This window comes from Pseudomonas sp. ANT_H4, from assembly GCF_008369295.1.
GTDB lineage: Bacteria > Pseudomonadota > Gammaproteobacteria > Pseudomonadales > Pseudomonadaceae > Aquipseudomonas.
Window position 1 is genome coordinate 54,742 of record NZ_VOBG01000019.1, and the last position, 42,210, is coordinate 96,951.

Below are 42,210 nucleotides of genomic sequence, written 5' to 3' on the forward strand. Positions count from 1 at the left end.
GCTGGCCGATCAGCGCGCGGGCGGCGGCCACCCGTTGTTGCTGGCCGATGGACAGGGAGTCGGCGCGGCGCTCCAGCAAGTCCTTGTCCTTTAAACCCAAGTGGGCGAGCAGGGTAGTGGCGGCCTGGTCGACACTGCCGTGGCGCTGCACTGCCCGTTGGGCACGCAGTTTGGAGAAGTGGCAAGGCAGTTCAACGTTCTCGCGCACCGAAAGAAACGGCAGCAGGTTGAACTGCTGGAAAATGTAGCCGGTGTGATTGACGCGAAAGCGGTCACGGGCACCGGCCGACAGCTCGGTCAGTTCCTGGCCCAGCAGGCGAATGCTGCCGCGACTGGGCTTTTGCACGCCGCCCAACAGGCCCAGCAACGTGGTCTTGCCGCTGCCGCTGGGGCCCTTGAGGAACAGGGTTTCGCCGGGTTCCAGGCGAAACGCCGGGATGTCCAGCAACGGTGGGTGACCGGGCCAGTTAAAGCCCAGGTCAGTCAGTTCGATAAGTGCTTGGGTCATGTGAACTCAGAATCTCAAGGTGGCTGCTGCGGCTGTCGCTTCAACACCTTGCTGGCCGCCCGGGCCAATGAGTTGTACCTGAATTTTCTGGGTGGAGGGGAAGGTCTTGAAGATCTGCGTCAGGTCGAGGTTCTTCAGTGCGGTCGGCGTGGCGCAGGTGAACTGGTAGTGGGCGTGGATTTCGCTGTGGTCATGATGATGCTCGTGGGCGGCAGCGCCTTTGCCGTCGGTGGCGTGGCTGTCATCGTCGTCATCATGATCGGCTTCGGGCTTGTCGCCGAACAGTGGGCTGTTCAGTTCCTGGGTGCTGACCACACAACCGGCGCCCTTTGGCAGGCTGAACAGTACCAGCGACTGTTCCAACTGTTTGCGGGCGGCGGCGACCTTGGCCTTGTCGGCATCGGTGGTGGCCAGGTGTTCGAAACCCACCAGATTCATCGCCGGGCTTTCCAGCTCCAGCTCCAGGGATTGACCGTCGAGCACCGCGTTGAGGCGGCCGACGCCATGCTCGTGGGCGCCAAGGCTGCCGTGTTCATGGTCATGCTCTTGGGTATGGGCGTGCTCGTCAGCGGCCTGGGCGATGGTCAGTGGCAACAGGGTAAACGGCAAAGCGAGCAACAGGCGGCGCATGGCGAACTCCGGGGCAAGATGAATATTTTGTTATGTGATCTTATAACAATGGCGCCGGGAGTTTGACCGCCCGCTTGGCGTTGCGCAAGACGCATGGGAGCATGCTGGTCGGAAAAGTGCGGGAGTGAGAGCAATGTTGCGAATTCGTGGAACCATCGGCGACCTGCCGGTTGACCTGACACTGGAGATGGATGACGGCGATTGGGCGCAACTGGGCGCGCAATTGCAGACGGTCAAACCGTCGAGTGCCGAACCTGTTGCTCCGGCGGCGGCCGTCAATCAGGACGACACGCTGTGGCAGAGCGCCCAGGACCTGCTGCGCAAGGCCGGGCAGATGAGTGGCCTTGAGTTGGCGGATCAGCTTGAAGGATTGGCCGGCAGCGCCTCGGCGGGCAAGCGCCTGTTGGTGCGCCTGCGCCATTGCGCCAAGGTCAAGGTGAGCAGCGGCGGCGATACGCCGCTGTACAGTTGGGTCGAATAACCGATCAATACAACGCGGTGTACAACTTGCGCCGATAGACCGTGACCAGCGGGTGATCACTGCCCAGCAACTCAAACACCTGCAGTAGGGTTTTGTGGGGCAGGCCTTCGCTGTAGCTGCGATTACGGATAAACAGCTTGAGCAAGCCATCCAGCGCGGCATCGTATTGCTGGCGAGCCAGTTGCTGTACGGCCAGTTGATAGACCGCTTCGTCATCCTGAGGGTTTTGCGCCAGGCGGGCTTTCAGTTCGGCGGCGTCCGGTAGGTCAGCGGCCTGGCGCAGGAAGGTGATTTGCGCTTTGGCGCCGGCCAGTGCGGCCTTGTGATCGTCGCTTTTTACTGCGTCGAGCACGGTCTGCGCTTCGCCCAGTTCACCGCGTTCGGCGAGGCAGCGCGCGTAGAGAATCAGCGCGGCGGCGTTGGTGTTGTCTTCGCCCAGCAAAGTGACCAGCACCGCTTCGGCATCGCTGATGCGACCTTCGGCAAACAGCGCCTCGGCCTGCACCAGCGGATCAGCCGCGGCGGGGGGCGGCATTTGCACATGCGGCTCAAGCATCGCTCGCACCGCTGACTCCGGCTGCGCTCCGGAGAAACCATCCACCGGCTGGCCGTCCTTGAACAACACCACCGTTGGCAGGCTGCGAATGCCAAAGCGTGAGACCACGTCTGGCTCGGCATCGCAATCAACCTTGGCCAGCAGCAACTCGCCCTGATAACTCTCGGTAACCTGCGCCAGCATCGGCATCAACGCCTTGCACGGCGCGCACCACTCGGCCCAGAAGTCCACCAGCACGGGTTTGTGGAACGAGTTCTCGATCACCGCCTGGTCGAAAGTGGCAGTGGTGGCGTCGAAGATGTACGGGGTGGGCTCACTCATGGGGTATCTCGAACAAAGCGTGGGATGGGGGCAACTATAAGGGCTGGCGGGATTGGCTGGAAGCGCGCCGCGAATGGTACAGGCTCACCTTGCGAAACTCCCAAGGCTCGGCCAGGTCGGGCAAGGTCAGGGCATCCAGGATTTCCAGGCGCTGATAATCCGGGTGCTGGAAGTCGCGAACCCGTGAGTCCGCCACCAATGCCTCCCGGCCGCGGGTGAGGAATTGATCCAGCAGCGGCAAGTTCGCCCGGTCATACAACACATCCGCCACCAGGATCAGATCAAAACGATCCGCCTCGGCGAAAAAGTCTGCTGAATAACCCAGCGTAACGCCATTGAGTTCGGCATTTGCCCGGCACGCCGCCAGGGCCAGTGGGTCGAGATCGCAGGCCAGCACTTCCAGCGCCCCAGCTTTGGCGGCAGCAATTGCGGCCACCCCTGAACCAGCGCCAAAATCCAGCACCCGCTTGCCTGCGACCCATCCAGGATTGGCTGCCAGATACCGTGCCAGCGCCAAACCGCTGGCCCAGCAAAAACTCCAGTACGGCGGTTCATGGAGGATGCGCTGGGTTTCTTCCGGGCTGAAGGCGCGCTCCATGTTGTCAGCGTCCAGCAGCCACAGTGACAGCTCGGTGCCTGGCAGCGGGGAGGGCACCAGTTGCGCATCGCCAATCAGCTCACTCAAGGCCCGCTGCAGGTCCAGCGGTGGTCTCATGGCGCCTTGACGAGTTGCAGGGGGCCAGTGGTCTGGGTGATCGCTTGTTCGATGCGCACCGCAGGCAAGTGCAGGATCAATTGGCCGGACTGGCTGGCGCGACCGCGCAATTCAACGCGCGCCCCGGCTGGGAATGCCTGGGGGTTGAAGCGCAAGCGGAACGCCAACGGCTTGTTGTTACCGATCAATATGCTGCTGGCCAACAATTGCTGTGGGCGGCTGCGGTCATCGATCACCAGCAGCGCTAACTCGACTTCAGCACCAGCCGGCACGCCATTGAGGGTGCCGCTCACTTCACGCTGATAGGCCGGCAGCGGGCCGAGCTCTTCCACACCGGGGATCTTTTTCTGTTGTTGTGGCGTCGGTTGCGGGGCGGCCGGTTTTGGCGCTTCGCTGCTGCAGGCCACCAGGAAACTGAACAAAGTGAGCAAAACGAGTGGTCGTAGAGGCATGTACGGCTCCAAAAAAGGCGAAAGTCCGTGATTTAAAGATAAGAAACATAATAGTCAGCCTATATACCGTAAAGGCTATGGCTTGTCTTGCCACGGGGATGCGCTACCATGGCCCTCCCATTTTTTGTTGCCTGCCACCATGCACTGTCCCTTCTGCGGTGCCAACGACACCAAGGTCATTGACTCGCGTCTGGTCGCCGAGGGCGAACAGGTGCGTCGCCGGCGTGAATGCCTGGCCTCTGGCTGCGGTGAACGTTTCACCACTTTCGAAACCGCCGAACTGGTATTGCCACGTCTGATCAAGACCGACGGCAGCCGCCAGCCCTTCGACGAAGAAAAACTGCGCGCTGGTATGCAGCGCGCCCTGGAAAAACGCCCGGTGAGTGTCGAACGGCTGGAAGCTGCGCTGGCGCATATCAAGCACAAGCTGCGGGCGACCGGCGAGCGCGAGGTCAAGTCCCTGGTGGTTGGAGAACTGGTGATGGGCGAGCTGCAAAAGCTCGACGAAGTTGCCTACATCCGTTTCGCTTCGGTGTATCGACGCTTCCAGGACCTCAATGAGTTCCGCGAAGAGATCGACCGCCTGGCCCGTGAGCCGATCAAAGAATGAACCCACCGTCAGTAGAGCAAACCATCCTCGACGCCCATTACATGGCTCGCGCCGTGGAACTGGCACGCAAAGGCCTGTACACCACCCATCCCAACCCCCGGGTCGGGTGCGTGATTGTCCGTGATGGGCAGGTGGTCGGCGAAGGCTGGCACGTGCGCACCGGCGAACCCCATGCCGAAGTCCACGCCCTGCGCGCAGCAGGCACTCAGGCGCGGGGCGCCACCGTCTATGTGACGCTGGAGCCTTGTAGCCATCACGGCCATACGCCGCCCTGCGCCGATGCGTTGATCAACGCCGGCGTAGGCCGGGTGGTCGCCGCCATGCAGGACCCCAACCCCGAAGTCGCCGGCCGTGGCCTGCAGCGCCTGGCCCAGGCCGGGATCGCGGTTCACTGCGGTGTGCTTGAAGCGGATGCGCGGGCCCTCAATCAGGGGTTCCTCAAGCGCATGGAGCACGGTTTGCCATTCGTGCGAGTCAAGCTGGCGATGAGCCTGGATGGGCGCACGGCGATGGCTAGCGGCGAAAGCCAATGGATCACCGGGCCGGCGGCGCGCGCCAATGTGCAGCGGTTACGTGCCCAGGCCAGTGTGGTGCTGACCGGCGCCGACACGGTGCTGGCCGACGGCGCGCGCCTGACCGTGCGCGCTGCCGAGCTGGGCCTGGATAAAGAAACCACCGCCCTGGCCATGTCTCGGCCGCCGCTGCGGGTGTTGATCGACGGTCGCCTGCGGGTGCCGCTGGATGCGCCGTTCTTTAAGGCTGGCCCGGCGCTGGTCATCACTTGCGTGACGCCGGAAAACCAGTACCCCACCGGCCCCGAGTGCCTGGTAGTGCCGGGTGTCGAAGGTCAGGTCGACCTGCGTTCGGCGCTGGTGGCGCTGGCGGCCCGTGGCGTCAACGAGGTGCTGGTGGAAGCCGGCCCGAGCCTGGCCGGTGCCTTCGCCCAGCAGGGCTTGGTGGACGAGTACGTGATTTTCGTCGCCGGCAAGTTCCTCGGTTCAGCCGCCCGGCCGTTGCTGGACTGGCCTCTGGCGAAGCTGGCCGACGCACCCCAACTCAAGATCATTGAAATGCGTGCTGTAGGCGACGACTGGCGAGTCACTGCCATTCCCGTCCCCCCAGCAAGCGTATAATTCCCGGCCTGCGCCAAGCCCCCAGGAGGACTCCATGTTTACCGGCATTATCGAATCCATCGGCAGCATCCGTGCACTGACCCCAAAAGGCGGTGACGTGCGGGTGCTGGTTGAAACCGGCAAGCTCGACCTGAGCGACGTCAAGCTGGGCGACAGCATCGCCGTCAATGGCGTGTGCCTGACCGCCGTCGAGTTGCCTGGCAATGGCTTTGCCGCCGACGTCAGCCGGGAAACCCTGGACTGCACCGCGATGAACGACCTCAAGGCCGGCAGCCCGGTCAACCTGGAAAAAGCCCTGACCCCGACCACTCGCCTGGGTGGGCATCTGGTCAGCGGTCACGTCGACGGCGTCGGCGAAGTGGTAGCGCGCAGCGAAAATGCCCGCGCCGTGGAGTTCCGCATCCGCGCGCCCAAAGAGCTGGCCAAGTACATCGCCCATAAAGGCTCGATCACCGTCGACGGCACCAGCCTCACCGTGAACGCCGTCAATGGCGCTGAATTTGAACTGACCATCATTCCCCACACCCTGAGCGAAACCATCATGGCGTCGTACCAGCCAGGTCGCCGGGTGAACCTGGAAGTCGACTTGCTTGCCCGTTACCTGGAACGCCTGTTGTTGGGCGACAAGGCCGCAGAGCCTGCTGCAGGGAACATCACCGAAAGTTTTCTAGCCGCCAATGGCTATCTCAAATCCTGACCAAGGGGGTGCCACGTGGCGCTCAATAGCATCGAAGAACTGGTTGAAGACATCCGCCAAGGCAAGATGGTCATCCTCATGGATGACGAAGACCGTGAGAACGAAGGAGACCTGATCATGGCCGCCGAACTGTGCCGGCCTGAACACATCAACTTCATGGCCAAGCACGCCCGTGGTCTGATCTGCATGCCCATGAGCCGCGAACGCTGCGAACTGCTCAAGCTGCCGCTGATGGCGCCGCGCAATGGTTCGGGTTTTGGCACCAAGTTCACTGTGTCGATTGAAGCGACCACCGGCGTGACCACCGGCATCTCCGCCGCTGACCGCGCCCGCACCGTGCAAGCGGCTGCTGCAAAAGACGCCAAGGCCGAAGACATCGTCAGCCCCGGCCATATCTTCCCGCTGATGGCCCAGCCCGGCGGTACCCTGGCCCGTGCCGGCCATACCGAGGCTGCTTGCGACCTGGCGCGCATGGCCGGTTTCGAACCGAGCGGGGTGATCTGCGAAGTAATGAACGACGACGGCACCATGGCCCGTCGCCCAGAACTGGAAGTTTTTGCCGCCGAACACGGCATCAAGATCGGTACTATCGCCGACCTGATTCACTATCGGATGATCCACGAACGTACCGTTCAGCGGATTACCGAGCAGCCTCTGGACAGCGAGTTGGGCCAGTTCAATCTGGTGACCTATCGTGACTCGGTGGAAGGCGACGTGCACATGGCCCTGACCCTGGGCAACATCTGCGCTGAAAATCCGACCCTGGTTCGCGTGCACAACATGGACCCGCTGCGGGACCTGTTGATGGTCAAGCAGCCGGGCCGCTGGAGCCTGCGGGCCGCGATGGCTGCGGTGTCCGAGGCCGGTAGCGGTGTGGTGTTGCTGCTTGGCAACCCGGTGGATGGTGACGTGTTGCTGACGAATATTCGCGAAACCGCCGAGCAAACCCCGGTCAAAACGCCGACCACCTACAGCATCGTCGGTGCCGGTTCGCAGATTTTGCGTGACCTGGGCGTGCGCAAAATGCGCCTGATGAGTGCGCCAATGAAATTTAATGCGATATCCGGTTTCGACCTGGAAGTTGTAGAATACGTGCCCTCCGAATAAAGGCTGGCGTTTTTCGCCCCTTGTTCGCGGTTCAAATATCACTGAGGGGCGCGTAATGAACGCGTCCCGGCTCTTTAAGAGATTTGTCGAATGACCCTGAAGACCATCGAAGGTACCTTCATCGCCCCCCAAGGCCGCTATGCTCTGGTGGTTGGCCGCTTCAACAGCTTCGTCGTTGAAAGCCTGGTAAGCGGTGCCGTGGATGCCCTGGTTCGCCACGGTGTGAGCGAAAGCAACATCACTATTATCCGCGCCCCTGGCGCCTTCGAGATTCCACTGGTTGCGCAGAAAGTTGCCCAACAAGGCGAATACGCGGCGATCATCGCCCTGGGCGCGGTCATTCGTGGCGGTACTCCACACTTCGAATATGTGGCTGGCGAATGCACCAAGGGCTTGTCCCAGGTGTCCATGGAGTTCGGCGTTCCCGTCGCGTTTGGCGTGCTGACCGTTGATTCCATCGAGCAAGCCATCGAACGTTCCGGTACCAAGGCCGGTAACAAAGGTGCCGAAGCTGCCCTGTCTGCCCTGGAAATGGTTAGCCTGCTGGCACAGTTGGAGGCCAAGTGATTAGCGACGAAAGCGATCGTTTCAACCCCCGTGACCCGCGCCCTGCGGACGCCGGCAAACCTTCCAAGAGCGTCAAGCGTCGGGAGGCCCGTCAGCTCGCGACCCAGGCGCTGTACCAGCGGCATATGGCCAAGCAATCACTGAACGAAATCGAAGCGCAGTTTCGCGTCGACAACGATTTCAGTGATGTCGATGCCAGCTACTTCCACGACATCCTGCACGGTGTCCCGGCCAACCTGACCGAAATCGACGCTGCGCTCACGCCGTGCCTGGACCTGACCATCGACGAGCTGGACCCGGTTGAACTGTGCGTACTGCGCCTGTCCACCTGGGAACTGCTCAAGCGCGTCGACGTACCGTACCGCGTGGTGATCAACGAAGGGATCGAACTGGCGAAAGTCTACGGTTCCACCGACGGCCACAAGTTCGTCAACGGCGTGCTCGACAAGCTGGCTCCGCGCCTGCGTGAAGCCGAAGTGAAGGCGTTTAAGCGCTAATCAGCGCTTGCTTGCGCCATGGGCGAGTTCGAACTGATCCGTAAGTTCTTTGCCGCCGCGCCCTGTGCGCAAGGCGGCGAGGGCATTGCCCTGGGGATCGGCGACGACTGCGCCTTGCTGGCGGTTCCCACAGGGGAACAGCTGGCGATTTCCACCGATACCCTGGTGGCCGGCGTGCATTTTGCCGACCCCTGCGATCCGTTCCTGCTCGGCCAGCGCTCGCTGGCCGTGGCGGTCAGCGATCTGGCGGCCATGGGCGCCAACCCCCTTGCGTTTACCCTTGCCCTGACTACCCCGACGGTGGATGCCGATTGGTTGCAACGCTATGCCCAGGGTTTGAACGTCATGGCTCAACGCTGTGGCGTGGGCCTGGTGGGCGGTGATACCACCCGTGGCCCGTTGAGCCTGACCCTGACCGTCTTTGGTCGGGTGCCGGCAGGCCTGGCCTTGACCCGCAGCGGTGCACAACCCGGTGATTTGTTGTGTGTGGGAGGAGCGCTGGGCAACGCCGCCGGCGCCTTGCCGCTGGTGTTGGGCCAACGCACTGCGCCTGCGGCCATCGCCGAACCACTGCTGGCCCATTACTGGTCGCCTCAGCCCCAGTTGGCACTGGGCCTGGCGTTGCGGGGCAAGGCTACGTCCGCCATGGATATTTCCGACGGCCTTTTGGCCGATTGTGGGCATATCGCCAAGGCTTCAGCTGTCAGTTTGTTGATCGAGCGGCAAACGCTGCCGTTGTCGGAGGCCCTGCTGGCGTTTCTCGGCGACGATGAGGCCCGATCCGCCGCTTTGAGCGGTGGCGACGACTATGTATTGGCGTTCACTTTGCCGTCTGTCGAGCTGGCGCCATTGCTGGCCGCCGGCTGGCCGATCCATGTGATTGGTCGGGTGGCGCAGGGGCAGGGCGTGGTTCTGCTGGACGCCACGGGGCAGGACATCACTCCGGTGATCCGGGGCTATCAACACTTTCGGGATGCTCCGTGACAGATCACCCCTGACAGCTCCCGGCTGAGTTTGTGCCGCCATCGGTGGGGTGCAATCCCTGGCGTTTCCTCGCGTTCGGCTTTGGTTTTGGCGCGTTGCCCAAGGCGTCGAGATCCTGGGGCTCGCTGGTTGCGCTACCCTTTACCCCGTTGTGGCAGATTTTGCCAGGCTGAGGCTATTGGCGGGCGTATTTGCCTGGCTGGCGATGCAGGGGGTGGTGTGGTGTTTGACGTGAGCTGATTTTATTAGAGGTCGTCACTATGGATGGTCGCCGCAGGCTCTTGGTACTGCTGTGTGCATTAGTGTTTTCGGTACGGGCGGATGATATTCCGACGGTTCCCGATCAGATTAACCTCGCCAGTGAAGCCTGGAAAAGCTACACCAACGAAGACGGCAGTGGCCTGGCCTGGGACGTGTTGCGACAGGTTTTCGAGCCGGTTGGGGTCAAGGTCAAAACCCGCAGCGTGCCTTACACCCGCTCGGTTGGCCTGGCCCAGCGCGGCGAGGTCGATGCCTATGTCGGCGCCTACCGTGATGAAACCGAGAGCGTGCGGTACGCGCGCTGGCACTACGACTCCGATCATATCTATGCACTGGGGCTGGCAAGCACAGCGGCGCCGACCCTGGCCACGCTGGGCAACTACCGCCTGGCCTGGGTGCGTGGCTACAAGTACGACACCTACTTGCCCAATATCCACACCTTCAATCAGATTGAGCGCCGCGACGGCATCCTGCCTATGCTGCTGCACAAGCGCGCCGACCTCTACATCGACGCCCTGACCGAGGCACGCTACACCCTGGATCAAGCGCCGGACCCTTTGCTATTCAAGCTCACCCATCTTGTCGAACTGCCGCTGTTCCTGGGCTTTACCGACAACGAGCGGGGTCGGGCACTGATGGCGCTGTTTGATCAGCGCATGGACGTTTTGGTGAAAAACGGTGAGCTGAAGCCAATTTTCGAGCGCTGGCACCAGCCGTATCCTTTTTGACCGGCTCCTACAGTAGAGGTGGCCCATAGAACCAAGGCAAAGGCCAATCGAACCGATTGATCTTTATCAGCGATAATTCAGCTTAAGCGTCTGTAGGAACGTGCTGTTACAATGCCGCCTCGTGTAATTTGAAATCAGGAGCACACGGTGCCCGTCGTTTTCGTCGCTGCTTCCAAGCTGCCTACCACTTTTGCCCAATTCACCATGCATGGCTTTCTTGAGCAAGCCAGTGGGCGCGAACATGTCGTGCTTAGCCTGGGTGATGTGGCTGACGGCGCGCCGGTTCTCGGCCGCTTGCACTCCGAATGCCTGACCGGCGACGCCCTGTTCAGCCAGCGTTGCGACTGCGGTTCGCAACTGGAAGCCGCGATGCAGGCCATCGCTCGCGAAGGCCGCGGCGTGTTGTTGTACTTGCGCCAGGAAGGTCGTGGCATTGGCCTGCTGAACAAGATCCGTGCCTACGAACTGCAAGACGGCGGCGCCGATACCGTGGAAGCCAATGAGCGCCTGGGTTTCGCTGCCGACCAGCGTGACTACGCCATGTGCCTGCCGATGCTGGAGCACTTGGGCATCAAGTCCCTGCGTCTGATGACCAACAATCCGCGCAAGGTCAAGGCCTTGGTCGACATGGGCATCACCGTCGCCGAGCGCGTGCCGCTGCACACCGGCCACAACCCGCACAACAAGCTTTATCTGGCCACCAAGGCCAGCAAGCTCGACCACATGATGGGCAACGAGCATCAGAGCGAGGCTGACCGGGCGTGACCCGTGGTCAGGTCAAGCGGCGACTGTCGTTCAACTGGTGGCAATACCTGGCCCTGGCGCTGCTGCCGTTGTTCGTGATCAATCTGGTGTTTGGCAAGGCCGAGCCGCTGTTGCCGGTGTTGGCCATGCCGTTTTTTATCGCTGGCACCGCCTCGATGTTTGCCAGCCTGCGTTACTTCCATGGCTACAAACACGCCCTGATCGCCACCGGCAAAGCCCTCGATACCCCTGAAGAATCCGCTGCCTGGATCACCCTTGCGGCCCGGCGGCGCCTGGCGCTGCTGGCGGCTTCCTTGCCAGCCTGGATCGGCGCACTGGCGGTGTTTGTCGGCCTGGAAGCGGTGCCGCTGTTTCTGCTGGCGTTGTCGACGATGGTGCTGTTCTACCTCTACCGTATTCCGCGTCAACTGGGCTGATGCGCGCCTGGTTGGCGGTTTTGCTGCTGCTCGCCAGTGTCCAGGCGATGGCGGTAGAGCGGGTGGTCAGCCTCGCACCCTCCTTATCTGAAATCGTCGTTGAGCTGGGCGCTGCCGATTTGCTGGTGGGCGTGCTCGACGGCGGTGAGCGGCCAGCGCCATTGGCGAACGTGGCGTCGGTGGGGCGTTACGGCCAGTTGGACATGGAGCAATTGCTCAGCCTAAAACCGGATCTGATATTGCTGTGGCCTGGCAGCATCGGCCCGGCCCAGCGCGAACAGCTCAAACGCCTGAATATCCCGACCTACGTGGCCGAACCCCATAGCCTTGAACAACTGACCAGTCAGGTCGAAGCCATTGCCCTGCAATTGGATCGGCCCGAGCGTGGCCGCCAGTTGGCCATGCAGCTGCGTCAGCGCTTGACCGAGTTGCGCCAGCGCTATCACCGGGCCGAGCCGTTGCGGGTGTTTTATCAGGTGTGGAATCAACCGTTGTACACCGTGGGCGGCGGGCAGATCATCAGTGATGCGCTGACTGTGTGCGGCGCGCGTAATGTGTTCGATGACCTGAAACTGCCGGCGCCCCAAGTCAGTGTCGAGTCGGTGCTGCAGCGCAATCCCGAGGTGATTCTGGCGGGTGACCAAACCCAGCTGGATACCTGGAAGGCCTGGCCCCAGGTGGCGGCGGTGGCCCAGGGGCGCTTGCTGGTGGTGCCGGACAAAGGCCTGGAGCGGCCCAGTGGGCAGATGTTGGAGGCGGTGGCGCGGTTATGTCAGGTGGTTGCAGCCAGCACCCACTAGATCTCTGGCGTCCACGTCACTCCAACCATCCAGGTCCGACCTTCTTCCCGATAGTCATGGTTGTTCTCGAAGTGCGGCTCTTCATAGCTGTAGCGCGCCCGGGCGTAAGTCTTGTCCAGCAGATTGTCGAGCTTCACTGACAGCAACACTTCCCGGTTCAGTGCCCAGCTGCTGCGCAGTCCGAGCAGCGCATAACCGCCGAGACGGTTTTTGTTCTTTTCATCGTCATAACTGCCACTGACCGCTTGCCAACTGGCGCCGACGCCCAAGCGGTCGAATTGCCGATCCAGGTCCAGGCTCAAGGTCCGGCGGGCGCGACGGGCCAGGGTGTGGCCGCTGTCGCGATCCCGTGGATCAATAATCGCCAGCCCCAGATTGGCCTGCCAGCCGAACAGCTCTTGCTTCAGGGCGGCTTCGAAGCCGTTGATGCGTGCCGAGGCGACGTTGTATGGCACGTAGTAACTTTCTTGGCGGGCGACAATCGCGTCCTTGAGGTCGGTGCGGTACAGCGAGGTTTCCAGTCGTGTGCTGTCAGTCAGCTGGCTGCGCCATTGCACCTCGTAGCTTTTCGAGTGTTCGGGCTTGAGGTCCGGGTTGCTGCTGCCGGGGTAATACAGGTCGTTGAAGGTCGGCGCTCGGAAGCCTTCGCTATAGGACAGCAGTATCACGTTATCGGGGTTGAGCGGCAGGGTGAAGGTGCCGCTCCAAGTGTTCTGACTGCCGTATTGCTGGTTGTCGTCGTGGCGCAGACCCAGTTCGGTGGAGAAAGCATCCGACTGGAAGCGATGCTGAATAAAGGCTGCGCGATTCCAGCGACTGGTTTCATCCAGGCCGCGACGCTGGGAGAAGTAATCAAAGTCGCTGCGAACCCTGTCTTCGGACCAATCGCCGCCGAGGATCAGGCTGTTCTGGTCGTTGAGAGTCAGGTCGTTCTGCCAGTTGATCGAGTCGCGGTAGGTGTTGAACACAGTGAAGTCATCACTGAGCTTGTCGCGTTTGGTGTCGCGGTTCTCGCTGTGGCCCAGTTCTACGCGGCTTTGCCAGCGGTCGTTGAGCCTGGCGTCGATGTAGCTACTGACGCTGCTCACTGTGTAATCGGTGTAGGGCTGCTGGCCGACGCTTTTCAACAGGCTATCGTCCCAACGTCCGTCCGGGTTGTCGTACTCTGACTTGCCCCGACCATCCAACAGGTTGAAGCCCACCTCAACGTCGTCGGTCAGCGCGTGGCTGAGATTCAGGCTCAAGGATTTGTTGCGGTAGGCATCGTGATCGTTATCGGCGGCAAATGACTCACGCGTCGAGTTGATCCCTTGAGTCTCATCCAGGCTGGCACCGAGATTAAAGCGGGTGCGCTCATCACCTCCGGACAGCCCAAGGCTGCGCTCCCAGGTCTTGTTGCTGCCAAACCCCATATGCAAGCGTGGATGCACACCGGGTTGCGCATTACGCCGAGTGAATATCTGAATCACCCCGCCAATGGCATCGCTGCCATAAATCACTGAACGCGAACCGCGCAGCACTTCCACCCGCTCTATCTGGTCGATGCTCAGGTATTGCAGGCCGCTGTCGCCGGAGGTGGCGTTGGCGATGCGCTGGCCGTCCACCAACACCAGACTTTGCGCAGCCTTGGTACCGCGAATGAAAATTCCCGGCAGGCTGCCACGGCCACCCGTTTGTGCCACTTGCACCCCAGGCACGCGGCTGAGCAGGTCGGTCACGCTGGAGGGTTGCAGGCGGTCGATGTCGTCGCGGGTGAATACGGTGTTGGCCGCGCTGCTGTCGTTGCGGGCCTGGACCTGGCGGTTGGCGCTGATGACCACGTCAGGAAGTTTCAGGGCCTGGTCGCGCTCAAAGCTGTCGGCGAGCAGGTCGGTGGCGGGCAATAACAGCAGGGGCAGAGCGAAACGAAGGCGGTTCATGGGCTGTCCATAGCTCCCAAGGATTACGCAGAGCTAATGTGGGAGCTGGCTTGCCTGCGATAGCGGTGGTTCAGTTGATGATGGGGCAGCTGACTCACTGCTATCGCAGGCAAGCCAGCTTCCACATTTGATCCGGTTTTAACCGGGGAGTTGGGTCAGAGCCCCAGGAGCGTCATGCGCTGACGAACCGAGGCTTCAATCCCCGCCTCATCCAGCCCACACTCGGCCAGCATCTGCGCCGGCTTGGCGTGTTCGACGTACGCATCCGGCAAGCCCAGGTGTAGCACCGACTTGAGGATGTTCTCCCGCGCCAGGAACTCACTGACTGCTGCACCGGCACCGCCCATGATGGCGTTTTCTTCAATGGTCACCAGCAACTCATGGCTGCCGGCCATTTCGCGCACCAGGGCTTCGTCCAGAGGCTTGACGAAACGCATGTCCACCACGGTGGCGTCGATTTTCTCGGCAACCTTCAGGGCTTCGGCCAGTTGCACACCAAATACCAGCAGAGCAACGTTGCTGCCCTGGCGGCGGACGATGCCCTTGCCGATCTCGATAGGCTCAAGGTCTTTCTCGATCACTGCATTGGGGCCATTGCCGCGCGGATAACGCACGGCAGCCGGGCCGTTGTACAGGTGGCCGGTGCTGAGCATTTTGCGCAGTTCGTTCTCGTCGCTCGGGGTCATCACCAGCATGCCGGGGATGCAGCGCAGGTAAGACAAGTCAAAGCTGCCGGCGTGAGTCGGGCCGTCTTCGCCTACCAGGCCAGCACGGTCGATAGCGAACAGCACGTCGAGGTGCTGCACGGCCACATCATGCACAAGCTGGTCGTAACCGCGCTGTAGGAAGGTGGAGTAGATCGCCACCACCGGCTTGGCGCCTTCGCAGGCCATGCCGGCGGCGAAAGTCACCGCGTGTTGCTCAGCGATGGCGACGTCGAAATAGCGCAGCGGGAAGCGTTCGCTGAACGCCACCAGGTCGGAGCCTTCCTTCATTGCGGGAGTAATGCCCACCAGACGCGGGTCGGCGCAGGCCATGTCGCACAGCCACTCACCGAACACACCAGAGTACTTCGGCCCACTGACTTTCTTCGGCGCAGCGGCCGGCGCGTCCACCGGTTCGAGCTTGGTGATGGCGTGATAACCAATCGGGTCGACTTCTGCCGGGGCGAAGCCTTTGCCTTTTTTGGTGACGATATGCAGGAACTGCGGGCCTTTGAGGTCACGCATGTTGCGCAGGGTGGCGATCAGCGTCGGCAGGTCATGGCCGTCGATCGGGCCAATGTAGTTCCATCCCAGCTCTTCGAACAGGGTGCCCGGTACCAGCATGCCCTTGGCGTACTCTTCGGTGCGGCGGGCGATTTCCCACGCACCAGGCAGGCGCGACAGTACTTTCTTGCTGCCTTCACGCATGCTGGCGTAGGTGCGGCTGGAAAGGATTTTCGCCAGGTAGTTGGACAAGCCACCGACATTGCGCGAGATCGACATGTCGTTGTCGTTGAGGATCACCAACATGTTGGCGTTCACTTCCGGCGCATGGTTCAGCGCTTCGAAGGCCATGCCCGCCGTCAGCGCGCCATCACCGATCACGGCAATCGTTTTGCGCTCGCTATTTTGCAGACGGGAGGCAATCGCCATACCCAGCGCAGCGCTGATCGAGGTGCTGGAGTGGCCGACGCCAAAGGTGTCGTACTCGCTCTCGCTGCGGCGCGGGAAGGCGGCAATGCCGTCCTTCTGGCGCAGGGTGCCCATGCGCTCGCGGCGTCCGGTGAGGATTTTGTGCGGATAGGCCTGATGACCCACGTCCCACACCAGACGGTCGTCCGGGGTGTCAAAGACGTAATGCAGCGCGATGGTCAGCTCGATGACGCCCAGGCCGGCACCGAAGTGCCCACCGGTCTGGCCGACCGTGTAGAGCAACTCCTGGCGCAACTCATCGGCCAGGGTTTCCAGCTCGGCTTCACCCAAACGGCGCAGGCCGACCGGCGTGTCAGCACGGTCGAGCAGGGGCGTGGACGGGCGCTTGCGGGGAATCTCTTGGAACGTCGTGGGCATCAGGCGAATCGTTATAGGTATAGAAGAGGCGGCAGTTTACCTCAAGCATCGCAAACTGCCCACGCAGAGCGCCGAACTTGGCCGATATGCGGGGGAAACTGCCGGACTTATCAGTGGCGCCGCTCAACGATATACCGCGCCAGATCACGCAGGGGCTCGGCCGCCGCGTCGAAAGGTCGCAGGGCGTCCAGGGCCTGGTCCCGTAGCTCAAGGGCGTAGGCCTTGGCGGCTTCCAGGCCGAGCAACGACGGATACGTCGGCTTGCCCCGGGCAATATCAGCGCCTTGGCGCTTGCCGAGGGTCGCGGTATCGCTTTCAACGTCGAGAATGTCGTCCTGCACCTGAAACGCCAAGCCGGTGGCCTGCGCATAAGTTTTCAGCGCTGCCAAGTGCGCGGCTTCGGCGCGGCCACTGGCCAGAGCGCCGAGTTGTACGGCCGCTTCAATCAGCGCGCCGGTCTTGTGGCGGTGCATGTATTCGAGGGCTTGCTGATCAAGCTTCAGGCCGACTGAGCCCAGGTCAATCGCCTGGCCGCCGACCATGCCAGCCGGGCCTGCGGCCAATGCCAGGGCGGTGACCATGCGCAAGCGGATCTCGGTGTTCACACTGCTCAGCGTCGGGTCCAGCAAGGCGCTGAACGCCAGGCTTTGCAGGCCATCACCCGCCAGAATCGCACAGGCTTCATCAAAGGCTTTATGGGTGGTGGGCTGGCCGCGACGCAGGTCGTCGTCGTCCATCGCCGGCAAATCGTCGTGGACCAGTGAGTAGGCGTGAATCAACTCCACCGCACAGGCCGCGCCGTTGGCTTGTTCCGCTTGCGCACCCAGAGCCTCACAGGCCGCATAGGCGAGCAACGGGCGCACGCGTTTGCCGCCATTCATCACGCTGTAGCGCATGGCTTCATACAAGCGGTTCAGTTCGGGGCTTGGCGCAACAAACAGGGTGTCCAGCGCAGCATTGACCCGGGCCTGGCTGCTGGCCTGATAGGCGACGATCATTCAGGCTGTTCCGCGTCGAAAGGCTCTTCGGCCAACTCCCCATCACGTTCCAGCAACACCTGGACCTTCTGCTCGGCCTGCGCCAGGGCGCTCTGGCAATCGCGGGTCAGGCCGATGCCTTGCTCAAACGCCGTCAACGAGTCTTCCAGCGACAGCTCGCCGTTCTCCAGACGCTCGACCAGGGTTTGCAGGTCAGCGAGGGATTGTTCGAAATCGAGTGCAACTTTTTTGCGGGCCATGGCGGCTATTCCGGTTGACGGTAAACGGGCGCGACACTAGCAGACATGGGGGGTTGGGGCAAATGAGGGGGGGATTTGTGATGAGGATCAAGGGAGGTGTGCAGGCTTTGTTGGCGCCGCCGCGTTCGCCCCCTCATTGGATTAGTGTTGTCAGGGAGGATGATCCGGACGAACGGGGGGGGCAATTGCGTGAGCCGAATAAAGGGCTTATTCGGCTCAACGTCAGACAGGTCATTCCTCAGTCATAGAGCCAAGGCTTCAACTCTTGCAGGTTCTTCACCACGATCTGCTGGGCCTCTGGTTTGGGGTCGAGGTTCTTTGGATCGATCTGATAACGCTGCAGGACATATTTCACCAGAGCCTGGCGACTGGGGATCACTAACTGGCCGTCGACCATGCCGAAATCCGTCTCGATGATCGCCCGTTGTGCCGCTGTCAGGCGCTGATCCGGGGCAATCACCAGCGCCACTTCGGTTTCCCAGACACTGTCATCGCCTATCACGTTCTCGGATTTGCCCAGCAACTCCGGTTCGCCCCGCAGACGGCTGAGGACAAAGTCACGGTACTTGCGGTTCTTCTCGCAATACGCCCGCACATGCCAACGCATGCCGGTGTACACCAGAGTGTGCGGCGCAATCAGCCGAATTTCCGGCTCGGGGTTGGCCAGGGACACATACTCGGTTTCCAGGCGCAGCCCTTCGCGACAGGCCTTGAGCAGCGGGCGCAAAATCTGTGGTCGAATGGTGCGGTCCGGCACCTCCAGCACCTTGGTATGGGCGTAGGCCAGCGCCAGCCCCTCGATGTGCGGCGCCCGTTCATTGTTCTGATACAGCAGGTGTAAATAGGCGCTGGCGCTGTCGTCGATAAACCTGGGTTTGAACTGCTTGCTCGGGACGTAGCCCTTGAGCTGCTTGTCATATGTCAAGTTTCGGGGCGCATGTTCGGTGATGTAGGTGTTGATGTCCTTCGACGCCTGCTGGCGGCTGATGCCGAAGCTCTGGATCAAGTGGCCCGTGGTCAGGCGCCCCTCCCACCAGGCCACGGTCTCGATCAAACGATAGCGAAGTGCCAGGTCCCAGCGGACGTGCTCAATGGATTGCTTGCGTTTCATGACCCCTCCCATGTGTGCCATTACTTTACCTGTATCTGTCCACAGTATAGACCTGTAATAAAAGACTACATATCGTGTGGCTGTCTTCGAGATCACTCGAACTCACCAGAAGGAAGCAGGACATGGGTATGTCGGAGGTTATTTCGACAGGTGCGCTGGTATTGATTGGTGTGATTTTGCTGGTGCTGTTGATGCAGTACCTGCGGTTGCGGGAAATTTGGAAGTTTGTCATCGGCTGCCGCACGGCGACTCGCTGGGCGAAGATTCGTGAGATGGAGAACCGCGAGTTGCGTTCAGCCTTACGCGCCGAGAAAGCACGTATCGCACACCTTCAGCGCACGTTGGTGCAGCTGCAGGAGGCAGGCCCTACGGCCTGACGATGACAATTACCCGAGGCGATGCTTGTTTCGGGTTTCCCCGAATGGAACATAAGGAGGTGGCGTCATGCCGATTAGACCGAAGCCGTATACGTTCGTGTGTGGGGGATGTGGGTGGCATAAAACTGTGGCGCCGCGCAGTGATGCGCTGGGGCGGCAAGATTGGTTTGAGTGTTGCCCCGCATGCGGGAAAGACGGGTTGGAACGCCGGCTTGCCGGCCAGTGGGAGGGCTGGATTGCGCAGCTATTGGCTGGGCGAAGGTGGCACTGACAGGCCCGTGCGCAGAAAGCGAAGTGCGAATGCCAATTGGCTAGGTGCATAAAGGAGCAACTATCCTTTTTCTGCACCCGACACAGACGCCCGATCGCAACATTGTTGAGTGTCCGCTTCCAGACTGGTTTCAAACGCCACCAGCCCGGCATGCACGCTTTGCAAGGCTTCAATTCGGCTCACCAACTCGCGTTTCTTGTCGGCAATGGCCTTGCTCGCTCGCTGCCAGGGCAGCTCATCGCCCTGGTGCCCGTGGAGGATTTTCTGCAACTCCTTGAGCTTGAACCCCAGCTGCTGCGCACACTTGATAAACATCAGCAGCTCAACGCTCTGTGCTGAATAAACCCGGTAGCGACCTTCCCGTTGCGGCGGCGGTAACAGACCGATGTCCTCATAGTGACGAATCGCTTTGATCGTTGTGCCCGACAGTAGCGCGGCTTTGCCGATGTACATGAAACGTCCTTTTTCCGAAGAGGGCACCGGCCTGCTTTAACCACCTGTCCCTTTGCTGCACCGTTGAACCCAGCACCGGCCCGAACATCAACGACTTGATCGGCTTGATGCCGCAAAACTCAAGGGTCGTCCTGCGCATCTGATGCAAACCGGGCATGCGGTAGAACCACCTGTAATACCACGGCGGCGTATCCAGGGTCACCAGTAAGTGTGCGGTTCGCCCCTTCAGCAGCTTGTCCGGGAACGCCTTGCCCTCGCGATATTTAAAGGCAAACCCCGGCAGGAAAACCCGGTCGATAAAACCCTTCATCAACGCCGGGATGCCACCCCACCAGATGGGGAAAACAAACGTCAGATGCTCGGCCCAGAGAATGTCGGATTGAGCCTTCAGCAAATCAGGTTCGAGGGTTTGGATCTGGGTGTAGCCGTTGTGCAGGATGGGGTCGAAGGCCAGCTCGGCCAGGTGCAGGAGGCGTACGTCATGGCCGGCGGATTTGGCGGATGCGATGTAGGTATTGGTGAGGGCAGAGCAGAAACTGGTGCGGGAGGGGTGGCCGAGGATGACCAGGATTCGTTGGTTCATGGAGGTAGATCCTGAAAAATAAGCCTCAGGGTGAGGTGTGACCTTAGGGGGAGAGTCAAGCAGAAGCGCCGGCCCAGAAGCGTCGACCATTGCGTCTCTGGGCGGCAGAGGGTGTCCTGATGCTCATGAATGCGAGCAGATATATCCACTTCTGTTCATTTAAAGGCTTTCCAGGCACCGGGATTCGATGAGGGTAACTCCTCTCATACTCAAAGACTGGTCATGCTGCGACAAGGCCAGGTAGGGTCATGTCGGCTCAGCATCCACCATCAGCTCATCCTTCACGACGATTGGCTCGTTACCCATATCACGATCAGTTGTGAACCAGCCCAAAGCAGTATTTCCGACGTATTTCGTTAGTGCATAGTTGGCTGTGGAGCCAATCACTACGCCAATGCCGAATGGAATTGCCTTTTCCAATGCTTTTCGAGTGAAGGTGATGCCTATGCGTTTGAACATTTCCTTGATTGCCTGCAATGCTGCTCCCTTCAGATACTGGCGTACCATGTTTACGCCAGCCTTAGAGGCGAATGCGGTACCAACTTCCACGCCAAACTTCTCCAGCGACCCTCCTGCTGCAATCATAAATGCCAGTTGCCGCGCATCCTCACTTGTGAGATCCCAGCCAAAGGCATCAGCCAGGCACATGCACATATCGACTTGAAATTTCATACCGATTGTAGCGTCGGTTAGTCCGCCACCGACCATCGCGACGGCAGTGCCCAGGCCCGGTATGACGCCGGCCAAAGCCGTAACTCCACCGCTAGTGGCTGACATTTTTGAGTAACGACTGATGATTTTCTTCGCGACCAGTGCCTGAACTTCATGTTCTGAAGCATTAGGTTTAGATGCCTTCACTTGAATTCTGTATTGCGAGACTAATGCCCGGGCATCCTTTGGACTGATGGCGATCGACTCTACAGCCTTGAGCAGGCGTGACTCGTTTTCTGGCTTCGTTTCGTCGGTCATACAAAAACTTCCTGTTTGGTATTGGCGAGCCGTGCCGGTGAATCCACGGGCTAATAGAGAGCCGCTCTGACGCAGCCGCGCAGTGCTTGGGAAGGTTTATCGGCATCGAGCTGGATTCATTGAGTGGGCAATGATGCTGTAGTGCCATTATTGCCTGCATAAGCACCGGAAGACCCGGTACTGCATGGTTAGGACGTGTAAAAAATCCATGCAGAGCAGCGTGTGTTGCCGCTGACCGAAAACTGACCCCGGTGGGTCAGTTCTCAATCAGCGCCCACTTAGAGATATCAACCAGCCCGCACCAAGGTGTCGGGGGATGGACTGAAGTATGGGCTGGCTCGATGCTTGACTGAAAAAGTCTTATTTTACAAATGGATAGGAAATTAAAAAGCCGGCTTGTGGCCGGCTTCTCGGGGACGGGTTCAGCTTATTTTTGGTAAACCTCACCAGCCTTCAAATCGTTCAGCTAGGCTTTCACCTGGCTGATAGGGGCATCAGCGGGAACTCCTCCGCATCGCCAGGCAGGGCGGCGAGCGTTAAGCCAACCCCCTACCAAATGTGCCGCGCATGATACCCATATTCCCCTCAATTTCCCAGCTTCGCGTCCGTTTTAGAGCCTTCGTAGCTCAGTAAATGATCATCCAGCGGCACCGGTGGCCTTCGATTATTGAGGGTGTACCACCAAAGCACTCTCACAAAAAAGCCCCGATTAATCGGGGCTTTCTGGATTGCCTGGGCAATGAGTCGCGGGTATCAGCCTTTGTAAGCGGCTACCGACTTCATGATCTCGGTACGGGCGGCTTCTGCGTTGCCCCAACCTTCGATCTTCACCCATTTGCCTTTTTCGAGGTCTTTGTAGTTCTCGAAGAAGTGCTTGATCTGTTCCAGCAGCAATGGCGGCAGGTCGGTGTACTCCTTCACGTCGACATACAACTGGGACAGTTTGTCGTGTGGCACTGCGATGACTTTGGCATCGCCGCCGCCGTCGTCGGTCATGTGCAGGATGCCGACCGGGCGGGCGCGGATGACCGAGCCTGGGGTGACCGGGTAAGGGGTCACGACCAGCACGTCGAGGGGGTCACCGTCGTCAGCCAGGGTGTTGGGGATGAAGCCGTAGTTGGCCGGGTAGAACATCGGGGTGGCCATGAAACGGTCAACGAACAGGCAATCGCTGTCTTTGTCGATTTCATATTTGATCGGCGCGTGGTTGGCCGGAATCTCGATGGCGACGTAGATGTCGTTCGGCAGGTCTTTGCCAGCCGGAATCTTGCTGTAGCTCATTGGGCGTTGCCCCCGTAGTTGGCCAAGAAACTTGGCCGGATTGGCCTAAAAGTGGCGGCGATTATAGGCATATTCCGAGGCCGATGCCACGCGCCAGACGTCGTACGGTACTTAGCCTTCAGTCTGATAGCGCGGGTCGCTGGCTTGTAGTTGTGTAAGGCGCGTCAGTGGGTCTTGGCGGTAAAAGTGGCTCAGTTGCTCATAGACCCGTGGGTAACTGCTGATCAGCAAATCCGGGGCGCTGAAAAAATACTCGCTGGTGACAGCAAAAAACTCTGCCGGGTTTTCGGCGGCGTAGGGGTCGATGGCGGTTTCGGCATCGGGGTTGTGGTCGAGTTGGCGGTTGAGGTCGTCGAAGGCGCTTTGCATCACATTCGCCCACTCCTGCACGCGCATGTCGCTGTGCAGCGGCGGCAGGCCGTTGGCGTCGCCATTGAGCATGTCGAGTTTGTGGGCCAGTTCGTGGATCACCAGGTTGTAGCCTTCCCAGTTGCCGCTGGCCAGCACACCGGGCCAGGCGAGGATCACCGGGCCTTGCTGCCAGGCTTCGCCGCTGTGTTCGCCGTCCCACTCGTGCTCGACACCGCTGGCGTCGCGATGGCGTTGCGGGCTGACAAAGTCGTCGGGGTACAGGACGATTTCGTGGAAACCCTGATACCACTCCAAATCACCCAGGTGCATCAATGGCAGTTGCGCCTGGGCGGCGAGCAGCAGGCGTTGTTCCTGGTGCAGTTCCACGCCGGGCAGGGCGGTGAGGTGTTTTTGCGCGAGAAACATCACGCAGGCTTCACGCAGCCACTGGTCTTGCTCGGCGCTGATGCCGTCGAGAAAGGTCAGGTGATGGCGCACCCGCTGCCAGGTGTCATCGGCAACGGGATGCTTGGCCAGGATGCGCCGGCGACGCCAGGCGCTGAGGGACCACATCGCCGGTCAGTGTGGTTTGGCTTCGGACGAGGTGCGGCCAAAGCGGCTGCGGAATACACCAATGATCATCGGCACCAGGGACAGAAGGATGATAAACACCACCAGCAGCGACAGGTTTTTCTTGATGAAAGGTACGTTGCCGAAGTAGTAGCCCAAGGTGACGAGGCCGCCAACCCACAGGATGGTGCCTAAAACACTAAAACCGAAGAAGCGTGGGTACGGCATCTTGGCGATGCCAGCGACGAACGGCGCGAAGGTCCGCAGGATCGGCAGGAAGCGCGCCAGGGTCACGGTTTTGCCACCGTGCTTGTCGTAGAAATCGTGGGTTTTCTGCAGGTAGTCGCGGCGGAAGATTTTCGAGTTGGGGTTGCTGAACAAGCGCTCCCCAGCCGTTCGTCCGATCACGTAGTTGGTGCTGTCGCCGAGGATTGCCGCCAGCATCAACAGGCCGCCCAGCAGGACCGGGTCCATGCCGCCGCCCGCGGCTACAGCGCCGGCGATGAACAGCAGCGAGTCACCCGGCAGGAATGGCATGACCACCAGCCCGGTTTCGCAAAAGATCACTAGAAACAGGATGGCGTAGATCCACGGCCCGTAGTTGGTTACCAGCAGGTCGAGATACACGTCGAGATGCAGGATAAGGTCGAGCGGGTTGAAATCCATGGATGGCACCTGTGTGAATGACCCGACTCAGCGGGGCGTGCGAAGGCTTCGGGTAATAAGGCTACAAGGTTGTGGCGACTTTCTTACGACCCTGAAACGTCGGCATTATACGGACTGAGTGGTGAAAAGCGTGTTGGTTTTGTAGCGGGGGATGTCGCAGAGGGTAGCTGTGCAGGTTATGGGGCTGCTGCGCAGCCCAGCGGGAGCAAAGCTCCCTTGCCATAGGTTTGTGCTGCCTTTAGCGGGGCTATTCGTCACTGATCGGCAACACGTAGTTCTTGAACTCCGTATCTTCACGAAACCCGATCGACTCATAGGTCTTTTGAGCCACTTTATTGTCGCTGCTGGTGGACACTCGCAAGCGTACGGCGTGAGTCTCCTTGGCCATTTTCTTCGCCGTTCGCATCAGGTTATCGGCCACCAACTGGCGCCGGGCATCTTCGGCAACGTAGATATCGTTGAGAATCCACACGCGCTTGAGGGACAGCGACGAAAAGCTCGGATACAGCTGGCAAAAGCCCAGCAGTTTGTCGTCGTCATCCGCCAGGGCCAGGTAGATCACCGATTCCTTGCGCCGCAGACGCTTCTCCAGGAAGGCCCGGGATGAATCAGGAAAGGGCAGCGCGCCATAAAATTCGCGGTATTTGACGAATAACGGGGTCAGCAGGTCCAGGTGTTCCAGGGTCGCTTGAGTAATCCGCATGCTAGGCCTCAACTTCCAAATGGGGGACGACGACGCGAGCGGCCGTGGTTTGATGCTGCCTAAAGTCGGAAAAAATCGCAATCGTGCAGAATCAATGCTCCGGCGGGCTGAGCAGGAAGTTACCCTTCATCATCGCAGGATCGTCTGATTCCAGTGTCTGAACCTGGGCTTCATCCTTGAGGTTGACCCCCGACAATTGCCGGCGACAGGCCTCGCGCATCAAGTACAGCAGGCGGTGAGCCGCCATGCCGTAGCTCAAGCCCTCCAGGCGAACATTGGAAATACAGTTTCGGTAGGCATCGGTCAGGCCGACCTTGGGGTTGTAGGTGAAATACAGCCCGAGGCTGTCCGGTGAACTGAGCCCCGGTCGTTCGCCGATCAGGATCACCACCATTTTTGCGCCCAGCAATTGGCCTATTTCGTCGGCCACCGCCACACGGCCCTGTTCCACCAGAATCACCGGCGACAGCGACCAGCCTTCTGCGTGAGTCTGCTCTTCCATTCGTGTCAGAAACGGCAACGTATGTTTATGCACCGCCAGCGCCGACAGGCCGTCGGCCACCACTACTGCCAGGTCGACGCCGCCTGGGTTGGCCTCGGCGTAGTCCCGCAGGATCTGCGCCGATTCATCGCTCAGGCGCCGCCCCTGATCCGGGCGTTGTAGGTAGCTGTGGCGGTCGATAGCAGCGCTGTGCAGCAATAGGCTGTCGCGGCCGCGCTCGGCCATTTGACTGCTCAACCCCGCGTGATCGAACGGCAAGTGCACCGCATCCCTGGCCTGGGCGTGGGCGAACTGAAAGTCCAGTTGTGCGCCCGTGGGAATGCTGGTGCCGGTGCGGCCCAGGGCAATCCTCGCCGGGGTCAGGCGGCGCAGTTCCAGCCAGGGATTATCCACAGGCTCGGTGCTGATCTCAGGGGTATCGATATGCACTGGAGGCTCCTTCATCCCAATTGCGCCAAGGCTTGGCGGAAGGCTGGTGGCAGGCTGTTGCCAAAACGCACTTTGCCATCGGCTTGCGTGAATATGCCCATTTTCGCCAGCCACTGTTCAAACTCGGGCGCTGGTTTTAAACCCAATGTTTGTCGGGCGTACAGCGCGTCGTGGAACGAGGTGGTCTGGTAGTTGAGCATGATGTCGTCGGAGCCGGGGATGCCCATGATGAAGTTGATCCCGGCCACGCCCAGCAGGGTCAGCAGGGTGTCCATGTCATCCTGGTCGGCTTCGGCGTGGTTGGTGTAGCAGATGTCGCAACCCATCGGCACGCCCAGCAGCTTGCCGCAGAAGTGATCTTCCAGGCCGGCGCGGATGATCTGCTTGCCGTTGTACAGGTACTCCGGGCCGATAAAACCGACCACGGTGTTCACCAGGAACGGCTTGAAGTGCCGCGCCACGGCATAGGCGCGGGTTTCGCAGGTTTGCTGGTCAATACCAAAATGCGCATTGGCCGACAGGGCGCTGCCCTGGCCGGTCTCGAAATACATCAGGTTCTGCCCCAGGGTGCCGCGATTCAGGCTCAAGCCCGCGTCGTAACCTTCCTGCAGCACACTTAGATTGATGCCGAAACTAGCGTTGGCCGCTTCGGTGCCAGCAATCGATTGGAACACCAGGTCCAGCGGCACGCCCCGGCTGATCGCCTCGATGGACGTGGTGACGTGGGTTAACACACAGGCTTGGGTGGGAATGTCATAGCGTTGGATGATCGCGTCGAGCATTTCCAGCATGGCGCAGATCGAGGCGATGCTGTCGGTGGCCGGGTTGATGCCGATCATCGCGTCGCCGTTGCCGTAGAGCAGGCCGTCGAGAATGCTCGCGGCGATGCCCGCCGGTTCATCGGTAGGGTGGTTGGGTTGCAGGCGCGTAGACAGGCGCCCACGCAGGCCCATGGTGCCGCGAAATTGGGTAATGACGCGGATCTTCTGCGCCACCAACACCAGATCCTGCACGCGCATGATCTTCGACACGGCGGCGGCCATTTCCGGTGTCAGCCCCGGCGCCAAGGCTCGTAGGCTGTGTTCGTCGGCCGCGTCGCTGAGCAGCCAGTCCCGCAGGCCGCCGACGGTCAGGTGGCTGACCACGGCAAACGCCTGTTTGTCGTGGGTGTCGATGATCAGTCGGGTGACTTCGTCGCTTTCATAAGGGATCAGCACTTCTTCAAGGAAGTGCTTCAGAGGAATATTGGCCAGGGCCATTTGCGCCGCGACTCGTTCGCCGTCGTTCTGCGCCGCAACACCGGCGAGGAAATCCCCGGAGCGCGCCGGGCTGGCCTTGGCCATCACGTCTTTGAGGCTGTCGAAGCGGTAGGTCAGTGCGCCGACCGAATGGGAAAAGCTTGCCATACAGACTCTCCATGACGACGCGGGTGTTGGCCCGCGCCGTAGTTTACGGCGTTAGTGCAAGGCAGCTTCTGCGGCTTGAATGGCCGCAAACTCTTCTTCCGGCGTGCCTGCTACCAAGTGATGCCGACTGTAGAAAGCAAAGTAAGCAATTAATACTCCATAGATGATCGCGGCGCCAATCACCACCCGCGGATCTACCAGAAAACCCGCCACGACAGCGATGCAGGCGAGTACCAGGGCAAGGCCTGAGGTGAAGATGCCGCCCGGTGTGCGGTACGGGCGGTCCATTTTGGGGCGGCGGATACGCAGAGTGATGTGCGCGGCCATCATCAGTACGTAGGAAATGGTCGCGCCAAACACAGCCACCAGAATCAGCAGGTCACCCTGGCCGGTGAGGGACAGGCCGAAACCGATAATGCCGGGGATCACCAGCGCGAGCACTGGCGCCTTGCTTTTATTGGTCTGGGACAGTTTGCGCGGCAGGTAGCCGGCGCGGGATAGGGCGAAGATCTGCCGCGAGTAGGCGTAGATGATCGAGAAGAAGCTGGCGATCAGCCCGGCCAGACCCACCAGATTGACGAAACTGCCCATCCAGGTCGAGCCGCCGTAGGCCAGGGCCAGGGATTCGACCAGCGGGTTGCCGGATTTGACCAGCGCCAGGGTGCCAGCACCGCCCGGTGCAATCACCAGAATCAGCAGGGCGAAACTGGTGAGCACCACAATGGAGCCAATCAGCCCACGGGGCAGGTCGCGTTTCGGGTTCTTGGTTTCTTCGGCGGCCAGTGGCACGCCTTCGACGGCGAGGAAGAACCAGATCGCGTAAGGAATCGCTGCCCACACGCCGACATAACCAAACGGCAGGAAGCTGCTGGCGCCTTTGGCTTCAGTCACCGGAATGTCCAGCAGGTTGGCGACATTGAAGTGCGGCACCATCGCCACCAGGAACACGCCCAACGCAATGGCGGCGACGGCAGTGATGACGAACATCAACTTCAGCGCCTCACCGACACCAAAAATGTGGATGCCGATAAAGATGATGTAGAACGCCAGATAAATCATCCAGCCGCCAATGCCGAACAACGACTCACAATAGGCGCCGATAAACACTGCGATGGCGGCCGGAGCGATGGCGTACTCGATCAGGATCGCCGTGCCGGTGAGAAATCCGCCCCAGGGGCCAAATGCGCTGCGGGCAAAGCCGTAGCCGCCGCCGGCGGTAGGAATCATGGAGGACAGTTCGGCCAGGGAAAAACACATGCACAAGTACATGGTGGCCATCAGTAATGTGGCGAGGAACATCCCGCCCCAGCCGCCCTGGGCCAGGCCGAAGTTCCAGCCGGCATAGTCGCCGGAGATCACGTAGGCAACGCCGAGGCCGACCAAAAGCACCCAGCCGGCGGCGCCTTTTTTCAGTTCGCGTTGCTGGAAGTATTCGGAGCCGACCTTTTCGAAGTCGACGGAGGAGCCGGATGTGCCGGTAGGTTCGCTAGGCATGATGAAGCACCTTCTATTCTTATTGTTTTGTCCCGGCTTTCTTGAGCCGGATGGGGTAGCAGCTACTTGCGAAGATCAAATGTGGGCTTGCCTGCGATAACGGCAGTTCAGCAAACATCATTTGTTAAATGACTCGCCGCCATCGCGGGCAAGCCCGGCTCCCACATTTGATTGCATTTCAAATATGGGAGTGGGTTGCCCGCACAGGAGTGCTTAGAAGAAGCCCAACGGATTAATGTCGTAGCTCACCAACAGGTTTTTGGTCTGCTGATAGTGATCCAACATCATCTTGTGAGTTTCACGGCCCACACCGGACTTCTTGTAACCGCCAAACGCGGCATGCGCCGGGTAGAGGTGATAGCAGTTGGTCCAGACACGACCAGCCTTGATCGCCCGACCCATGCGGTAAGCGCGGTTGATATCGCGGGTCCACAAACCGGCGCCCAGGCCAAACTCGGTGTCGTTGGCAATCGCCAGCGCTTCGGCTTCATCCTTGAAGGTGGTGATGCTCACCACCGGGCCAAAGATCTCTTCCTGGAACACCCGCATCTTGTTGTTGCCCTTGAGCAGGGTCGGCTGGATGTAATAGCCGGTGGCCAAATCGCCGGTCAACTTCTCAACCTTGCCGCCGGTCAGTAGCTCGGCGCCTTCGGCCTTGGCGATTTCCAGGTAGGAAAGAATCTTGTCGAATTGTTGCTCGGAAGCCTGGGCGCCGACCATGGTATCGGTGTCCAGCGGGTCGCCGCGCTTGATCTGCTCGACCTTTTTCATCACCACTTTCATGAAGTCGTCGTAGATCGACTCTTCCACCAATGCACGGGATGGGCAGGTGCAGACTTCACCCTGGTTGAAGAACGCCAGCACCAGGCCTTCGGCGGCCTTCTCGATGAACTGCGGTTCGGCTTTCATGATGTCGGCGAAGAAGATGTTCGGCGATTTGCCGCCCAGCTCAACGGTGGAGGGAATGATGTTCTCGGCGGCCGCATGCATGATGTGCGAGCCCACTGGCGTTGAGCCGGTAAAGGCGATCTTGGCGATGCGCTTGCTGGTGGCCAGGGCTTCGCCGGCTTCTTTGCCGAAGCCATGCACCACGTTCAGCACGCCCGGCGGCAGCAGGTCGCCGATCAATTCCATCAGCACGTTGATGCCCAGCGGGGTTTGCTCGGCGGGCTTGAGCACCACGCAGTTACCGGCGGCCAGGGCCGGGGCGAGTTTCCAGGCAGCCATCAGCAGTGGGAAGTTCCACGGGATGATCTGCCCGACCACGCCCAGCGGTTCGTAGAAGTGATAGGCGGCGGTGTGTTCGTTGATTTCGGCGCTGCTGCCTTCCTGGGCACGGATGCAACCGGCGAAGTAACGGAAGTGATCAGCGGCCAGGGGGATATCGGCGTTGAGGGTTTCGCGAACCGCTTTGCCGTTGTCCCAGGTTTCGGTGATGGCCAGCAGTTCCAGGTTCTGTTCAATGCGGTCGGCGATTTTCAGCAGCACCAGCGAGCGGTCCTGGGCCGAGGTCTTGCCCCAGGCGTCAGCGGCGGCGTGGGCGGCGTCCAGGGCCTTGTCGATGTCTTCGGCAGTAGAGCGCGGGAATTCGGCGATGGGCTTGCCGTTTACTGGCGAAGTGTTGGTGAAGTAGTTGCCTTTGACCGGCGCAACAAACTCGCCACCGATAAAGTTGCCGTACTTGGCCTTGAACGAAACGATAGCGCCTTCAGTACCGGGGTGTGCGTAACGCATGGTGGGTATCTCCTGGCTTTTATGTTTATTTGGAGGGCAGCACATTGCATGTATAGGCAGCTGCGCTTGTATAAGCGTAGAGCAAAGGTCGGGCCAGTGCCTTGCAGGCCAGGTAAATCAAGGGGTTGCGATTTTTCACAGGCATTCGTTGTGACAGGAGTGATACAGCCTTCGTGACAGTTTGTGCCATAAGCGATACGCCCTGTGACCCACGGGTCGAACCGCGATTGCAATGAGCAAGAGCCTGGAGGATGCTGGGCGTCCCGGTCCGCGGTGTGTCCCACGCAGCAGGAGAACAATAAGAATATGCACAACGATCATTTCAGTCGCCATGCCCAGCAAGTGCTGACCGTAACCCGTGGCCAAGACCCACAGCACGGTCCGGGCAGCGACCCATCTATTGCCCGCTCCTGGCTGCGTTGCCTGGAGGATTATCACCTCGACCCCGCGCTGACCATCGCCCCCACGGTGCTGGAACACGGTCGCCTGCTGGAAAGTCGCGAGCGCCTGCAACAGGTGTTGCACATCGCCGGCAATGAAATGACCAGCCTGCACCAGCAGCTTTCCGGCGCGGGCCACGCGGTGCTGCTGACCGATGCACGAGGAGTGATCCTCAACTGCGTCACTGCCCCCAGCGAGCGCAAGATTTTCGAGCGCGCCGGGCTATGGCTTGGCGCCGATTGGAGCGAGGCCTGCGAAGGCACCAACGGCATCGGTACCTGCCTGGTGGAGCGCCAGGCTCTGACCATTCATCGCGATGAACACTTCCGTGGCCGCCATACCGGCCTGACCTGCTCCGCCAGCCCGGTGTTCGATCCCCATGGCGAGCTGCTGGCGGTGCTCGATGTGTCCTCGGCACGGGAAGCGGTCTCGCGCCAGAGCCAGTTCCACACCATGGCGCTGGTCAACCTCTCGGCGAAGATGATCGAGAGCTGCTATTTCCTGCGTTATTTTGAGAATCACTGGCTGCTGCGTTTCCATCTGCAGGCCGAGTCTGTGGGCCTGTTCAGTGAAGGGTTGCTGGCGTTTGATGGCGAAGGGCGGATTTGTGCCCTCAACCAGAGCGCGCTGAACCTGCTGGGCGAAGCCCGTGGGCGTTTGCTGGGGCTGCCGGTGGAGATGTTTTTCGATTGCTCCCTGGATGAGCTACTCGGTCGCGCCAGCGTCAATGCCAGCGCCAGTTGGCCCCTGCGCACCCGCGATGGGCGCAATGTATTCGCGGTATTACGCGGCCAGCCCCGTAGTGTGCCGAGCCCGGTGGTACAAGCGCTGCCGCAGGTGGATCGGCCGCGCCTGCCGAGTATTTGCCTGGGGGACGCGGCGCTGCAAAGCGATTTTCGCAAGGCTCTGCGAGTGTTCGAGCGTGACGTGCCGCTGCTGATCAACGGCGAAACCGGCTCCGGCAAGGAGGCCTTCGCCAAGGCCGTGCACCACGCCAGTCAACGGGCAGAAAAGTCCTTCGTCGCCCTCAACTGTGCGGCGATCCCGGAAAGTCTGATCGAAAGTGAACTGTTCGGCTATCGCGGCGGCAGTTTTACCGGCTCGCGCAAGGAAGGCATGCGCGGCAAGCTGCAACAGGCCGACGGCGGAACCTTGTTCCTCGACGAAATCGGCGACATGCCCCTGGCCTTGCAGACCCGTCTATTAAGGGTGCTGGAGGATCGACTGGTGGTGCCTATCGGTGGCGAACCACAAGCGGTGAACGTGCGAATCATCAGCGCCACCCACCGCAATCTGCTGGAGCGGGTGCAGGACGGCAGCTTTCGCGAGGACCTGTACTACCGGCTCAACGGCCTGGAAATCGCCTTGCCGCCGTTGCGTGAGCGTAGCGACAAGTCGCAATTGCTGGACTTCCTGCTGGCGCAAGAGGCGGGCGATCAGCCGGTGCTGCTTGATAGTGCGGCGCGCCAGGCGCTGCTGGCGTTTGCTTGGCCAGGCAATGTGCGGCAGCTGCGCACCGTGTTGCGCACGTTGGCGGCGCTGTGTGACGAAGGGCGGGTCGGTTTTGAGGACTTGCCGGCGATAATTCGCCAGGCTCGAACGCAGCCGGTCGCAGTGGATGAGCCTACGGACTCACCCCTAGACGATGCCGAGCGCCTGGCGTTGCTCAACGCCCTGGAGCAACAGCGCTGGCACATGACCCATACCGCCGGGCAGTTGGGCGTCAGCCGCAATACGCTCTACAGAAAGCTGCGTAAACATGGCATCGCCCGTTGAGATCCTGCAGCTAAAGAGTGCGATTTCTCCCACCCTGCGCTAACCTGCCTCGATGTTTTACGAGGTCGACTATGCACATTCATATTCTCGGTATTTGCGGCACGTTCATGGGCTCGATGGCGGTTTTGGCCAAAGAGTTGGGCCATCATGTCACCGGCTCCGATGCCAACGTTTATCCGCCCATGAGCACGCAACTGCAGGCCCAGGGTATTGAGTTGACCCAAGGCTACGACCCGGCGCAATTCGACCCGGTCCCGGACCTGGTGGTGATTGGCAACGCCATGTCCCGTGGCAACCCGGCGGTCGAATACGTGCTGAACAAAGGCCTGCCCTATGTCTCCGGTCCGCAATGGCTGTCGGACCATGTGCTGCAAGGCCGCTGGGTGCTGGCCGTCGCCGGCACCCATGGCAAAACCACCACCAGCAGCATGCTGGCCTGGGTCCTGGAACACGCCGGCATGAGCCCGGGCTTCCTGATCGGCGGTGTGCCACAGAACTTCTCGGTGTCGGCGCGTCTGGGTGACACGCCGTTCTTCGTCATCGAAGCCGACGAGTACGACAGCGCCTTCTTCGACAAACGTTCCAAGTTCGTTCACTACCGCCCGCGCACGGCGATCCTGAACAACCTGGAGTTCGATCATGCTGATATCTTCCCTGATCTGCCAGCCATCGAGCGGCAGTTTCACCATTTGGTGCGCACCATCCCCAGCGAAGGCCTGGTGATCCACCCGACCACCGAGCCTGCCTTGCAGCGAGTGATCGAGATGGGCTGCTGGACCCCGGTGCAAACCACCGGTGCCGGCGGGCAGTGGCAGGTCAAGTTGCTGAGCCAGGACGGTTCCAGGTTCGAGGTGTTGTTCGAAGGTGTCGCCCAGGGCGTGGTCGACTGGGATATGACCGGCCAGCACAACGTTGCCAATGCCCTGGTTACCCTGGCCGCCGCCCGTCATGTCGGCGTAGTCCCGTCCATGGGCATCGCCGCGTTGAGCGCGTTCAAGAGCGTCAAGCGGCGCATGGAAAAGGTCGCTGAAGTGAATGGGATTACCATCTACGACGACTTTGCCCACCACCCGACGGCGATTGCCACCACCCTCGACGGTTTACGCAAGCGCGTGGGTGATGCGCCGATAATCGCCATCATTGAGCCACGCTCCAACTCCATGAAACTCGGTGCCCATCGCGATGGCTTGCCGCAAAGCGTGGTCGATGCCGACCAGGTGGTGTGGTATGCGCCGGCCAACCTCGGCTGGGATCTGGCGGCTGTCGCCAACCTGTGCACGGTACCGTCGATTGTCAGCGATTCGCTGGAAGGCATCATCGAACGCGTGAAAAGCCAGGCCAAGCCCGGCACCCATGTGGTGATCATGAGCAATGGCGGCTTCGGCGGCCTGCACGGCAAACTGGCCGAGGCATTGCAATGAGCGGGCCGGAGCGTGTCACCCTGGCGATGACCGGCGCGTCTGGCGCGCCGTATGGCCTACGCCTGCTCGATTGCCTGGTACGTGAAGACCGCGAGGTGCACTTTCTGATCTCCAAGGCTGCGCAGTTGGTGATGGCGACCGAGACCGATGTCACGCTACCACCCAAGGTGCAGATGATGCAGGCCTTCCTCACCGAATACACCGGTGCGGCGGCGGGGCAGATCAAGGTTTATGGCAAGGAAGACTGGATGTCGCCGGTGGCCTCTGGTTCCGGCGCGCCGGCGGCGATGGTGGTGGTGCCGTGTTCCACCGGAACCTTGTCGGCGATTGCCACGGGTGCTTGCAACAACCTGATTGAGCGGGCGGCAGACGTGACCTTGAAGGAACGTCGCCAGTTGATTCTGGTGCCGCGCGAGGCGCCGTATTCGAGTATCCATCTGGAGCACATGCTCAAGCTGTCGAACATGGGTGTGACCATCCTGCCGGCGTCCCCAGGCTTTTACCATCAGCCGCAAACCATCGATGACCTGGTGGACTTTGTAGTGGCGCGGATTCTCAACCTGCTGAACATTCCTCAGGACATGTTGCCGCGTTGGGGCGAGCATCATTTGAGCAGTGATGAATAAAGCGCTGCTGGTATTGCTGGCGCTACAACTGACGGGCTGCGCCACTGCACGCACCCTGGATGCGGCGAAACCGGGTGCGCCGGTGGTATATGCAGGCATGCGCCTGGACCTGTATGCGATGCAGGGTGGCTGTTGTGCCATGGACCGCTTCGGCGCCGAAGCCCCAAGCTACCCTGGCATCGACCTGCCGGCCAGCGCCTTGCTCGATACGCTGCTATTGCCGCTGTCGGTGTTGACGGTGCTGGGAATAGGGTTTAACGCGACGGGCGGGCTCTAGCTTGCTCGCCCCGCAGTTGTCGAGCTCCGGCGAGGCAACGTCGGCCACACCACCGCTCTCAGATCAGCCCCCAGCACCGAGTCGCACCTGACGCAGCCTCGCCGGGGCTCGACAGCTGCTACGGTGAATCACCCCAGCAGCATTATTTGCCGAGCTTACGCAGCTCATCCGACTCCACAATCCGCAACCCATTTTGTTCTTCCAGCGCCAGCCGCCACATCGCCCGGGCCAGTTCGCAGACTTCTATGCCGTGATACTTGCCAGGAACCAGTCGCGATAGTGGCCCCGCCAGTTGTTCCACCAGGCGGGTCTCCAGCCGCTCCCCCAGCAGCAGTGAAGGTCGGACGATGGTCAATTGCGGCCAGTCCTGGGCCTTCAAGGCCTGTTCCATTTCGCCTTTGACTCGGTTGTAGAACACCGAGGATTTCGGATCGGCGCCAATCGCGCTGATCACGATCAGGTGCCGTGCGCCCATTTCCCGCGCGCGCTTGCTGAAGGCCACGACCATGTCCAGGTCGACGGCACGGAAGGCTTGTTCGGAGCCTGCCAGTTTAATGGTGGTGCCCAGGCAGCAGAAAGCGATGTCCACCCGCCCGCTGAGTTGCGGCAGGAACACCGCCGGGTCGCCCACCGGGTTTTCCAGGTGCGGATGCTCGGCCAAAGGCTTTCGGCTGGGCGCGAGTACGCGGGTCACGGTGGGCTCGTTGAGCAGGCGGTCCAGCAGATGTTCCCCGGTCAAACCCGAGGCTCCGGCAAGCAAGACATGCTGAGGCGTCAAGTACATGATGTTTCCCCCTTGATACGGTTTCAGCTTAGTTGCTCTTGGCTTCCTTGCTATTCATAGAGACGCTTTCGAGCGCTTTTCGTGCCTGCTGCTTGCGTAATAATTGCCAATGGGCGATCACCCCTTTGGGTGCCCAGATCTGGGGTTCGGAGGCTTCGAAGTTGTCCTCCATCTCGCGCTCGGTTACATGCAGCTGCGCCAGCTTGAAGGCTTGCTGTAAATCGTCGGACTGGTTGAAGGCCTGGGCGAACAGCGCGTTGCCAAAGTAGGTGAAGTCGGCCTCTTCGGAGCAGCCAAACGATACGCGGTCGGCTCGGGAAGCCGTCATTATCAGGGTGCGTTCGTCTTTTAGCGCTGGGATAAAACCACCGGAGTAGCACGCCGAGATGACAATGATCTTGTCACGGTTTTTCAACGGTGCCAGCACGGCGGCGAGCTCGTCGGCTGGCAGGTCGGCCAGTTCCATGCGAGGTTGGTCCAGCACCAGTTCATGCTCGTGGGTGCCGTGGCTGGTCAAATAGATGAACACCAGATCTTCCGGGCCCGTGCGTTCGGCGAGCGTTTGCACGGCGCGGCGCAAGCTTTCCCGGGTGGCCATGGGGCGATCGGCGATATGGTCGCGGTGGTTGACCAGGCGGATTTGACCTTGGGCGCCGAAGCGGGTGGCCAGCAGGTTGCTGACGTAGTCGGCTTCACGCAGAAACACGCTTTGCTTGCCATCACCCGCCAGCACCAGGGTGTACAGCTCAACCGCTGCAGTTGAGGCGGGAACAGCGGCAAGAGCCTGGTCGAGCAGGCGACCCTGGGCCAGCACGCCGACTTCCAGCGCATCGGGCAGCAGGTGGCCGTCGGCATTGCGCACACGCATGCCGTTGACCCACGTCCCGGCTTGCACGGTGCCATCGGTGAGCACCAGCGTGCCTTTGCCCTGATAGCTGTCGCTGTCGAAACCGCCCACATAGAAGCTGCCGTCGGTGAGGTTCAGGCGACCCTCGCCGGTAAAGCGCCAGTCACTGAACTGACCTACGTAGTGGCTGGCGTCGACGCCAATCAATTCGCCCTTGCCGCTCAGCGCGCCCTCCTTGAACTCACCGATCCACACATCCCCGTCGGCGTTTTCGTAGCGGCCCTTGCCGTTGAGCTGGTTCTGTTTGAAGTGGCCGACGTACATGTCGCCGTCAGCGCTATTGAAGGTGCCGTTGCCTTCCAATTGCCCGTTGACGAAGTGGCCGCTGAACTGGTTGCCGCTGTCGTCGCTGCGCTGGCCTTCACCGTTGGGTTTACCGTGGGTGAACTGGCCCTGGTATTGGCTGCCGTCGGCCAGCTCCAGGCGACCGAGGCCGGAGTACTGGTCGTCCTTGAATTCGCCGCGATAGGTCATCTGGCCCTCTTTGAGGGTGCCTTCGCCGTTGCGCCGGCCTTGCTTGAAACCGCCAACGTAATTGGTGCCCGCAGTAGTCAGGCTGCCTTGGCCGTCGAACAGGCCTTGCTGGAACTGACCTTTATAGACTTCGCCGTTGCTGCCGTGCCATTCGCCTTGGCCGTGCCACTGGCCCTTGTCGAACTGGCCGGCGTACCAACTGCCGTTAGGGTAGTCCACGCGTCCCTGGCCTTGCAGCAGGCCATTGACCACATCGCCACGGTAACGCCCGCCGTCCGGCAGCCTTGCATCGGGCGGCAACAGTGATTCGCCATCACCGCACGCGGTGAGCAAAAGGGCCAGGACAAGGGCAAGGGGAGCGAGTGGGCGCATAGCGGGATCCGGATAATTGAGCGCCGAGTATGCCGCAGCTGTGAGATCTATACATGAGTTTGTGGCGAGCGGGCTTGCCCGCGTTGGGCTGCGCAGTCGCCCCAATAAAGACACTGCGCACCTTCATACGAAATCAGGTTGCAGGTTTTAGGGCCGCTTCGCGGCCCAACGCGGGCAAGCCCGCTCGCTAAAGGTAAGCTTTTGATTACATGACTGTTTCAGACGAAACAGAGTGATAACGACTCGGCGATGTAGCCTGGTTTTTCCTGGCCTTCAATTTCCAGGGTGCAGGTGGCCTTGAGCAGCCATTGGCCGGGTTTTTTCTCAGTGGCGTCGGTGAGGGTGACGGCCAGGCGCACCTTGGAGTTGACCTTTACTGGCTGGATGAAGCGCACGGTGTCCAGGCCGTAGTTGACGACCATTTTCACGCCTTCGGGCATGATCAGAATATCTTCAATCAATTTTGGCAGCAGCGACAACGACAGGAATCCGTGGGCGATGGTGCTGCCAAACGGGGTCTGGGCGGCCTTCACCGGGTCGACGTGGATGAACTGATGATCGCCAGTGGCTTCAGCGAACAGGTTGATGCGTTCCTGGTCGATGGTCAGCCATGCGGAACGTCCCAGTTCCTTGCCGACATAATCTTTGAGCTGCGCTACGGGTACTGAGGGCATTGTGACTCTCCTTGGGTTCATCGGTTTTTATTGTTCATGTGTGGGGCGAAGCCCTGACAACCACCTTAGATCATCATGGGCAATAGGCTTGGTCAACCCTCCATGTTTTTGGCGAATGCCGGTCCATAGGTCCAGCGTGCTTATAATGGCCGGCGCGCTTTTTGGGGGAGAGAACGGATGCTGTTACGCGGTCTGACATGGCTGGTGCTGTTTCAATTGCTTGGCACGGCAATTAATCACTTGTTCCTGCCGGTGTTGCCGGGGCCGATTGTCGGTCTGCTGCTGATGCTGGCGTATCTGGTGTGGCGCGGCGAGGTAGCCGAGCCCCTGAGCCTGGCGGCCAGCAGTTTGCTGCGTTACTTACCGTTGCTGTTGGTGCCGCCAGCTGTGGGCGTGATGGTTTACGCCAAGGACATCGCCACCGACTTCTGGGCCATCGTAGGTGCGCTGGTGCTGTCACTGGTGATCGCCATGGGCTTTGTTGGCGTGCTGATGCAAAGACTGGTCAAGCGCCAGGCGCGGCGGGAGGAGGGGCAATGACCTTCGACTGGCAAGGCGCGTGGGCAGCGGTGATCCATCATCCGTTGTTTGGCATTGGCATCACCCTGGGCGCCTATCAATTGGTGTTGGCAGGCTTCGAGAAAACCCGCTGGATCTTCCTGCAGCCGGTGCTGGTGTCGATGCTGCTGGTGATCGGCGTGCTGCTGGGCTGCGGCCTGACCTACGCCGAGTATCGTAAAAGTACCGAGATCATGAGCATCCTGCTGGGCCCGGCGACGGTGGCCCTGGCGGTACCGCTTTACTTGAACCTGCGACGGATTCGCCAGCTGTTCTGGCCGATTTTTACTACGCTGGTGGTGGGTGGTGTGCTGGCGACCGGCCTGTGTGTGCTACTGGGCTGGTGGTTCGGTGCCGAACACATGATGTTGATGACCATGGCGCCCAAGTCCGTGACCTCGCCGATTGCCATGCTGGTGGCCGAGCAGATCGGTGGTGTGGCGGCGCTGGCGGCAGTGTTTGTGCTGATCACCGGGGTGATCGGGGCGATGATCGGGCCGGCATATTTGTCGCGACTGGGGGTTCACAGCCCGGAGGCGCGTGGCATGGCGTTGGGCATGACTGCCCACGCCGTCGGCACCTCGGTGGCCTTGCAGGAAAGTGAAGAGTGCGGCGCCTTTGCGGCGCTGGCGATGAGTTTGATGGGTGTTGCGACGGCAGTGTTCCTGCCGTTGGCGGTATCACTGGTGATTTAAGTCGGGTTTAAGGAAACCTCTATGAGTCTGGCGCTTTTCCCGCTCAATACTGTGCTGTTTCCCGGTTGCACCCTCGATCTGCAACTGTTCGAGGCGCGCTACCTGGACATGATCAGCCGCTGCATGAAAAAGGGCGAAAGCTTTGGCGTGGTGTGCATCCTTGATGGCAAGGAAGTCGGGATGGCTCCCGATGGCTACGCGCTGGTTGGTTGCGAAGCACTGATCCGCGACTTCAAGCAGCAGGATAATGGCCTGCTGGGGATTCGGGTTGAAGGTGGCCGGCGGTTCCGCGTGCTGGAGGCGGATGTGCAGCGCGATCAGTTACTGCTCGCTGAAGTCGAATGGTTGGAAGAGCAACCCGAGCGGCCCCTGGACGAAGAGGATTGCGACCTGCTGGCGCTACTCCAGGCACTTGCTGAGCACCCAATGGTCGCGTCTCTGGATATGGGCGCCGACGCTGAAGGTCAGCAGGTGCTGGGTCATCGACTGGCGTATTTGCTGCCCTTTACCGAGGCCGACAAGGTTGACCTGTTGCAACTGGACGACCCGCAACGGCGCCTGGATGCGATCCAGTTGTTGCTTGATGAGCTGCAAGGTGAGCTGCTCACCTGAACCGCCTTGTGTGCAGGGAATCGTCCGTCTCTGCTTTCAGAATATTCATCGGTCCACTTAGTAGGCGTACCTGAGCAGAGCGTGGGCGCTGCCGCTAAATGCAAAAAAACCCAACACTGCCACACAGGCCGGCAAGATCAGCCACCAGACCTTCGGTGACATCGGCGGCAGAAGCGTCTGGCGCTGACTCAGGGTCAGGCTGAAGGCGCAGACCGTTATCGCCAACAGGGTGCCGGCCAGAATGTCGGACGGCCAGTGGGCGCCCAGGTACACCCGCGACAGGGCGATGGTCGCGGCGGGGATGCAGCCCAGCAACAGCCATGTCAGGCGCATGCGCGTGGGTTGGCCACGGCCTGCGAGCACTGCCAGGGCCAGGAAAAACGCAAACGAGCCGGAGGCGTGGCCGCTGGGCATGCTGAAGCTGGTTAGAGGGTCGGTCAGTATTTCCGGGCGTCCACGGGCAAAAAACAGCTTGGTGCCGGTATTGATCAGCGCCGCACCGAGCAGGGTGGCGCCGACGAAAATCGCGTGGCGCCATTGCCGCGCGAGCAGCAGCAGCCCGGTCAGCACCGCGCTGGCGACGAACATCTTCTTGAACTCACCCAACTGAGTAATCATCACCATGGCCTGGTCCATCGCCGGGCCGCGGTGTTCCTGGATCAGGGCCATCAAGCCTTGGTCCAAGTGGTTCAGGTACGGATAGCCGATAAACAGGGCGATCAACAACGTCAGGCTGGCGCAACCCATCCACAACGTGGCCCGTCGATGACCGCGCAGGCTGCTGTTGAGGCTTACTCCCAGCAAGACCGCCAGGCACGCAGCGACGACTCCGGCCTCGGGCCAGAAACCTTCGGGCAGCGGCAGGCGAAACGCTGCACCCGTGGCCCAGCCCGGTAGCAGGTACGCCACCGACCAGCCGGCGGCCGCCAGCACGCTGACGGCGGCGAAGCGCGGGAAAGGCATGTCGCACATGCCGGCAACCATCGGCAGCATCGGCCGCAGCGGGCCGATGAAGCGTCCTACCAGCAGGCTAGCAATGCCGTACTTGTGGAAGTAGGCCTCGGCACCACTCATCCATTCCGGATGATGGCGCAGGCCGGGCAGGCGGCGGATATTCTGGTGGAAATGGCGGCCGAGGTAGTAGGAGACTGAATCGCCCAACAGCCCGCCGAGCAAACCCAGCAATAGTGTTTCCCCCAGTGACAGCGCACCACTACCTGCCAATGCGGCAATGGCGAATAGCAAAACAGTTCCCGGCACGATCAAGCCGGCGATTGCCAGGCATTCAACGCAGGCCACGATAAACACCGCCGCCGCCAGCCATTGGGGGTTGAGGGTCAGCCAGCCGGTAATGCCATCGAGCCATGGGCCCATAAAATCAACTCCATTGGTATTCACAGTCCACTGTAGGAGCAAGCTTGCTCCTACAGTGGGTGGACTTATATCTTTCAAACCAAAAAGTAGTCGCGGCCTTCGACTTGGCCCCGGCGCAGCGGGTTCCGTGTGCAGTAGGGCGAATAGCCGCCGTCGACAAAGCGATACATCAAGTGTTCATCCCGTCCGTTGGGAATCCCCAGACGGGTGGTCTGGATAATCTGCGCCGGAACCAGTCCCACGTCTTCGACGTAGAGCTGTTCCTGGTCAAAGCGTTTGGCGTCCCACATCGGCACTTTTAGGCCCAGGGCCTTACATAGCAGGGTCTGCCCGGCGCACAGCTTCTGGGATGGGCGCGGCCTGCCGCTGGCATCCGGGTTGTTCAACAGCATTTGTGCCAGGCTCGCCGGCCCCGATAATTCATCGACCCACGGATAGCCAGATTTGATCAAGACGTCCGTGATTTACCTGTGAAGGTCGTTTTAGCCGCCCATCATTTGTTGAAGGCGTTCATGACAGTCACGGAAGGCATATTTGAATTCGTTGATTTTGTCAGGAGAGCTTTTTAATAAGCTATAAATAACAGTATCGTTTTCGGAGAGCTGTTTGAAGACGGAAAGGATATTTTCATCAAGCATAAAAGGTTGGTTGTTCTTTAATGCATGTATGCCAATTTTTAAAGCTGTTGTAATTCTAACTGCCTTTTCAAACTCCGCACTATTTGCACCTTGAATGCCTGCAGCATATCGTTCAAGGGCGGCGGCAAAAACTGAGTGCAACACCTGACCTTTCCGGTACGGTGCTGCCCCTATGTCTTATACCGAACTCAGCGTTGAAGAGCGCGCCACCATTCAAATCAGTCATGCCCAAGGCTTCAGCCT

The 42,210-nt window shown here is 60.5% G+C and carries 46 protein-coding genes and 3 pseudogenes (1 of these 49 only partly in view); 21 read left to right on the plus strand and 28 right to left on the minus strand.

Annotation, left to right across the window (positions count from 1 at the left end; genetic code table 11):
- Together FQ182_RS21525 and FQ182_RS21530 are read right to left on the minus strand one after the other, a co-directional pair.
- Positions 1 to 508, minus strand: the 5' portion of a protein-coding gene (locus FQ182_RS21525) for an ABC transporter ATP-binding protein (RefSeq protein WP_149413613.1). 203 nt of this gene lie to the left of the window's left edge; the window shows 508 of its 711 coding nt (coding positions 1–508); its start codon is at positions 506 to 508; the stop codon falls past the left edge of the window.
- A 6-nt stretch (positions 509 to 514) separates the two neighbouring features.
- Positions 515 to 1,138, minus strand: a complete 624-nt coding sequence (locus tag FQ182_RS21530; protein WP_149413612.1) for a DUF2796 domain-containing protein — start codon at positions 1,136 to 1,138, stop codon at positions 515 to 517.
- A 133-nt stretch (positions 1,139 to 1,271) separates the two neighbouring features.
- On the opposite strand from FQ182_RS21530, the gene FQ182_RS21535 reads away from it, so the two are divergent.
- Positions 1,272 to 1,619, plus strand: a complete 348-nt coding sequence (locus tag FQ182_RS21535) for a hypothetical protein (protein ID WP_149413611.1) — start codon at positions 1,272 to 1,274, stop codon at positions 1,617 to 1,619.
- A 4-nt stretch (positions 1,620 to 1,623) separates the two neighbouring features.
- On the opposite strand, the gene trxA is transcribed toward FQ182_RS21535, so the two are convergent.
- From trxA to FQ182_RS21550, 3 genes are read right to left on the minus strand one after another with little or no spacing between them, the layout of a single operon-like run.
- A complete protein-coding gene (gene trxA / locus FQ182_RS21540; protein ID WP_149413610.1) occupies positions 1,624 to 2,496 on the minus strand; it encodes a thioredoxin in 873 nt (290 codons plus the stop codon).
- Positions 2,497 to 2,530: 34 nt separating this feature from the next.
- Positions 2,531 to 3,211, minus strand: a complete 681-nt coding sequence (locus FQ182_RS21545; protein ID WP_149413609.1) for a methyltransferase — start codon at positions 3,209 to 3,211, stop codon at positions 2,531 to 2,533.
- The gene (locus FQ182_RS21550; protein ID WP_149413608.1) at positions 3,208 to 3,663 is read right to left on the minus strand and encodes a YbaY family lipoprotein; all 456 of its coding nucleotides are present in this window, start codon (positions 3,661 to 3,663) and stop codon (positions 3,208 to 3,210) included. The genes FQ182_RS21545 and FQ182_RS21550 overlap by 4 nt, the downstream gene beginning before the upstream one ends.
- Positions 3,664 to 3,802: 139 nt before the next feature.
- On the opposite strand from FQ182_RS21550, the gene nrdR reads away from it, so the two are divergent.
- The 12 genes and pseudogenes from nrdR (at position 3,803) to FQ182_RS21610 (ending at position 12,228) form a co-directional block, all read left to right on the plus strand.
- On the plus strand, positions 3,803 to 4,273 hold the full coding sequence (gene nrdR, locus FQ182_RS21555; protein ID WP_178114500.1) for a transcriptional regulator NrdR: 471 nt from the start codon (positions 3,803 to 3,805) through the stop codon (positions 4,271 to 4,273).
- Complete coding sequence (gene ribD, locus FQ182_RS21560; RefSeq protein WP_149413607.1) at positions 4,270 to 5,406, plus strand: bifunctional diaminohydroxyphosphoribosylaminopyrimidine deaminase/5-amino-6-(5-phosphoribosylamino)uracil reductase RibD; 1,137 nt, start codon at positions 4,270 to 4,272, stop codon at positions 5,404 to 5,406. Before nrdR ends, ribD begins: the two co-directional genes overlap by 4 nt.
- Before the next feature lie 34 nt (positions 5,407 to 5,440).
- Positions 5,441 to 6,103, plus strand: a complete 663-nt coding sequence (locus tag FQ182_RS21565) for a riboflavin synthase (RefSeq protein ID WP_133103446.1) — start codon at positions 5,441 to 5,443, stop codon at positions 6,101 to 6,103.
- A gap of 15 nt (positions 6,104 to 6,118) precedes the next feature.
- Positions 6,119 to 7,210 carry a bifunctional 3,4-dihydroxy-2-butanone-4-phosphate synthase/GTP cyclohydrolase II gene (gene ribBA, locus FQ182_RS21570; protein WP_149413606.1) on the plus strand — a complete coding sequence of 364 codons (1,092 nt, stop codon included), beginning with the start codon at positions 6,119 to 6,121 and terminating at the stop codon, positions 7,208 to 7,210.
- A gap of 90 nt (positions 7,211 to 7,300) precedes the next feature.
- Positions 7,301 to 7,777, plus strand: coding sequence for a 6,7-dimethyl-8-ribityllumazine synthase (ribE, locus tag FQ182_RS21575; protein ID WP_149413605.1), 477 nt, complete (start codon positions 7,301 to 7,303; stop codon positions 7,775 to 7,777).
- Complete coding sequence (gene nusB, locus FQ182_RS21580; protein WP_149413604.1) at positions 7,774 to 8,274, plus strand: transcription antitermination factor NusB; 501 nt, start codon at positions 7,774 to 7,776, stop codon at positions 8,272 to 8,274. The genes ribE and nusB overlap by 4 nt, the downstream gene beginning before the upstream one ends.
- Positions 8,275 to 8,292: 18 nt before the next feature.
- Positions 8,293 to 9,258 carry a thiamine-phosphate kinase gene (gene thiL / locus FQ182_RS21585; RefSeq protein WP_149413603.1) on the plus strand — a complete coding sequence of 322 codons (966 nt, stop codon included), beginning with the start codon at positions 8,293 to 8,295 and terminating at the stop codon, positions 9,256 to 9,258.
- A gap of 32 nt (positions 9,259 to 9,290) precedes the next feature.
- Positions 9,291 to 9,425 (plus strand): annotated as a pseudogene (locus tag FQ182_RS30420) (phosphatidylglycerophosphatase A); the annotation flags it as partial.
- A gap of 93 nt (positions 9,426 to 9,518) precedes the next feature.
- A complete protein-coding gene (locus FQ182_RS21595) occupies positions 9,519 to 10,247 on the plus strand; it encodes an ABC transporter substrate-binding protein (protein ID WP_149413602.1) in 729 nt (242 codons plus the stop codon).
- Between the two features lie 147 nt (positions 10,248 to 10,394).
- Entirely contained in the window at positions 10,395 to 11,012 is a 618-nt protein-coding gene (gene ribA / locus FQ182_RS21600; RefSeq protein ID WP_149413601.1) for a GTP cyclohydrolase II, read from the plus strand.
- Entirely contained in the window at positions 11,009 to 11,428 is a 420-nt protein-coding gene (locus tag FQ182_RS21605) for an MFS transporter (protein WP_149413600.1), read from the plus strand. The genes ribA and FQ182_RS21605 overlap by 4 nt, the downstream gene beginning before the upstream one ends.
- Positions 11,428 to 12,228, plus strand: coding sequence for a cobalamin-binding protein (locus FQ182_RS21610; RefSeq protein WP_149413599.1), 801 nt, complete (start codon positions 11,428 to 11,430; stop codon positions 12,226 to 12,228). The genes FQ182_RS21605 and FQ182_RS21610 overlap by 1 nt, the downstream gene beginning before the upstream one ends.
- On the opposite strand, the gene FQ182_RS21615 is transcribed toward FQ182_RS21610, so the two are convergent.
- From FQ182_RS21615 to FQ182_RS21635, 5 genes are all read right to left on the minus strand, one after another.
- Positions 12,225 to 14,147 carry a TonB-dependent siderophore receptor gene (locus FQ182_RS21615; protein ID WP_149413598.1) on the minus strand — a complete coding sequence of 641 codons (1,923 nt, stop codon included), beginning with the start codon at positions 14,145 to 14,147 and terminating at the stop codon, positions 12,225 to 12,227. The genes FQ182_RS21610 and FQ182_RS21615 overlap by 4 nt on opposite strands.
- Before the next feature lie 155 nt (positions 14,148 to 14,302).
- Positions 14,303 to 16,201, minus strand: coding sequence for a 1-deoxy-D-xylulose-5-phosphate synthase (gene dxs, locus FQ182_RS21620; RefSeq protein WP_149413597.1), 1,899 nt, complete (start codon positions 16,199 to 16,201; stop codon positions 14,303 to 14,305).
- A gap of 110 nt (positions 16,202 to 16,311) precedes the next feature.
- Positions 16,312 to 17,199, minus strand: a complete 888-nt coding sequence (ispA, locus tag FQ182_RS21625; RefSeq protein ID WP_149413596.1) for a (2E,6E)-farnesyl diphosphate synthase — start codon at positions 17,197 to 17,199, stop codon at positions 16,312 to 16,314.
- Positions 17,196 to 17,438 (minus strand): exodeoxyribonuclease VII small subunit, encoded by a 243-nt coding sequence (locus FQ182_RS21630; protein WP_003176346.1) that lies wholly within the window; start codon positions 17,436 to 17,438, stop codon positions 17,196 to 17,198. Before FQ182_RS21630 ends, ispA begins: the two co-directional genes overlap by 4 nt.
- 238 nt (positions 17,439 to 17,676) lie before the next feature.
- A complete protein-coding gene (locus FQ182_RS21635) occupies positions 17,677 to 18,549 on the minus strand; it encodes a WYL domain-containing protein (RefSeq protein WP_149413595.1) in 873 nt (290 codons plus the stop codon).
- A gap of 122 nt (positions 18,550 to 18,671) precedes the next feature.
- Here FQ182_RS21635 and FQ182_RS21640 point away from each other — a divergent pair, with 122 nt between their 5' ends.
- Positions 18,672 to 18,926 (plus strand): hypothetical protein, encoded by a 255-nt coding sequence (locus FQ182_RS21640; protein WP_149413594.1) that lies wholly within the window; start codon positions 18,672 to 18,674, stop codon positions 18,924 to 18,926.
- 331 nt (positions 18,927 to 19,257) lie between these two features.
- Here FQ182_RS21640 and FQ182_RS21650 read toward each other — a convergent pair whose 3' ends face one another.
- The 12 genes and pseudogenes from FQ182_RS21650 to FQ182_RS21705 all read right to left on the minus strand — a co-directional run bounded on the left by FQ182_RS21650 (position 19,258) and on the right by FQ182_RS21705 (position 30,338).
- Positions 19,258 to 19,650, minus strand: coding sequence for a MerR family transcriptional regulator (locus FQ182_RS21650; protein ID WP_149413592.1), 393 nt, complete (start codon positions 19,648 to 19,650; stop codon positions 19,258 to 19,260).
- Complete coding sequence (locus FQ182_RS21655; RefSeq protein WP_149413591.1) at positions 19,589 to 20,233, minus strand: NAD(P)H-dependent oxidoreductase; 645 nt, start codon at positions 20,231 to 20,233, stop codon at positions 19,589 to 19,591. The genes FQ182_RS21650 and FQ182_RS21655 overlap by 62 nt, the downstream gene beginning before the upstream one ends.
- Before the next feature lie 246 nt (positions 20,234 to 20,479).
- On the minus strand, positions 20,480 to 21,202 hold the full coding sequence (locus FQ182_RS21660) for a hypothetical protein (protein WP_149413590.1): 723 nt from the start codon (positions 21,200 to 21,202) through the stop codon (positions 20,480 to 20,482).
- 585 nt (positions 21,203 to 21,787) lie between these two features.
- Positions 21,788 to 21,892: pseudogene (locus tag FQ182_RS30430) on the minus strand (transcriptional regulator); the annotation flags it as partial.
- Between the two features lie 63 nt (positions 21,893 to 21,955).
- Complete coding sequence (gene ppa, locus FQ182_RS21670) at positions 21,956 to 22,483, minus strand: inorganic diphosphatase (RefSeq protein WP_149413589.1); 528 nt, start codon at positions 22,481 to 22,483, stop codon at positions 21,956 to 21,958.
- Positions 22,484 to 22,594: 111 nt separating this feature from the next.
- Positions 22,595 to 23,407, minus strand: coding sequence for a zinc-dependent peptidase (locus FQ182_RS21675; protein ID WP_149413588.1), 813 nt, complete (start codon positions 23,405 to 23,407; stop codon positions 22,595 to 22,597).
- Between the two features lie 6 nt (positions 23,408 to 23,413).
- The gene (locus FQ182_RS21680; RefSeq protein WP_149413587.1) at positions 23,414 to 24,070 is read right to left on the minus strand and encodes a DedA family protein; all 657 of its coding nucleotides are present in this window, start codon (positions 24,068 to 24,070) and stop codon (positions 23,414 to 23,416) included.
- A gap of 247 nt (positions 24,071 to 24,317) precedes the next feature.
- A complete protein-coding gene (locus FQ182_RS21685) occupies positions 24,318 to 24,773 on the minus strand; it encodes a GNAT family N-acetyltransferase (protein WP_149413586.1) in 456 nt (151 codons plus the stop codon).
- Positions 24,774 to 24,864: 91 nt separating this feature from the next.
- The gene (gene eutC / locus FQ182_RS21690) at positions 24,865 to 25,719 is read right to left on the minus strand and encodes an ethanolamine ammonia-lyase subunit EutC (protein WP_149413585.1); all 855 of its coding nucleotides are present in this window, start codon (positions 25,717 to 25,719) and stop codon (positions 24,865 to 24,867) included.
- Complete coding sequence (locus FQ182_RS21695) at positions 25,716 to 27,110, minus strand: ethanolamine ammonia-lyase subunit EutB (RefSeq protein ID WP_149413584.1); 1,395 nt, start codon at positions 27,108 to 27,110, stop codon at positions 25,716 to 25,718. The genes eutC and FQ182_RS21695 overlap by 4 nt, the downstream gene beginning before the upstream one ends.
- Before the next feature lie 51 nt (positions 27,111 to 27,161).
- Positions 27,162 to 28,604: an ethanolamine permease gene (eat, locus tag FQ182_RS21700; RefSeq protein ID WP_149413583.1), complete on the minus strand. Its 1,443-nt coding sequence runs from the start codon at positions 28,602 to 28,604 to the stop codon at positions 27,162 to 27,164.
- Positions 28,605 to 28,817: 213 nt separating this feature from the next.
- Positions 28,818 to 30,338 (minus strand): aldehyde dehydrogenase family protein, encoded by a 1,521-nt coding sequence (locus FQ182_RS21705; protein WP_149413582.1) that lies wholly within the window; start codon positions 30,336 to 30,338, stop codon positions 28,818 to 28,820.
- Positions 30,339 to 30,644: 306 nt separating this feature from the next.
- Between FQ182_RS21705 and FQ182_RS21710 the strand changes: the two genes are divergently transcribed.
- The 4 genes from FQ182_RS21710 to FQ182_RS21725 all read left to right on the plus strand — a co-directional run bounded on the left by FQ182_RS21710 (position 30,645) and on the right by FQ182_RS21725 (position 34,879).
- The gene (locus FQ182_RS21710; protein WP_149413581.1) at positions 30,645 to 32,555 is read left to right on the plus strand and encodes a sigma-54-dependent Fis family transcriptional regulator; all 1,911 of its coding nucleotides are present in this window, start codon (positions 30,645 to 30,647) and stop codon (positions 32,553 to 32,555) included.
- Between the two features lie 71 nt (positions 32,556 to 32,626).
- Positions 32,627 to 33,976, plus strand: coding sequence for a UDP-N-acetylmuramate:L-alanyl-gamma-D-glutamyl-meso-diaminopimelate ligase (gene mpl, locus FQ182_RS21715; RefSeq protein WP_149413580.1), 1,350 nt, complete (start codon positions 32,627 to 32,629; stop codon positions 33,974 to 33,976).
- A complete protein-coding gene (ubiX, locus tag FQ182_RS21720; protein WP_149413579.1) occupies positions 33,973 to 34,602 on the plus strand; it encodes a flavin prenyltransferase UbiX in 630 nt (209 codons plus the stop codon). The genes mpl and ubiX overlap by 4 nt, the downstream gene beginning before the upstream one ends.
- Positions 34,595 to 34,879: a YceK/YidQ family lipoprotein gene (locus FQ182_RS21725; protein WP_149413578.1), complete on the plus strand. Its 285-nt coding sequence runs from the start codon at positions 34,595 to 34,597 to the stop codon at positions 34,877 to 34,879. The genes ubiX and FQ182_RS21725 overlap by 8 nt, the downstream gene beginning before the upstream one ends.
- Positions 34,880 to 35,021: 142 nt before the next feature.
- On the opposite strand, the gene FQ182_RS21730 is transcribed toward FQ182_RS21725, so the two are convergent.
- The 3 genes from FQ182_RS21730 to FQ182_RS21740 all read right to left on the minus strand — a co-directional run bounded on the left by FQ182_RS21730 (position 35,022) and on the right by FQ182_RS21740 (position 38,090).
- The gene (locus FQ182_RS21730) at positions 35,022 to 35,663 is read right to left on the minus strand and encodes an oxidoreductase (protein ID WP_149413577.1); all 642 of its coding nucleotides are present in this window, start codon (positions 35,661 to 35,663) and stop codon (positions 35,022 to 35,024) included.
- A gap of 28 nt (positions 35,664 to 35,691) precedes the next feature.
- Complete coding sequence (locus FQ182_RS21735) at positions 35,692 to 37,416, minus strand: C13 family peptidase (protein ID WP_149413576.1); 1,725 nt, start codon at positions 37,414 to 37,416, stop codon at positions 35,692 to 35,694.
- 218 nt (positions 37,417 to 37,634) lie between these two features.
- The gene (locus tag FQ182_RS21740) at positions 37,635 to 38,090 is read right to left on the minus strand and encodes a MaoC family dehydratase (RefSeq protein ID WP_149413575.1); all 456 of its coding nucleotides are present in this window, start codon (positions 38,088 to 38,090) and stop codon (positions 37,635 to 37,637) included.
- A gap of 177 nt (positions 38,091 to 38,267) precedes the next feature.
- Between FQ182_RS21740 and FQ182_RS21745 the strand changes: the two genes are divergently transcribed.
- From FQ182_RS21745 to FQ182_RS21755, 3 genes are read left to right on the plus strand one after another with little or no spacing between them, the layout of a single operon-like run.
- Complete coding sequence (locus FQ182_RS21745) at positions 38,268 to 38,630, plus strand: CidA/LrgA family protein (protein WP_149413574.1); 363 nt, start codon at positions 38,268 to 38,270, stop codon at positions 38,628 to 38,630.
- The gene (locus tag FQ182_RS21750) at positions 38,627 to 39,343 is read left to right on the plus strand and encodes an LrgB family protein (protein ID WP_149413573.1); all 717 of its coding nucleotides are present in this window, start codon (positions 38,627 to 38,629) and stop codon (positions 39,341 to 39,343) included. The genes FQ182_RS21745 and FQ182_RS21750 overlap by 4 nt, the downstream gene beginning before the upstream one ends.
- A 21-nt stretch (positions 39,344 to 39,364) precedes the next feature.
- A complete protein-coding gene (locus FQ182_RS21755; protein WP_149413572.1) occupies positions 39,365 to 39,955 on the plus strand; it encodes an LON peptidase substrate-binding domain-containing protein in 591 nt (196 codons plus the stop codon).
- 57 nt (positions 39,956 to 40,012) lie between these two features.
- On the opposite strand, the gene FQ182_RS21760 is transcribed toward FQ182_RS21755, so the two are convergent.
- From FQ182_RS21760 to FQ182_RS21770, 3 genes and pseudogenes are all read right to left on the minus strand, one after another.
- Complete coding sequence (locus FQ182_RS21760) at positions 40,013 to 41,329, minus strand: bifunctional DedA family/phosphatase PAP2 family protein (protein WP_149413571.1); 1,317 nt, start codon at positions 41,327 to 41,329, stop codon at positions 40,013 to 40,015.
- 74 nt (positions 41,330 to 41,403) lie between these two features.
- A pseudogene (locus FQ182_RS21765) lies at positions 41,404 to 41,784 on the minus strand (DNA-3-methyladenine glycosylase); the annotation flags it as partial.
- A gap of 27 nt (positions 41,785 to 41,811) precedes the next feature.
- Positions 41,812 to 42,111, minus strand: coding sequence for a hypothetical protein (locus tag FQ182_RS21770; RefSeq protein WP_149413570.1), 300 nt, complete (start codon positions 42,109 to 42,111; stop codon positions 41,812 to 41,814).
- Positions 42,112 to 42,210: the final 99 nt, after the last annotated feature.

Excerpts from the sequence above, each read along its gene's own strand:
- FQ182_RS21530 (WP_149413612.1), bottom strand. The coding sequence starts at position 1,138 with ATGCGCCGCCTGTTGCTCGCTTTGCCGTTTACCCTGTTGCCACTGACC.
- FQ182_RS21535 (WP_149413611.1), top strand. The coding sequence starts at position 1,272 with ATGTTGCGAATTCGTGGAACCATCGGCGACCTGCCGGTTGACCTGACA.
- trxA (WP_149413610.1), bottom strand. The coding sequence starts at position 2,496 with ATGAGTGAGCCCACCCCGTACATCTTCGACGCCACCACTGCCACTTTC.
- FQ182_RS21545 (WP_149413609.1), bottom strand. The coding sequence starts at position 3,211 with ATGAGACCACCGCTGGACCTGCAGCGGGCCTTGAGTGAGCTGATTGGC.
- FQ182_RS21550 (WP_149413608.1), bottom strand. The coding sequence starts at position 3,663 with ATGCCTCTACGACCACTCGTTTTGCTCACTTTGTTCAGTTTCCTGGTG.
- nrdR (WP_178114500.1), top strand. The coding sequence starts at position 3,803 with ATGCACTGTCCCTTCTGCGGTGCCAACGACACCAAGGTCATTGACTCG.
- ribD (WP_149413607.1), top strand. The coding sequence starts at position 4,270 with ATGAACCCACCGTCAGTAGAGCAAACCATCCTCGACGCCCATTACATG.
- FQ182_RS21565 (WP_133103446.1), top strand. The coding sequence starts at position 5,441 with ATGTTTACCGGCATTATCGAATCCATCGGCAGCATCCGTGCACTGACC.
- ribE (WP_149413605.1), top strand. The coding sequence starts at position 7,301 with ATGACCCTGAAGACCATCGAAGGTACCTTCATCGCCCCCCAAGGCCGC.
- thiL (WP_149413603.1), top strand. The coding sequence starts at position 8,293 with ATGGGCGAGTTCGAACTGATCCGTAAGTTCTTTGCCGCCGCGCCCTGT.
- FQ182_RS21595 (WP_149413602.1), top strand. The coding sequence starts at position 9,519 with ATGGATGGTCGCCGCAGGCTCTTGGTACTGCTGTGTGCATTAGTGTTT.
- FQ182_RS21610 (WP_149413599.1), top strand. The coding sequence starts at position 11,428 with ATGCGCGCCTGGTTGGCGGTTTTGCTGCTGCTCGCCAGTGTCCAGGCG.
- FQ182_RS21615 (WP_149413598.1), bottom strand. The coding sequence starts at position 14,147 with ATGAACCGCCTTCGTTTCGCTCTGCCCCTGCTGTTATTGCCCGCCACC.
- dxs (WP_149413597.1), bottom strand. The coding sequence starts at position 16,201 with ATGCCCACGACGTTCCAAGAGATTCCCCGCAAGCGCCCGTCCACGCCC.
- ispA (WP_149413596.1), bottom strand. The coding sequence starts at position 17,199 with ATGATCGTCGCCTATCAGGCCAGCAGCCAGGCCCGGGTCAATGCTGCG.
- FQ182_RS21630 (WP_003176346.1), bottom strand. The coding sequence starts at position 17,438 with ATGGCCCGCAAAAAAGTTGCACTCGATTTCGAACAATCCCTCGCTGAC.
- FQ182_RS21635 (WP_149413595.1), bottom strand. The coding sequence starts at position 18,549 with ATGAAACGCAAGCAATCCATTGAGCACGTCCGCTGGGACCTGGCACTT.
- FQ182_RS21640 (WP_149413594.1), top strand. The coding sequence starts at position 18,672 with ATGGGTATGTCGGAGGTTATTTCGACAGGTGCGCTGGTATTGATTGGT.
- FQ182_RS21650 (WP_149413592.1), bottom strand. The coding sequence starts at position 19,650 with ATGTACATCGGCAAAGCCGCGCTACTGTCGGGCACAACGATCAAAGCG.
- FQ182_RS21655 (WP_149413591.1), bottom strand. The coding sequence starts at position 20,233 with ATGAACCAACGAATCCTGGTCATCCTCGGCCACCCCTCCCGCACCAGT.
- FQ182_RS21660 (WP_149413590.1), bottom strand. The coding sequence starts at position 21,202 with ATGACCGACGAAACGAAGCCAGAAAACGAGTCACGCCTGCTCAAGGCT.
- ppa (WP_149413589.1), bottom strand. The coding sequence starts at position 22,483 with ATGAGCTACAGCAAGATTCCGGCTGGCAAAGACCTGCCGAACGACATC.
- FQ182_RS21675 (WP_149413588.1), bottom strand. The coding sequence starts at position 23,407 with ATGTGGTCCCTCAGCGCCTGGCGTCGCCGGCGCATCCTGGCCAAGCAT.
- FQ182_RS21680 (WP_149413587.1), bottom strand. The coding sequence starts at position 24,070 with ATGGATTTCAACCCGCTCGACCTTATCCTGCATCTCGACGTGTATCTC.
- FQ182_RS21685 (WP_149413586.1), bottom strand. The coding sequence starts at position 24,773 with ATGCGGATTACTCAAGCGACCCTGGAACACCTGGACCTGCTGACCCCG.
- eutC (WP_149413585.1), bottom strand. The coding sequence starts at position 25,719 with ATGAAGGAGCCTCCAGTGCATATCGATACCCCTGAGATCAGCACCGAG.
- FQ182_RS21695 (WP_149413584.1), bottom strand. The coding sequence starts at position 27,110 with ATGGCAAGCTTTTCCCATTCGGTCGGCGCACTGACCTACCGCTTCGAC.
- eat (WP_149413583.1), bottom strand. The coding sequence starts at position 28,604 with ATGCCTAGCGAACCTACCGGCACATCCGGCTCCTCCGTCGACTTCGAA.
- FQ182_RS21705 (WP_149413582.1), bottom strand. The coding sequence starts at position 30,338 with ATGCGTTACGCACACCCCGGTACTGAAGGCGCTATCGTTTCGTTCAAG.
- FQ182_RS21710 (WP_149413581.1), top strand. The coding sequence starts at position 30,645 with ATGCACAACGATCATTTCAGTCGCCATGCCCAGCAAGTGCTGACCGTA.
- mpl (WP_149413580.1), top strand. The coding sequence starts at position 32,627 with ATGCACATTCATATTCTCGGTATTTGCGGCACGTTCATGGGCTCGATG.
- ubiX (WP_149413579.1), top strand. The coding sequence starts at position 33,973 with ATGAGCGGGCCGGAGCGTGTCACCCTGGCGATGACCGGCGCGTCTGGC.
- FQ182_RS21725 (WP_149413578.1), top strand. The coding sequence starts at position 34,595 with ATGAATAAAGCGCTGCTGGTATTGCTGGCGCTACAACTGACGGGCTGC.
- FQ182_RS21730 (WP_149413577.1), bottom strand. The coding sequence starts at position 35,663 with ATGTACTTGACGCCTCAGCATGTCTTGCTTGCCGGAGCCTCGGGTTTG.
- FQ182_RS21735 (WP_149413576.1), bottom strand. The coding sequence starts at position 37,416 with ATGCGCCCACTCGCTCCCCTTGCCCTTGTCCTGGCCCTTTTGCTCACC.
- FQ182_RS21740 (WP_149413575.1), bottom strand. The coding sequence starts at position 38,090 with ATGCCCTCAGTACCCGTAGCGCAGCTCAAAGATTATGTCGGCAAGGAA.
- FQ182_RS21745 (WP_149413574.1), top strand. The coding sequence starts at position 38,268 with ATGCTGTTACGCGGTCTGACATGGCTGGTGCTGTTTCAATTGCTTGGC.
- FQ182_RS21750 (WP_149413573.1), top strand. The coding sequence starts at position 38,627 with ATGACCTTCGACTGGCAAGGCGCGTGGGCAGCGGTGATCCATCATCCG.
- FQ182_RS21755 (WP_149413572.1), top strand. The coding sequence starts at position 39,365 with ATGAGTCTGGCGCTTTTCCCGCTCAATACTGTGCTGTTTCCCGGTTGC.
- FQ182_RS21760 (WP_149413571.1), bottom strand. The coding sequence starts at position 41,329 with ATGGGCCCATGGCTCGATGGCATTACCGGCTGGCTGACCCTCAACCCC.